Source organism: Kitasatospora sp. NPDC052896 (assembly GCF_044547075.1).
Lineage (GTDB): Bacteria > Actinomycetota > Actinomycetes > Streptomycetales > Streptomycetaceae > Kitasatospora.
In genome coordinates this window covers 461,686-517,611 of sequence record NZ_JBITZU010000001.1, presented here as the reverse complement: position 1 = coordinate 517,611, position 55,926 = coordinate 461,686, and the positions used below count along the sequence as shown (strand labels likewise).

The window sequence follows — 55,926 nt, the reverse complement described above, 5'->3', positions numbered from 1 at the left end:
ACCGTCAACTCGCCGTTCTGGTAGAGCTCCAGGGCCTGGTCCACGACCGCCTGCATCGCGGTCACCTGCGACTTGCAGTCGGCCAGGGTGAACTTGGTGTTCTGGAACTCGGAGACCGGCTGGCCGAAGACCTTGCGGTCCTTGACGTACTGGACGGCGAAGTCGATGCCCGCCGCGGCCGCCGCGTAGGCGCCGACGGCGATCGCCAGCCGTTCCTGCACCAGGTTGTGGGTCAGGTAGCTGAAGGCCTTGCCCTCCTCGCCGAGCAGGTCCGTCACCGGCACCTTGACGTCCGCGAAGGAGAGTTCGGCGGTGTCGGAGGTGCGCAGGCCGATCTTCTGGAGCTTGCGGCCGACGCTGTAGCCCTCGGACCTGGTGTCCACGCAGAGGATCGACAGCCCGGCCCGGCGGTTCGCCGGGTCGTACGGGCTGGTCCGGCAGACCACCAGCACCAGGTCGGCCAGCACGCCGCCGGTGATGAAGGTCTTGGCGCCGTTCAGCACGTAGTGCGTGCCGTCCGCGGAGAGCTTGGCGGTGGTGGTGATCCCGGCCAGGTCGGAGCCGGTGCCCGGCTCGGTCATCGCGATGGCCGTCATGATGTCGCCGGACATGAAGCCGGGCAGCCAGCGCCGCTTCTGCTCCTCGTTGGCGTACTCCAGCAGGTACGGCAGCACCAGGCCGGTGTGCACCCCTGAGGAGCCGAAGCTGACGCCCGCCCGGGCGACCTCCTCGGTGATCACGGCCTGGTACTTGAAGCCGGTCTCGCCCGCGCCGCCGTACTCCTCCGGCACCTCGATGCCGAAGACGCCCAGCTCGCCCAGCTTCCGGTAGAACGAGCGCGGCGGGTGGCCGTCGGCCTCCCAGCTCTCGTAGACCGGGACGACCTCACGGGCGATGAAGTCCCGGATGGTGCTCCGGAACGCCTCGTGGTCCTCGTTGTACACGGTACGGCGCACGGTGGCGCTCCTCTCGGCGCAGGGTGATCGCTGGCCAAGTTAATCCTCGGTAGCTTCGCTGTCCAGAGTCGGCGCGGGTCCGGGGGCTCTCCACGGGTGGACCTCCGAGCGCTTTATGTGAATCATGGGTAGCCGGGTCTCGGGCGTGGCGGCGAGGGGGTGGGAATGGCGGGGGAGGTCGCGGCACCGGCGCGGCGTCCGCGCGGGCGGCGGAGCCAGATCCTGACGGTGGCCGCCGAGCAGTTCCACCGCCACGGCTACCACCAGGTCTCGATGGCCGACGTGGCCGCGGCGGTGGGCATCACCGCCCCCGCGCTGTACCGGCACTACCGGGGCAAGCCGGAGCTGCTGCGGCAGGCCGTCCGGGCCGGTCTGGACGAACTCGCCCGGGCCGTCACCGCCGCCGAATCCGCCGCCGGAGCCGCGACCGAAGCCGCCGGTCCGGCCGCGCTGGCCGAGCGGCTGGCCCGGGTCGCCCTCGACCAGCGGGCGCTCGGCACGCTCTGGCAACGCGACGCCCGCCTCCTCCCGCCCGCGCAACGCGCCGAGCTGCGCCGCGCGTTGCGCGCCGACGTCCGCCGGGCGGCCCGGGTGCTGACCGCGGCCCGTCCCGAACTCGAGCCCGCGCAGGCCGAGTCGCTGCTCTGGGCGGCGCTCTCGGTGGGCGCGAGCCTGTCCAACCACACCTTCGCGCCCCCGCGTCGACGTTTCGAACGCCTGCTGCGCGAGCTGCTGTTGGCGTTGCTCGCGGTCCGCTGCGCCGGGCACCCCGCGCGCCGGCCGGCCCGACCCGTCCCGCCGGACCCGCCGCCGGCCGGCCGCCGGGAGGAACTCCTGGTCGCCGCCGTCCGGTTGTTCCACGAGCGCGGCTTCGACAACGTCACCACCGACCGGCTCGGCGCCGCGGTCGGCATCGCCGGCCCGAGCGTCTACAAGCACTTCCCGACCAAGGCCGAGCTGCTCGCCGCCGCCCTGGTCCGGTCCCGCGAGCGGCTCTGGCACGAGGTGACCGGGGCGATCGCCGGCGTCGCCACCCCCGCCGAGGCGCTGGAGTGCGGCCTCGGCGCCTACCTGGACTTCGCCCGGCGCCACCACCACTACCTGGGCGCCGTGGTCAGCGAGACCGACCGGCTCGGCGAGCCCGACCGCAAGGCGGCCCTCGACTTCCGCCGCGACTTCCTGCGGATCTGGGTCGACCTGCTCCGGCAGGTCCGCCCCGGCTACGACAACGCCGAGGCCCGGATCCGCGTCCACGCGATGTTCGGCCTGGTCAACGACGCCGTCCGGCACCCCGGCCGGCTCGCCGACCCCGCGCTCACCCCGTGCCTCGACCACCTCGCGCACGCCGTCCTGGGCCTGCCGGCGGAGCTTCGGACCAGTCCCGGTTAGGGCTCCACCAGCCGGTGCCCCTCCAGCCGCATCCCGGCCCGTTTGACCTGCCGGATCACCTGGGTCAGCTCGACCCGCTGGATCGCCGGCAGTGCCCCGAGCCGGCCGGTGAGGTACTCGTACAGCGCCTCGTTGTCGCTGCACACCAGCACCGCGACCAGGCTCGCCGGCCCGGTGACGGCCGCCGCGTACGCGACCTCCGGGTGTTCCGCCAGTGCCGCCCCCACCGCCGCGAGGTCGGCCGGTGCGACGGTGGCCCACAGCACCGCGGCGCTCTGGTAACCCAGCAGGGTGTTGTCGATCTCCACGTCGTAGTAGAGCGCTCCGCAGTCCCGCAACTGTTCGGCCCGCCGGCGCACGGTGGACTCCGACAGGCCGGTGGCCCGGGCCAGCTCGGCGTAGCTGGCCCGGCCGTCCTGGGTCAGCGCGGCGAACAGTGCCCGGTCGGCGGCGTCCAGCGGAACCCGGTCCGTGGTGGGGTGGACCACCGGGGCCAGCGCCGCGATCTGCTCGGCGGTCAGCAGGTGCGTCCCCCGGTGGTCCGGGCCGCCGCTGAAGACCCGCAGCACCGAGTGCGCGCTCACCGCCGTCACCCGCTGGGTGCGCGGCAGCTTCTGCAGCAGCAGGGTGTCCCGGTCCTCCCTGCTGCGCGCCCGGGTCACGCAGTTCACCTCGGTGCCACCGGAGTTGAGGGTGACCCAGGCGATGTCGGGGCGGCGGGCCAGGGCGTCCGCGACCGCCACCGCCGCGTCCGGAGTGCACTGCACCCGCAGCCAGGACTCCAGCAGCCCGACCCGTGGCCCCACCGGCAGACCGACCACCCGGAGCAGCCCGTCGCCGCGCAGCCGGCGGTAGCGGCGGATCACCGTCTGGTCCGAGACGCCGAGCACACTCGCCAGCCTGGCGAACGGGGCCCGGCCGTCCACCTCCAGGGCCTGCACCAGGCGCTGGTCCAGCAGGTCGAGGGCGGGGGCGATGGGTTCGCTGGCAGACACGCTTTCCATCATCCCACGGCGGTGAATGTCGGATTCCGCCATCCAGCGGGCGCTGGAGCAGGCCTGAGCCGCAGCGGATGCGAGCTTTCCAGACGTCGAAACCGGACCGGGGACCGAGCCGGACGGAGCAAAACGGAGTGAACCGATGAGAAAGTGGCTGCCGCTGATCGCGGTCTGCCTGGGCGCCTTCATGCTGCTGGTGGACGTCACCGTGGTGACGGTCGCACTGCCGGACATGGCCTCCGGCCTGCACACCTCGTTCGCCGAGCTGCAGTGGGTGATGGACGGCTACGCGCTCGCGCTAGCGGCACTGCTGATGGGCGCCGGGTCGCTGGCCGACCTGGTGGGCCGGCGCAGGGTCTACGTCGCCGGGCTGGTGCTGTTCGCCGCGGCCTCGCTGGCCTGCGGGCTGGCCACCGGACCGGGGGCACTGATCGCCTTCCGGGCCGTTCAGGGGATCGGCGGCGCGGCGATGTTCGCCACCACCATGGCCCTGCTGAACAGCACCTACCACGGGCGCGACCGCGGGGTGGCGTTCGGCGTCTGGGGCGCGGTGAGCGGTGCCGCGGCGGCGACCGGACCGGTACTGGGCGGCCTGCTCACCCAGCACCTGGACTGGCGCTGGATCTTCTTCGTCAACCTGCCGGTCAGCGCGCTGGCGGTGCTGGTCACCCTGCGGTACGTCGGGGAGTCCCGCAACCCGCACGCGCGCGGCGTGGACCTGCCCGGCCTGCTGACCTTCACGGTGGCCGCCGGCGCGGTGACCTTCGCCCTGGTCCGTGGCGGCGACAACGGCTGGACCTCGGCCACCACGCTAGGCCTGCTCGCCCTCGGCGCGCTGGCGCTGGTCGCGTTCGTGCTGGTCGAGCGGCGCACCGCGCACCCGATGCTGGACCTCGCGCTGCTCCGCCGGCCGTCCTTCGCCGGGGTGCTGCTGGGCGGCCTGCTGCTGTCCGGCGCGGCCTTCTCGTACTTCGGCCTGACCTCGCTCTGGCTGCAGTCGGTGCGCGGGATGGGCCCGGTGACGGCCGGCCTGGCGCTGCTGCCGATGAGCGTGGCCTCCTGCCTGGTGTCGGCGGGGGCCGGGCGGCGGCTGCACTCGGTCTCCCCGCGCCTGACGATCGGGCTCGGCCTGCTGCTGATCGGCACCGGTGCGCTGCTGCAGGCGACGGTCGGGGCCGGCTCCAGCTGGCCGGTGCTGCTGCCCGGCCTGGCGGTCAGTGGCATCGGCGTCGGGGTGGCGGTGCCCGCGCTCTCCGCCACCGCGATGGCGGCGGTGCCGCCGGAGCGCGGCGGGATGGCGGCCGGAGCCGTCAACACCGCCCGCCAGCTGGGCAACGCGCTGGGCATCGCGCTGCTCGGGGTGGCCTTCCAGAACGGTCTGTCGGACGGGCTGCGCTCCCGGGGCGCGGCGGATCCGCGGCCGCTCGCGGACGCGCTGGCCGGCGGCCGGGCGGCCGCGGTGATCGACCGCTCGGCTCCCCAACTCCACGCCAGCATCCGGGCGTTGGTGGACGGGGCGTTCGCCGACGGGCTGCGCGCCAGCTACCTGCTGGCCGGTGCGCTGGGGATCGCGGGCGGCCTGCTCGTGCTGCTACTGGTCCGCAAGCCCGCCCCGGCGGTCGGGCACGCCGCGCCGGAACAGGCCGGGGCGGGCCGCGAACGGCCCGCCCCGGTCACTGGCTGACGAAGCGTCAGCCGTGCCACCGCACCGAGTGCAGGAAGTTGAGGTTGCCCTGCAGGGTGCCGACGTTGCCGGAGTTGCCGGCCACGCCGACGGAGTCGTTCTGGTTGCTGCCACCGCCGCCGGTGGCGGTCTGCTGACTGTGGTTGCCGTTGCCGGTCACGCTGCCGACCACGTTTCCGGAGCCCCAGTCGCTGACCACGCTGGCGTTGGAGCCGTTGCCGGCTCCGGCGCCGTCGTCGGCCTGGGCGCTGCCGATGCCGAGGAGCAGGAAGGCACCGAGGGCGGTGAGGGCGGTGAGGGCACGGGTACGGGACACGATGGTCTCCCTTGCGGAGGTACTTGCGAGTGGCGTCTGCGGGGTGGCCACCCCGGCTGCGCCGTTGCCTGACGTCGCGTGATCAGCATTCACCAGCCCACCGCCGCGGGGCCATGGATCGGCGGTCGATTCGCCCGATGGTGGGATTGTCCTGGGAAAGCCCGGCCCGGAGGTTTCAACGGGCGGCTGACCTGGGCAGGCTTGCCGCTTCGGAAAGCGCTGGTCGGCTGATGGTCGTACTGGCACACTGAGGCCTCATGTCTGTAGGTCACGAAGGTCAGGACCCCGACCGCGCGCCGGCGAACGGACCGGCGAACGACCCCGCCCCCGGGCGGTTGCGGACCACCGAGGTCGACCTCGGCGGCCTGGTGGGCGTCCTCGCCACGCACCTCTACTCCACCCCGCTGGTCGCGCTGCGCGAACTCGTGCAGAACGCCCACGACTCGCACACCCGGCGCCGGCTGGAGGACCCGGCCGGCGCCGCCGCGGCCACCCCGCTGATCCGGGTCCGGGGCGACGCGGCCGCCCGGACCGTCACCATCGAGGACACCGGCGCCGGCCTCACCGAACCGGAGATCCACGCCTACCTGGCCACCGTCGGCACCGGCTACACCCGGCTGCTGCGCGAGGTCACCGGCAGCGAGGAGCTGATCGGTGCCTTCGGCCTCGGTTTCCTCTCCGCCTTCTCGGTGGCCGACGAGGTCACCGTCACCACCACCTCGCACCGCGAGCCCACCCGCGGCCACCGCTACCGCAGCCGCGGCGGCGAGCAGTACCAGGTCGAGCCCACCGACCCGCGGCCGGTCCCGGGCACCGTGGTCGAGCTGGCCCTCAAGCCCGAACACGCGCACCTGGCCGACGAGCAGGCGCTGCGCGGGGTGCTCACCCGGTACTGCGTGCTGCTCGGCGTCCCGGTCCACGTCGGCGACGACGCCCGGCCGGTCAACGACGTCCCGGTGCCCTGGCGTGAGCGGCTCCCCGCCGAGCGCCGGCACGCCGCCCGGATGGCCTTCGCCACCGCCTTCGGCCGTCGCTTCGAGCCGCTCACCGCCTTCCCGTTCGGGCCCGTCGAGGGCTCCGACGCGGTCGGCCTGCTCTGGGTGCAGGACGGCGGCACGTACGGCAGCAGCGACAACCGTGACCTGGCCGTCTACCTGCGCGGCATGCTGCTCGCCGACGACGCCCGCGACCTGCTGCCCGGCTGGGCCGGGTTCGTCGGCGGCGTGGTCGAGTCCAACCGCCTCACCCCCACCGCCAGCCGCGAGGACCTCCAGCGCGACGAGCACTACCGCGCGCTCCAGCGGGCGCTGGCCGAGGCCGTCGTGGACGGCCTCTACGAGACCGCCCGGCTGCACCCCGCCGCCTGGCGCCGGATCCTCGCCCGGCACGGTCAGGACCTGCTCGGCGCGGCACTCTGCGACGAACGGCTCTTCACCCTGCTCGCCGACGACGTCCCGGTACCCACCTCGCAGGGCGACCTGACCGCGGGTGCGCTGCGGGCGGCCGGGAACGGCGCGGTGCACGTCGCGCTCGGCAGCGGCGGCGGCTTCGAGGAGATGCTCTACCGGGCGATGCGGGTTCCGATCGCCCGTGGTGACCGCTACGCCGTGCTGCCGTTCCTGCGCCGCTACGCCGAACTGCGCGGCTGCCGGCTGGTCGAGCTGGGCGGCGAGAGCGGCAACCGCGCGCTGTTCCGCGAGCCCGAGCGTCCGCTGCCCGCGGAGGAGACCGCCTGGCTGGCCGCCGCGCTGGCGGACCGGGAGGAGCTGCTGGTGCCGGCCCGGTTCGACCCGCCCGGCCTGCCACTGGTGCTGGTCCCGGACCGGGAGGCCGAGCTGAAGGCCCGGATCGAGGACGACCAGGCGGACGCCCGGATCCCGTCCGCCGCGCTGCGGCTGGCCCGGGCGTTCACCGCCCGGACCGAGGGCACGGTCAAGGCCCGGCTCTACCTGAACACCGGCTCGCCGGCCGTCCAGGACCTGCTCACCGCCTACCGCTCCGGGCACACCGGCAGCGCCACCGCCGCCGGGCTGCTCCGCTCGCTCAAGGTGATCATGGCGGCGGCGGCCGGCCCGACCGGCGGCGACCTGGCCGCCGCGCTGGCCGGGGTCGGTACGGCGGTGGCCGCGCTCACCGCGCCGGCCGTTCCCACCGGGGTGCTGCCGGCCGACCTGGCCGGGCTGTTCGGCACTGAGCCGTCCGACCCGCCGGAGTCAGCCGACCCGTCCGGCCCGCGGGGGGAGAGCGCGTGACCACCGACATCTGGGGCTGGGTGCACGACACGCACGAGCAGCTCCTCGACTCCGGCCAGTACCGGCTGGCCAACGCCCTGGCCGAGATCTCCGGCCACGCCGTGGACGGCCGCAACGAGCAGCTCGACGCGATGTTCCCCGAGGCGCTCGCCTCGGCCCGGGCGCTCGGGCTGGACTGGGTCGAGGTCTTCCTGCGGCACTGGCGGCTGCAGAACCTGCTGAACAAGCGTCACCAGGGTGAGCAGGCGATGGCCGAGGCGGTCTCGCTGCTGGAGTTCGCGCACCGCGAGGAGACCGCCGGCTGCCCGCAGTCGGTCTGCGCCGTCCAGGACTTCACCATCTGCCACGCCAACATCGACGGCCCCGGCTACGTCTCGGAGCGGCTCGCGGTGCTGGAGGAGACGCTGGAACGGGTCGAGCCGGCCCGCGCCTGCTTCGACTGCCTCTCCCGCGAGTACGCCGACACCCTGGAGGACGACGGGCGGGCCGAGGCCACGCTCGCCCATCTGGACCGGGCACAGACCCGGATCCAGGCGGCCGGCCAGCGGGTCTCGCTCGCCTTCGGGCACGGCCGGGCCTCCGCGCTCCACCGGCTCGGCCGCTACGAGGAGATGCTCGCCGCGCTGGACACCGCCGAGCAGGCCCACACCGCCACCGGGCGCCCGCTGGACGACGACGACCGGCGCAAGTTCGCGGTGAACCGGGCACGCGGGCTGGCCGCGCTCGGCCGCTGGGCGGAGGCGCTGGCGCAGCTGCCCCCGGCCGAGGAGGCGCAGGAGTACGCCGACCTGCGGCACCGTTGGGCGGACACGGTGGAGCGGTTGGCCGTCGCCGGTCACCACCCGAACGACGTCGAGCTCGGCGCCCGGCTGGCCGACTGGGTCTCGTACCTGGACGCCGCCGGCTCGCACCGCCCGTGCCTGGACCTGGCCCTGATCGCCGGCCGGCTCGCGGTCCGGCGCGGGGCGCGGACGGTCGCGCTGGCGCTGGTCGGCACCGCCGAGCGCAAGCTCGCCGTGCTGCGCCGGACGGACGGGGTGGCCGGGCCGCTCGCCGAACTGCGCGCCGCCGCCGAGGCGCTGCCGGTGGCCGCGCTGCCGGTGGCTCCGGGGGAGCTGCTGGACTGGTTCGCCACCCGCGCCGAAGCGGGCGGGGCCGAGGAGCCGGAAGCCGACCTCGACCTGCTCGCCGCCGGCTGGGCCGCGGTCGGCGAGCCGCCCGCCGGCGACCCGGCGCCCGCCACCGAGCTGTTGCTCAACCTGGCCGCCCTGCTGGCCGCGCTGGGCCAGGAACGGACCGGGGCCGAGCTGCTCTGGGCCCGGCTGGACGCCGACCCGGACCACCCCGACCTCCCCGTCGTGCTCGGGTCGGTGCTGATCGAGGCGCGCGACGCGGAGGGCGTCCGCCGGCTGGCCGAGCGGCTGGCCACGACCGCGCCGGGTCAGGCGTACTGGGTGCGGGCGCGCTGGGCGGAGGCCGAGGGCCGCTGGGCGGAGGCCGCCGAGCTGTGCGCGGCGCTGCTCGCGACGGACCCCGAGCGGCTCGCCCCGCGCCGGCTCGCCGCCCGGGCCGGCACCGAACTCGGCGACCATCCGGCGGCCCAGCGCCACTACCAGGAGCTGCTGGCCCGGGCCGCTGACGCGGACGTCGAGCAGGCCGACCTCTGGCACCTGGTGACCGCCGCCAGCGCCAACCGCGACTGGGCCGTGGTGCGGGAGGTGGCCGGCCGGCTCGGCTTCGCGTTCGACGGCTCCGAGGGTCCGATCGACGAGGAGCTGCAGCTGGTCACCGTCCGGGCCCGGCGCGACAACGGCTCCCCGGCGGACCTGCCCGCCGTCCGCACCGGGCCGGCCACCGCCCGGATCCTGCCGGTGCTGGGCGACGAGGTCCCGCTCAACCACCGCGACGTGGTGGTCTTCACACCGGCCCTGCTGGAGCCGCGCCCCGGCGAGGACGCGCCGGCCGAGGAACGGGAGGGTTGGCGGCCCACCTTCGAGCTGCTCACCCTGCTCGACCCGGCGGGCTACACCACCCACTGGATCGACGGCGGCTGGCCCGGCCCGGAACCCTGGGCCGAGCTGCGCGCGGCCCTCGAGACGGCGGGGTACGGGGTGTGGGCCTACAGCGGCAGCGAGTACCGGATCAGCGACCCGGCGGACGAGGACGGCTCGCTGCCCGGTCTCTACGCGGCCGTCGGAATCCCGCCGACCGCCTCCGCCGCCGACGCCGACGCCCTCCTCCACCGCCTGACCGCCCACTGGCCGCACCCGCTGGCCTGGCTCGACCTCGCCACCGCGGCCGGCGCCGACCCCACCCCCCACCAGCGGACCATCACCCGCTACGGCCTCTGACCGGCCCGCGCGTCCGCCGTTCTCCATCGACTTTGCCAATGCTTTACCATCGGGAGGAGCCCCCGAGACCCCCCGGAGTGCCCCCTCGTGAACAGCCTTGCCCTCGGCCCCGCCTGGCTCGATCCGACCGCCTTGATCACCGACTTCGGTCTGCTCGGCATCCTGGCGGTGGTCTTCGCCGAGTCCGGGCTGCTGATCGGCTTCTTCCTGCCCGGCGACTCGCTGCTCTTCACCACCGGCCTGCTGGTGGCGCACGGCCAGTTCGTCACGCAGCCGCTCTGGCTGGTCTGCCTGCTGGTGGTCGCCGCCGCGGTGGTCGGCGACCAGGCCGGCTACCTGTTCGGGCGGCGGGTCGGCCCGAGCCTGTTCGGCCGGCCCGACTCGCGGTTCTTCAGGCAGGAGAACGTCGAGAAGGCGGCGGCGTTCTTCGCGCGGCACGGGCCGAAGGCGCTGGTGCTGGCCCGGTTCGTGCCGATCGTGCGGACCTTCACGCCGATCGTCGCCGGGGTCAGTCGGATGAACTACCGCCGTTTCCTGGTCTGCAACGTGCTGGGCGGCGTGCTCTGGGGGGCCGGGGTGACCGTGCTCGGGTACTTCCTGGGCCAGGTGGCCTTCGTGCGGGACCACATCGACCTGATCCTGGTCGGCATCGTCCTGGTCTCGGCGCTGCCGGTCGCGATCGAGCTGTTGCGCGCCCGACTCCGCCCTTCGCGCGTCCAGGCAGCGCACCCCGAGCCCGCCCCCACGCGGCGCTGACAGACCGCCGCCACCAGGGGCGATGATCCCAAAGCTCATCAAACAGTCGTATCGTTCGCTCTTTGGACAATCCATTCGCTCAATGCCAGTGGCACCCCGTGCACGCGGGGTCGGCGTCGGGCAAGGTGGAAGTACAAACAGACGATCATGACGGTGGCGGCAGGCCATCAGGATGGCGAGGGGAGCGGCAGTGCCTAAGCGGGGCCGGCCGGGCAGCAGCAGGAATCTGCGCGGCGGGAGCAGGGGGAACGGACGGACCCGGGCGACGGACCCGGGGCGTGACGGGCGGCCGACGTCCGCCGAACCGGCACCCGTGGCAACGGGAGCAGCCACCCCGGCGCCCACCCCCGACGAGCCCGGCACCCCCGAGCGCGAGGCCCCGCCGACCGAGGGCCTGCTCGGCCACCCCCTCCCGCCCGCCGAGCGGACCCAGGAGATCCCGCTCGCCCCGCTCCCCGTGGAGACCCCCGGCCTGCTGGGCCACCCCGCCCCCGAGCCCACCGCCCCCGAGGGCGTCGGCGGTTCCTCCGAGGACACCGTCGCCCTGGAGGTCTGGCGGGCCGTCGGCTACCACCCGCCGGCCGACGTCGACGTCGACATCCCCACCCTGCGACCCGGCGCCCCCGGCGCGGCGCCCTGGCCGGACCGGATGCGCACCCTGCTGCGCACCCCGATGTCCGAGCGCCCGGCCTTCGAGCGCACCCCGCGCGAGGCCAAGGGTGAGGCCACCGCCCGCAACGTGCCGCGCATCCTCGACCTCAGCCTGCGGATCGGCGAGCTGCTGCTGGCCAGCGGTGAGAGCGCCGAGGACGTCGAGGCCGCCATGCTGGGCGTCACCCACGCCTACGGCCTGGACCGCTGCGAGCCGCAGGTCACCTTCACCCTGATCTCGATCTCCTACCAGCCCTCGCTGGTCGAGGCCCCGGTCACCGCCGCCCGGGTGGTCCGCCGCCGGACCTCCGACTACACCCGGCTGGCCGCCGTCCACCGCCTGGTCGCCGACATCACGGCCGAGCGGCTCACCGTCAACGACGCCTACCGCCGGCTCGCCGTGATCCGCCGCAACCGCCACCCGTACCCGGCCTGGCTGATCTCGCTGACCACCGGCCTGCTGGCCGGTGCGGCCACCTTCCTGGTCGGCGGCCGGATCGACGCCAAGGCCTGGCTGGTCTTCGCCAACGCCTTCGTCGCCGCGATCGTCGGTGACCGGCTGGCCTCGCTGGTGGCCCGGCGCGGGCTGCCGGAGTTCTACCAGTTCGTGGTCGCCGCGATGCCGGCCGCCGCCTTCGGCATCATCCTCTCGCTCAACGACCTCGGCCTGCGCGGCTCGATCGTGATCACCGGTGGCCTGTTCGCCCTGCTGCCCGGACGGGCCCTGGTGGCGGCCGTGCAGGACGGCCTGACCGGCTTCTACATCACCGCCGCCGCCCGGCTGCTCGAAGTGGTCTACCTGGTGGCCGGCATCGTGATCGGCGTGATGCTGATCCTCTACGCCGGGGTCAGCTACGACGCCAACCTCAAACCGGCCGAGACCATGAGCGGGGCCAACAACCCACCGGTCCAACTGGTCGCCGCGATGCTGCTCACGCTGGCCTTCGCGATGCTGCTGCAGACCGACCGGCGCACCCTCGCGCTGGTCACCTTCAACAGCGGGATCGGCTGGACGACGTACGGCGTGCTGGTCTACAACGCCCACGTCTCGGCGATCGTGGCCACCGGGATGGCGGCCGGCCTGGTCGGTCTCTTCGGACAGCTGATGGCCCGTTACCGGAACGCCTCGGCGCTGCCGCTGGTGACCGCCGCGCTCGGCCCGCTGATGCCCGGTTCCGCGCTCTACCTGGGGATGCTCTCGTTCGCCCAGTCGCACTCCTCGGCCGGGCTGGTCTCGGTCAGCCGGGCCGCCGCGCTGGCCATGGCGCTGGCGATCGGGGTGAACCTGGGAGGCGAGGTGGCCCGGCTCTTCCTGAAGGTGCCCGGCCCCGGCGCGGAGCACCGGCTGGTGCCGTACTTCAGCGTGCCGCGCCGGGCGGCGAAGCGCACCCGGGGGTTCTGATCGGCCGTTAGTACCACGGGCCCCGGCGCGCCACCGCCGGCGTGCCCGACCCGAGCCCGAGGACGAAGGACGTCGACCCGAGAAAGACCCGCTCATGCAGATCGCCGGCCTGGTGAACGGCTACCACGAGCACATCGTGGCGGCGCACAAGCAGCCGCTCTTCCTGCTGCTGGTCGGCTTCATCAGCTCCTTCGTGTTCATCCGGTTCAGCGTGCGGATGATCCGGGCCCAGGTCCGCTGGTGGCCGGGGAACATCACGCCGGGCGGGCTGCACATCCACCACATGGTCTTCGGGGTCGGCTGCCTGCTGGTGGCCGGGATCGGGGTCTTCGCGACCAGCGGCGGCCACCCGTGGATCGACTGGTTCGGGCTGCTCTTCGGGATCGGCTGCGGCCTGGTGCTGGACGAGTTCGCGCTGATCCTGCATCTGGAGGACGTCTACTGGAGCGAGCAGGGCCGCAAGTCGGTGGACGCGGTGATCCTCGGGATCCTGCTGACGGCGCTGCTGCTCACCGGCTACGTCCCGCTGGGCGTGGTCCCGGGGGAGGACACCCGGTGGGGGCTGGTCGCGGTGATCTCGGTGAACGCGCTGATGTCGCTGGTCGCGCTCTTCAAGGGCAAGGTGTGGACCGGACTGCTGGGCATCATGGTGCCGGGCCTGTCCTGGATCGGCGCGGTCCGGCTGGCCCGTCCGTCCAGTCCCTGGGCGCGCTGGCGCTACGCGGGCCGGCCGCGCCGCCGGGCCCGGGCGCAGCGCCGCGAACGGCTGCTGCACCGGCGCGCGGACCGGGCCCGGACCTGGGTCTTCGACCTGATCGCGGGCGCGCCGGACAAGGTTCCGGCCCACCACGCGGCGACCCACCGGGTGGCCGAGCAGCTGGCCGCCCGGGCCGCCGCGCACCTGGAGACGCGCAGCACCCGGACCGCCGAACGCGCCGCCGTCCAGCGCCGCCGCACCGTCCAGGCCGGCCGGACCCGTTCGTACCGCACCCGCACCCGCGCCGCCCGCCGCAGGCCCTGACCGCGCTGCTTCGAGCCGCTCCGATCCCTCACCCACCTGGCGGATGCGAGGTTAGCGCTGACGATTCGTCATGTTTGAGACTATGACAATAAGTGACCACATAGTCACCTGATGGGATCTATGACCGATCGTCGCACGGGGAGGCCCCTCTCGTGATCCGCAGGCTGCTGCCCACCCTGCTGCTGGCCCTCGCCGTCGCGGCGAGCCCGCTGCCCGCCCCGGCCGGCGCGCTCGCGGCACCGCGCCCGGTCACCCACGGTGGCCAGCGGACCGCCGCGCCGGCGGACGACCCGCCCTCCCCGACGACCGACGCGATCTCCCGGGCACAGGCCGAGGCGGACCACGCGGCGACGGCGGAGTCGGCGATCGAGGCCCAGCTCACCGGTGCCCGGACCGAGCTGGACCAGGCCGGCCGGATCGCCGAGCAGGCCGTCGAGGCCTACGACGGTGCCCGGGTGCGGCTCGACAAGGCACAGGCCACGGCGCTCGAAGCCACCGCGCACGGCTCGGCCGCGGAGGCCGCCCGGGCCGCGGCGGCCGAGGACGCCGCCCGGCTCGCCGCCGCCATGTACCGCTCGGGCGGCGTTCCGGAGCTGTCCGCGATCAACGCCCTGCTGGGCACCCCCGGACCGCAGGCCGCGGGCGTGCAGGCCGAGGCGGTCGGCCAGGCGGGCAACAGCACCCGGCAGATCCTGGACGCCGCCACCTCCAGCGCGGCCGCCGCCGCCGAGGCCGGCCGCGCCGCCCGGTCCGCCGCCGCGGAGGCCACCCGGGCCGCCGACGCCGTCGAGCACACCAAGGCCGAGGCGCAGGCACGGGTCACCGCACAGCAGGCACGGGTCACCGCGCTGGCCGGGCGGCGCGAGGGCCTGCTCGCCGCGCTGGCCCAGGCCCGGCACACCACCGTCGAGTTGGCCCGCCAGCGGCAGGAGGCGTCGGAGGCGCTCGCCGCCCGGCAGGCCGAGAAGGCGGCCAAGGCCACCGCCGCCGCGGCGGTCGCGCGCCCCGCCGCCCCGCCCGCCCCCGCCGTCACCGACGACGACCGGCCCCGCAACGGCGCCGCCTGGACCGAGCGGGGCGCCCGGGCCGCCATCGCCTTCGCCCGCTCCAAGCTCGGCCTGCCGTACGTCTGGGGTGGCGAGGGTCCGCGCGGCTACGACTGCTCCGGCCTGACCATGCTGGCCTGGGCGCAGGGCGGCAAGCACCTCACCCACTTCGCCGCCGACCAGTACGCCGAGTCCACCCCGGTGGCCTACCGCGACCTGCGCCCCGGCGACCTGGTCTTCTGGAGCCACACCGGCAAGGCCGCCGACATCCACCACGTGGCCGTCTACGTCGGCGACGACCAGATCATCGAGGCCCCGCACACCGGCGCCGTGATCAAGCAGGCCAGCCTCTGGATCATGGGGCCGCCCGACTTCTACGCCCGCCCCTGACCGCCGAACGGTGAAGTCCGCGGCCTCGCGGCAACCGAGGAGGCCGCCGGGACGATCCCCGTCCCCGCCCCGGCCGGCGAGCACCCGCGCCCGCCGGAGAAATTCGGCTGCCTGTTCCGTCCGTCCGCATTACGGTGGCGCGATGAGCAGCGTGACATCGGTGGAGCAGGACGCGGGCGAGGCGGACGGCATCGAGATCCGTGTCGTCGGCGAGGACGAACTGGCGGCATGGGGCGCGGCGGTGAGCGTCGGGTTCCTGCGGGCCGGGCTGCCGGACGCGCCCGAGTTCCGCCGGCTGAGGCAGTTTCCGGAGCGTACCGTCGGTGCCTTCGACGGTGAGCGCATCGTCGGCACCTTCCGCAGTTTTCCCACCGAGCTGACGCTGCCCGGCGGGGCGCTGCTCCCGGTCTCCGCGATCACCGGGGTGACCGTCCACCCGACCCACCGTCGGCGTGGCCTGCTGACCCGGATGATGACCCGTGAGCTGGCCGCCGCGCGCGACCGCGGTGAGGCGGTGGCGATCCTGATCGCCGCCGAGTACGGGATCTACGGCCGCTTCGGCTTCGGCCCGGCGACCCGTCACCACGGCTGGCGCGTCGACCTGAGCCGGACCCGTGGCCTGCGTCCGGGCCTGCCGACCGTGCCCGGCGGGCGGCTCGACCTGATCGACATGGCCGAGCTGGGCAAGCTCGGCCCCGAGCTGCACGAGCGCTGGCGGCGCGGTCGGCCGGGCGCGATAGCCCGCGACGCCGCTTTCTGGAAGCCGCTCACCGGCGAGATGACCATGCCCGGCCGGGAGTGGAAGGAGCCGTTCGCGGTGGTCCACCGGGACGCCGCCGGCACGGTCACCGGGCTCGCGGTCTACCGGGTGGACGACAACTGGGCCGGCCCCGTCCCGGACAACACCCTCACCGTGCGGGACTTCCTCGCGCTCGATCCGCCGACCGAGGTCGCGCTCTGGCGCTACCTGCTCTCGGTCGACTGGGTGCGTCACGTGACCGTGCCCAACATCGCCCCCGACGACCCGTTGCCCCTCCTGCTGGCCGACCCCCGGGCCGCCAGGCCGTACGAGGACGACTGCGACTTCGTGTGGCTGCGCGTGCTGGACGTCCCGGCGGCCTTCGGGGCCCGGACGTACGGCGCCCCGGGCCGGGTGGTGCTGGACGTCGCCGACCCGGACGGCCACGCGGCCGGCCGCTGGGCGCTGGAGGTGGATCCGACCGGCACCGGACGGGTCACCAGGACGGACGACCCCGCGGACCTCGCGTTGGGCGCGGCCGAACTCGGCAGGCTCTACCTCGGCGCCGAGACGGCCCCGCGGCTCGCCGCGGCCGCGCTGGTCACCGAGCTGCGCCGGGGGGCGGCACAGGCACTCGACCTGCTGCTGCGCACGCCGCTCAGGGCGTGGAACCCGGACGGCTTCTGAACCCCGCCGCCCCTTCTGCCGCCGCCGCTGCCCCTGTCGCCTCCGCCGCTGCCCCTGTCGCCTCCGCCTCCGCCTCCGCCGGTGCGCCGGTCCGGGAACGTCCGATGGTCGGCAGGACGAAGTCCTGGACGAGCCCCTTGGCGTCCCGCACCAGCGGGCGGAAGACCCGGTAGCGCGAGAGGGTGACCAGCTTCGCGACCAGCGGGGTGCAGCGGTGCACGAAGGCCCGGGTCCGCTCGGTGTCCTCGGTGCGGTCGAACACCCAGTAGAGCACGACGACCATCAGGTGCAGCCAGAGCAGGTCGGGCAGCAGCTCGGCCAGCTCGGCGTCGAGCTTGGGCGCCAGCTCCGAGTCCTCCAACACCTCGCGGAAGAGCCGCACGGCGGTCGCCCGCGCCGGGTGCGACTCGTCGGAGAAGGGGCTCAGCGGACTGTTCGGGTCGGCCGCGGTCCGGAAGAACTGCGCGGCGAACTCGTGGTACGGCGCCGCGCAGTCGACCCAGGAGGTCAGTGCGATCCGCAGGCGTCCGGCGAAGTCCCGCGTCCCGGCCATCCGGGCCCGGGCGTCGGCCGCGTGCTCGTACGTCATCCGGTCGTAGAACCCCTGGATCAGGTACTCCTTCGACGCGAAGTAGTAGTACGCGTTGCCCACCGAGACGCCGGCCTCGCCGGCGATCGCGCGCATCGTCGTCCTGTCGTACCCGCGCTCCCGGAACAGCCGCATCGCGGTCTCCAGGATGAGCGCACGGGTCTGCTCGCTCTTCTCCGTCTTCGGCCGGGCCCGGGTGCCCGCCGTCGTACCCACGCCGTAGTCCGGTGCCGCCCTGTCGTCCACGAGGGTCGAGCCTAGCCCTGGAGCGGTCGGCGCCCGGTCCGGAGTGTGACAGGCTCGGGGCCGTGATCGACACCGAGACAGCCATCCGCACCGGGACGGCCGCCGACGCCCCGGCCGTCGCCGCGCTGCACGCGGCCAGCTGGCGCACCGCCTACGCCGGGATCGTCCCGCCCGAGGCGCTGGGGGACGGGCTGCTCGCGGAGCGGCGGGAGCTGTGGGAGCTCCGGCTCACCGTCGACTACGGCGAGCCGGCCGCGACGCCGCTCCTGCTGGTCGCCGAGGACGGGTCGGGCGAGCCGGTGGGCTTCGGCTACCTCGTCCCGCAGCCGGACGGCCGGGTGCTCGTCGACAACCTGCACGTCCGTCCCGGCCTCACCGGCGGCGGCATCGGGACGGCGCTGCTCGGCGCGGCCCGTTCCTGGGTCGCGTCCGCGCACCCGGGCGCGGCGCTCTACCTGGAGGTGCTGCGGGAGAACCGGCGTGCCGTCGCGTTCTACGAGCGCTGCGGCGGCGTCCGGACCGACGAGCGCCGGGCGCCCTTCCCGGGCGGCTTCGAGCTGCCCGAGTACGAGTACACCTGGGCGCGGCCGTAGCCGGGGGTTGATCCGTGGTGGGTGTGGACCGGGACGATCACCCCGCGCCCGGTCCCCGTCACCCGCCCCACCCGGCCCGGGCACCGGCCCAGGTCTCCGGTGCCCACCCGGCACGACGCCGCGCTCGCTCGGGGGCGGCCGTCGGCATGCCGGTCGTCGACGTGCCGGTCACAGGGGTCCGGCTCGTCGGGGTGCCGGGCCTCGGCGTGCTGGGCGGGCTCGCGCGCAGGCGCCGGCGACCGGCCGTCGCCGTCAGCAGGGCGAGCAGCGCGGCCGTCACGGCCAGGGCGTAGCCGGTGCCCGAGGCGGCGGCGTGCTGGGCGATCAGGCCGCCGAGTGCCGAGCCGGCCGAGATGCCGGTGAGCAGTGCGGAGACGGCCAGCGCCATCCCCTCGTTCAGGGTGCCCGGCGGCAGCAGGTCCTGGAGCAGCGTCATGCCGGTCACCATGGTGGGCGCGGTGCCGGTGCCCGCGAGGAGGAGCGCGACCGCCAGGATCCCGGTGCCCGCGCCGCACCGGCCGGCCGCCAGCGGGAGCAGCAGCAGCCCGCTCATCGCGGCGAGCCCGAGCCGGAACCGGACGTCCGGCGCGCGCCGGGCCGGCCTGGTCCCGAAGACCAGCCCCGACAGGCAGGAGCCGGCCGCGAGCAGGCTCAACAGCCAGCCGGCGGCGGCCCGGTGGCCGTGCCCGGGACCGGCGGAGACGTACGCGACCGTGCTGACCTCCAGCGCGCCGAAGACCGCCCCCGTGGCCAGGAACGCGCCGAGCAGCACGCCGCCGCCGCGTGCCCGCAGCGGCGACCCGGCCCTCGGGGCCGCCGCGGTGACCGCGAGCGGCGGTTCGGTCCGCCGCTGCGCCGCGAACAGCAGCGTGCCGACCGTGCCGAGCACACCGGCGGCCAGCAGCCCGGCCGCCGGGAAGAGGGTGTCGCAGAGCAGCATGCCGAGCGCCGGCCCGGCCAGGAAGCAGAGTTCGTCCAGCGCCTGTTCGAGCGAGGCGGCGGCGTGCCGGGCCGCCGGGTCGCTCCGGTGCAGGTGGGCCCAGCGGGCCCGGGCCATCCCGCCCAGGTTCGGGCCGGCCGAAGCGGTGAACGCGCAGGTGAGCAGCAGCCAGTCGGGTGCGCCCGTCCCCAGGCAGAGCAGTAGTCCGGCCCGCGGCAGGACGCCGAGCAGCGCGGCGGGCAGCGCGACCCGGGCCTGTCCGTGGCGGTCGACCAGCCGCCCGAGCAGCGGCAGCCAGAGCGCCACCCCGACCGATCCGGCCGCGGCGACCGCGCCGGCCAGCGCGTAGGAGCCGCGCAGCTGGGCGATCGCGTTGAGCGTGCTGATGCCCAGCATGCCGCCGCCCAGCCGGGCGACCAGGCCGCCGAGGGTGAAGGCCAGGGCGCCGGGGTGGGCGAGGACACGACGGTACGACGAGAACACGGTTCTCCCGGGGAGGCTGATCGGCGGTGCCCCCAGCCTGGCCGTCCACCCGCCGGCCGGTCCAACACCTGTTCCCGCGCATTGACGCACTCTCGTTGTCAGTCCTGCTGGTGGTCCTCGCCCGCCCGCCTGCCGGTTCGCCCGCCGGTTCGCCCGCAGGTTCTCGGCGATCGTCGTGCCGCGCCGCGTTGTTACCCTGCGGCCATGCCCGTCGACCTGCACCCCCGTCTGCTGCGCGGCTTCGTCGCGACCGCCGAGACCCTGCACTTCGGCCAGGCGGCGGCTCGGCTGCACGTCGCCCAGCAGGCGCTCAGCCGGGACGTCCGGACCCTCGAACGACTGCTCGGCCGGGAGCTCTTCGCGCGTACCACCCGCAGCGTGGCGCTCACCCCGGCGGGCGAGCAACTCCTCCCGCAGGCGCGGAGGTTGCTGGCGATCCAGGACGAGATGCTGGCTCCGGCGGCGGACCGGCCGCTGCTGGTGGACCTCAACAGCGAGGTGACCGGCGACGACCTGACGGCGGTGCGGATCCTCGCGGCGGCCCGCTCGGCCGCGCCGCGGCTCGAACTGCTGGCCCGCTACCACGGTGGACTGGCGGCCGCGACGAGGGAGTTGCTCGCACACCGGCTGGACGTCTCGTTCGGTTGCTACAGCGGGCTGCCGGCCGCGGTGCGTGAACGGCTGGTCCACCGGCCGGTCCGGTTGGAGCGGTTGGCGCTGTTGCTGCCGGCGGAGCACCCGCTGGCCGGACGGGCGGCCGTGCGCCTCGCCGACCTCGCCGGTCACCCGGTGGACATCTGCGCGGGCAATCCGGCCACCACGGAGTGGACCGACCTCGGCGAACGCCTGCTGGCCGCCCACGGGTTGACGGCCGCGCCACCGTCCGCACCGCCGGTCGGGGTGGAGGAGACGGCGCGCTACCTGGCCCGACACGGCCACCCGATGCTCACCACGCTGGGCGGCCCGCGGATTCCCGGCGTGCTGACCCGGCCGCTGGTGGATCCGGTGCCGCTCACCCTGCTCGGCCTGGTCCACCGGTCGGGCCCGGTTGCCCCGGGGCTCGCGCTGTTGTGTGCGCACGCACGGGAGTTGGGTGATCGCGAGGCCTGGTTGCGGCGCCCGCCGGGCAGTTGGCTGGCCGCGGAGGACGCGGCCCTGCTGGCGACGGCGGGGGCGGGACCGGCGGTGGCCGTCATGGGACCGGTGACGGCCGGAGCGGGAACCGGAGGGGCGTCGGCTGAACCCCGCGCAACCGACGCCCCCGCCTGAACGCTCAGCCCCAGGAGGGCAGTTGGCGTCCGACGTCGGTCACTTGTCGGCGGTCAACCGGCCGGCCGCGCCCCAGCTGTCGGTGGGCACCTCGTGGATCCAGACCTGCACGGTCTCGGCCGGGATCTGGTAGGCCGCCACGAAGGCGTCGGTGATCCTGGCGACCAGCTCGCGCTTGAGCTCGACGGTGCGCGGGCCCTGCTGGACGGTGACGATGGGCATGGTCTGCTCCTCGGTGAATCGGCCGGCACCGGCCCTTCCGGTGTCTCCTGCCGACGGGGAACAGTCCATCGCGGCACCCCGGTCGCGACCCAGACCCGAATCACTCCGACAGCGATCACGAATCCTGATCGTCGCTGGTGGCAGGCGTGGTGGACGGTTGGCGGCAGGCGTCGAGCACCAGTCGGACCCGGTCCGACGCCGTGCCCGCCCGGACCGCCAGCGACACCGGCAGTGCCAGCCCCGGCGGCGCGAACGGCACGAAGGTGACCCGCGGGGCCCGCGTGATCCGCGCGTTCGCCGCGTACACCACACTCCACATCGGGGCCCCGGAGCCGACCGCCGCCAGGATGTCCTGCAGGCTGCCCGGGGCCGGACTCTGCACCGGTTCGAAGCCGGCCCGCCGGCAGCCGTCCAGTACCAGGTCGACCAGGGCCGGGTGGTTGCGCCGCTCGGTCAACCGCAGCGGCAGCCCGGCGAGGTCGGCCAACTCCACCGCGGGGCGGGCGGCGAGCGGGTGCCGGGTGGGCACGGCGGCGACCAACTCGTCGCGCCAGAGCTGGTGGTGGCGCAGCCCGGGGGAGCCGTCCGGGCTGGCCGCGCGAATGAAGGCGGCATCCAGCCGGCCGTCCGCCAGCCAGGCCAGCCGCTCCTGGATCGGCAGCGAGATCAGCTCGACCCGCACTCCGGGCGCGTGCTGCTGGAAGGCGTCGAGCACCCGGTCCAGCCGCTCGCCCAGGCCGGTGACGGTGCCGAGCCGGAACTCGCCCAGCCGTCCGGCCGCCAGCTCGGCGGCCACCGCACGGGCGGAGTCCTCGGCGGCCAGCACCGCCCGGGCGGCCGGCAGGAACGCCTGGCCCGCCGCGGTGAGGCGGACCAGCCGGGGCGTACGGTCGAACAGCTCGACCTTCAACTCCCTTTCCAGTCGCCGGATCTGCTGGCTCACCGCGGGCTGACCGATCACCAGCCGCTCGGCGGCGCGGCCGAAGTGCAGCTCCTCCGCCACGGCCACGAAGTACCGCACCTGCCGTAGTTCCATCGGCCCTCCCCGTCTCCCGGTCCGCGGCCATCCTGCCGCAGGTGGGGGCGGGCCGGTGCGGGCGGACTCAGGCCTGGGCCCGGACGGCGGAGATGTCGAAGCTGAGCTTGACCCGCTCGCCGATCAGCACGCCGCCGGTCTCCAGCGCGGCGTTGTAGGTGAGCCCGAAGTCGGTGCGGTCGACGGTGGCCGATCCCTCGAAGCCGACCCGCTCGATCCCGTACGGGTCGGTGGCGGTGCCGGTGAACTCCAGGTCCAGCACGACCGGGCGGGTCACCGACTTGATGGTGAGCTCGCCGGTCATCCGGTAGCTGTCGGAGTCGAGCCGCTCGGTGCGGGTGCTGCGGAAGGTGATCTCGGGGTGGCTCTCGGCCGCGAAGAAGTCGCCGGTCCGCAGGTGGCCGTCGCGCTGCTCGTTCTTGGTGTCCACGCTGGCGACCTTGATCACCAGCTCGGCGCTGGAGGCGGCCGGGTTTCCGCCGTCCAGGTGCAGCCGGCCCTCGTAGTCGGTGAACTCGCCGCGCACGTTCGTGACCATGGCGTGCCGCACGGTGAAGCCGAGCCGGCTGTGCGCGGGGTCGACGGTGTAGTCGCCGGTCAGGTGCGAGAGGTCCGGACCGCTGACCGTGGCGGCGGTGGCAGCGGCGGCGGTGCTCTTGCGGTGGAACAGGCTCATGGCTTCTCCTCGGATCATGGGATCAGAAGCCTTTTGTTGAGGCTTCAACTTCTTGTCTCCACGGTAGCCCGATTTGGTTCAAGGTTCAACCACTATCCTCCGATCGGGTGACGGCGCGAGTGTCGGGGGTCGCGGCTAGGCTGCGGAGAAGTTCGCCACCGAAGGGCCAGTTCCTATGTTCGCCGTGCACGGCCTCTGGCAGCCGGGATCCCGACTCGCCCTCTGGGTCGAGGACTCCCGGGCCGCGGCCGCGGTGACCGGCCCGGTCCCCGGTGGCTCGGGCGACGTCCGTCCGCACCCCTTCGCCTGCCCGGCCGGACCGCTCGCCGAGCTGCTGGCCGGGATCGGGCCCGGGCTGGAGTGGCTGGCCGGCCAGGCGATGGAACGCTGGGTCACGCTCGCGCTGCCCTCGTTCAGCGGCGCGCCCACCCCGTCGCCGGAGCTGCTCGGCAGTCGACGGGCGGGCGGGGTCTCGCTGCACGACTGGCGGGTGCCGGTGCTGCTCTTCGAGACCGCCGAGGCGGCCCAGCTGCTCGGCGAACTCTTCGATCCCCGTTGGGCGTTGACAACCTCCGAGCTGCCCGGAGCCGGCCGGGTGGACGTCGCGTACGGGGCCTCGCTGCGCTGGCTGACCGGGGTGCACGACCTGGCCTGGCGGCTGATCGGGCGCGGCCAGGTGCTGCCGGCCCTGGTACGCGAGGACGGCGTGGCCCACGCGCGCTGGCAGCCGGTGCCGGACGCCGCCGCCCGCCGCGAGGCGACCGCGCTGGCGGACGGGTGCCCCCGGGTCGGGCGCGGCGCCCGCTCGGGGACGGAGTTGCTGACGGAGGTGCTCGACGCCCTGACCGACTACGAGGCCCGGGCCGCCCTGGCCGCCCAGGCGCCGGTGGCCCGGGACGACCGCCAGCCGACCGCCCCGGGCGGGGAGCCCCTGGTGGAGCGGTGGTTCGCCGCACTCGCTTCCCCGGACGGCCGGCTGGTCACCCCGGCCGCCGGCACCGGGCGGGCCGCGGCCGCGGTGACCGCGGCCGAGCAGGCCGCCTTCGACGAGCTGGCCGCGCGGCTCGCCGCCTGGTACGCCTCGGGACCGGACACCGCCGCCCCGGTCCGGCTCTGCCTACGGCTGGTCGAACCACTCGGCCCCGACTCCACCGGCCCCGGCCCCGACTCCACCGACCCCACCCGCCGCAACCTCACCGACCTCACCGACTCCACCGACCCCCGGACCGGTCCGTCCGACGGCCGCTGGCGCCTCGACTTCCTCATCCAGGCGGTGGACGAGCCCTCCCTCCTGGTGACCGCCGCCGACCTGTGGGCCGGCGGCGCCGCGCTGGCCGCCTTCGAGCGCCGGGTCGCCGACCCGCAGGCGGCCTACCTCACCGAGCTGGACCGCGCGGTGCGTTGCCGCGCCGAGCTGGCGCCCGCGCGGCGCGCCGCCCGTCCCGAGGCCCTGGAACTCGACCGTGCCGAAGCGCTCGACTTCCTGCGCGAGGCAGCACCGGTACTGGCCGGCGCCGGGTTCGGTGTGCTGCTGCCCAGCTGGTGGCAGCGCCGGCCCCGCCTGGGGATGGCGCTCGCCGCCCGGGTGGCCACGCCCGGTGCGGTGGAGACCGCGAGCCGGATCAACCGCGACGCGGTGCTGGCCTTCCAGTGGCGGCTCGCCGTCGACGGCGAGCCGCTCACCGCGGACGAACTCGCCCAGCTGGCGGCCGCCAAGCAGGGACTGGTCCGGATCCGCGGGCAGTGGATCGAGGTGGACGCCCGGCAGATCGCGGCCGCCGTCGACTTCCTGGCTCGGGAGGGGCAGGGCGAGCTGCCCGCGGACCGGCTGCTACGGCTGGCGCTGGACCCGAAGGCCTCGGTGGCCGGATTGCCGGTCGGCCCGGTCCACGCCACCGGTGTACTCGGTGACCTCCTCGGCGGCGGCGGCCCGGCGGCGGCCGGCGAAGTGCGGCTCCCCGCCGAGTTCGGCACCACACTCCGCCCGTACCAGGAGCGCGGAGTGGCCTGGCTGCGCTCGCTCGGCCGGCTCGGCCTGGGTGCCGTACTCGCCGACGACATGGGCCTGGGCAAGACCGTGCAGACCCTGGCCCTGCTCGCCATCGAGCACGCCGGGCACGCCGAGCACGCCGGGCACGCCGAGCACGCCGAGCACGCCGAGCGCGCCGAGGATTCCGAGGCGTCCCGTCCCACCCTCCTCGTCTGCCCCACCTCCCTGGTCGGCAACTGGCGCCGCGAGGCGGCCCGGTTCGCCCCGATGCTGCGAGTGCACGTCCACCACGGCGCCGAGCGCCCCGCCGGCGACGAGCTGCGCGCCGCCGTGGCCGGCGCCGATCTGGTGATCACCACCTACGGTCTGCTCCCGCGTGACGCCGACCAGTTGCGCGCGATCCGCTGGCACCGGGTGATCGCCGACGAGGCGCAGGCCGTGAAGAACAGCGCCGCCGCCCAGTCCCGCGCGCTTCGCTCGCTCCCCGCCGAACACCGGATCGCGCTGACCGGTACCCCCGTGGAGAACCGGCTCGCCGAGCTGCACGCCATCCTCGACTTCGCCAACCCGGGGTTGTTCGGTTCGGCGGCGGCCTTCAAGGAGCGTTACGGCATCCCGGTCGAGCAGCACGGCAATCCGCAGCGGATGGCCGAACTCCAGCGCCGGACCAGGCCGTTCATCCTGCGCCGGCTCAAGCGCGACCCCGCGGTGGCGGCCGAGCTGCCCGCCAAGCAGGAGATGACCGTCTGGTGCACCCTCACCGCCGAGCAGGCCGGCCTCTACCAGGCCGTGCTGGCCGACCTGTTGGAGCGGGTGGCGGGGATCAAGGGCGTCGAGCGGAAGGGCACCGTGCTGGCGGCCCTCGGCAAACTCAAGCAGGTCTGTAACCACCCGGCCCACCTGCTGCACGACGGCTCGGCGCTGGCCGGCCGCTCCGGCAAGCTCGCCCGGCTGGAGGAGATCCTGGCCGAGGCGCTGGCCGAGGGCGACCGCACCCTGGTCTTCACCCAGTACGCCGAGTTCGGCACCATGCTCCAGCCCTATCTGGCGGAGCGGCTCGGCACCGAGGTGCTCTTCCTGCACGGTGGCCTGGGGGCCCGGCAGCGCGACGCGTTGGTCGAGCGGTTCCAACGCCCGGACGGTCCGGGGGTCTTCCTGCTCTCGCTGCGGGCGGGCGGCACCGGGCTCAACCTCACCGCCGCCAACCAGGTGATCCACCTGGACCGTTGGTGGAACCCGGCGGTCGAACAACAGGCCACCGACCGGGCCCACCGGATCGGTCAGCGCCGCGACGTCCAGGTCCGCAGCCTGGTCTGCGTCGGCACGGTGGAGGAGCGGATCGCCGAACTGACGGTGGCCAAAAGGACGTTGGCCGAGACCGTGACCGGGCCCGGCGAGCAGTGGCTGACCGAACTCCCGGTCGCGGAGCTGCGTGAACTGCTCACGCTGGCGGAGGAGGCGGTGGAAGCATGACCGGTGCAGGCATGACGGAGGGCCTGGAGGGTTACTGGGAGGGCGACTTCACGCTGCACGACACGGGCGACGCGGACTCCTCCGGCACCCGCTCGCCGGACCTGCCCCCCGACCGGCTGGCCCGTCCGGACATCACCGTACATGGCCGCAACCTCGCCGACCTGCTCGCCCCGCTCTACCGTGCGATGACCTCTTGACGGCGACCTCATGACGGCGACCTCGTGACGTCGGACCCGCCTCCACTCCCGACCCCGCCCCCCGTGGCGCTTGACCCTCGACCTGGTCGAGCCCGCAGAGTCCTCGGTGTGGAGAGCGAGATGTACAGCATCGGCCGACTGGCCAGGGAGAGCGGGCTGGGCGTCAGCGCGCTGCGGTTCTACGACGGCGCGGGTGTGTTCGGCCCGGCCCGGGTGGATCCGCAGACCGGCTACCGCTGGTACGCGCCCGACCAGCTGGCCGACGCCCGGCTGCTCTGCCGGCTGCGCCGGGTGGGGCTGCCGCTGGCGGACATCCGCCTGGTACTGACCGCCCCCGCCGGCTCCGACGCCGCCCGCCGAGTGCTCGACGCGCACCTGCGGCGACTGGAGGACGGCCTGGCCGACGCGCGTCGCGAGCTCTCCACAGTCCGAGACCTGCTCGACCAGAGGGAGCATCCGATGACCGTACCGCCCGCCATCCGGCTGACCGTGGACCGTACCGAGCTGGCCGCCGCACTGGCCGCCGTCCGCTTCGCGGTGAGCACCGCACCCGAACTGCCGATGCTCGGCGGTGTCCTGTTCGACCTGGACGGCGACGCACTGCGCCTGGTCGGCACCGACCGCTACCGGATCGCGGTCGCCCGGGCCACCGTGCACGCCGGCGCGGGTGGGGCGCTCAGCGTGCTGGTCCCGACCGCGCTCGCCGACCAGATCCGCGCGCTGGCCGAGGCGGTCGGCGGCGACGAGCTGACCCTCACGCTCTCGGGCGACCGGCTGTCGGCCGAAGCCGACGGTCGGACGGTCGAGGGCCGGCGGCTGGAGCTGGACTTCCCCGACTACCGCCGGCTGATCCGGCTGGACCCCGCCCATCGGGTCCCGGTGGCCGCCGCCGAGCTGCGGCGCGCCGTGCTCGCCGGTCCGACCCGCCACCAGCAGCCCACCCCGGACGGAGCCGAGGTCCCGCTGACCGTTCTGGTACTGAACGGCGACGGCTCCCTCCGAGTGGCCGCCGACCCGGGCACGGACCACTCCACGCCCACCGAGGCCGAACCCCTGCGCCTGGCGGTGAACCAGGAGTACCTCCTGCAGGCTCTCGCCGCGCCCGCCCAGGAGCAACTGCTTCTCGAACTCGGCGGCCCCGTCAGCCCGCTGGCCATCCGCCCAGCCTCGGGTGAAGGGCCGTTCTCGCTCCTGATGCCAGTCCGCTGTGGTCACACGGCTGTCGGTGGACGTACCTCCTGAGACCGGCGTCGGCCGAGGGCCCGCCTCCTCGCCGACCATCGGCCCGGCCGGGCCTCGACCGACTCGGCGACCTGGGGCGGCCGGTGGCGGGAGCCGACTCGCGGGTCGACGGTTACGGCTTCCCCGGCCTGCGGGCCAGGAAGTACGCCTGCTGGCCCTGCCGGGGCCGCTCGCTCTCGTCGGGCTCACGGATCAGCCGCGCGTCCACGACGAGCCCGGCCTCGTCCAGCAGCTCGGCGACGTGGTCCGGGGGCATCCAGTAGACGTCGAGCGACAGTTCGTGGCCGTATGCCTGCTCGAGGTGCCGACGCTCATCGCCGACCTTGAAGGCGAGTAGCAGATGGCCGCCCGGGGCCAGTACCCGATGGAACTCCGCGAAGACCGTCGGCAGCAGCTCCGGCGGGGTGTGGACGGTCGAGTACCAGGCGACGACGCCGCCGAGAACGTCGTCCGCCAGGTCCAGGGCGGTCATCGATCCCTCCTCGAACCGGAGGTCCGGGTGCGTCCGGCGGGCCACCGCGACCATCTCCGCGGACAGGTCGATGCCGAAGACGGTCACTCCGAGGGAGTGCAGGTGTGCCGTCACCCGGCCGGGGCCGCAGCCGAGATCGGCGACCGGTCCGAGTTCCGAGGCCCGTACGAGTTCGGCGAACGTCGTGAGCATCGCGCGGTCCAGCGGCTTGGCCTCCAGTTCCGCGCTGAGGAGCTCGGCGTAGTCGACGGCGACGATGTCGTAGGCCGTCCGAGTGGCGTGCAGGTAGGTCGCTTCCGTCATACCCGAGGACGGTAGCCCCCTGCCGGCGACTGGCGCCCCACCGGCCCTCACCCGACCACGGTGACGCGCTCCGCCGAGCGCTTGCTCGCCTGCTTGCATTTGCAAGCAGGCGTGGCAGGATGGGGGCATGGCTTCACTGAACGTGGGCTCGTTGGGTGAGTACATCCGGGAGCAGCGGCGGAACGCGCAGTACTCGTTGCGCCAGTTGGCGGAGGCCGCGGGTGTGTCGAATCCGTACCTCAGCCAGATTGAGCGGGGGCTGCGGAAGCCGAGTGCGGAGATCCTGCAGCAGATCGCCAAGGCGCTGCGCATCTCGGCCGAGACCCTCTACGTGCAGGCCGGGATTCTGGAGGAGCGGCCGGTGGGTGGGGCGGACCTCCGGAGCGCGATCCTGGCGGACGCCGCGATCAACGAGCAGCAGAAGCACGCGCTGCTGGCGGTGTACGAGGCCTTTGTGAAGGAGAACGCGGAGGGCTGAGCGCGGCCCGGGGGACGAGGGGGACGCGGCGGCGCGCATCGGGTGCGTCGGCCGGACGGTTCGGACGGAGAGGAAGAGCAGCAGATGCCCATCACCGACGAGATCAAGAAGACCCTGAGCGACCCCACGCCGCTCTACGCACTGGCGGGCGCCGGGGAGCTGGCGTACGAGAAGCTGCGCGAGGTGCCCGGGCGGGTCGAGGCGCTGACCGGTGATCGCAAGGGGGCGCAGGAGCTGGCCACCGCCACCCTGCACGAGGTGCAGACGCGGCTGGCGGACGCCCAGTCCAAGGTGGTGGGGTCGGTGGGCGCCCTGCCGACCGACCTGCGGTCGTTGCAGGAGCGGGCGCAGACCCTCGCGCTGCAGCAGGTGGGCCGGGCCGCGGAGCTCGCCGTCAAGGCCAAGGAGGTCTACGACGAGCTGGCCGAGCGGGGCAAGGTCGTGGTGGAGAAGGGGCGTCCGGGCGGTGCGGCGGAGGCGGCCGGCGCTCCGGCCGAGGTCGTGCCGCTCGACGAGCCGGTGGAGGCCGAGCTGGTCGAGGAGGGGGCGCCGGCTCAGTCCCGCAGGCCGGCCCGGCCGCGGAAGGCTTCGGCCGCCGAGAAGCCCGCCGGCGAGGAGTGAGCGACGGCGCCCGGGATGACGGCGCCCGAGCTTGTGGCGCGGGCGTGTGAGGATTGAGAGACACAGCCGTGGGAAGTCAGCTGTGGTGATGACGGCAAGAGCCGAGAGGAGACCGTGGTGGGTTACATCACGTACGTCAACCTGCTGAATCCGTTCTGGTGGCTCTCCATGGCCGTGATCCTCTTCAAGGCGTTCGCCCTCGTCGACGCCGCGGTCCGCCGGGAGGACGCCTACCGGGCGGCGGACAAGAAGAGCAAGACCTTCTGGCTGGTCCTGCTCGCCGCCGCGCTCGGGCTGGACCTGCTCTTCGGCGCGAACATCATGGGCAGCTTCCTCACCCTGGCGGGCCTGGTCGCGGCGATCGTGTACATGGTCGACGTCCGGCCCGCGATCAAGGCGCTGACGGACGGCCGGGGCCGCGGCGACCGCCGTAACACCGGCCCGTACGGCCCCTGGTGACGGCCGGAGGGGGAACACGGTAGCCGCCCGCTCCCCGCTGATGGGGCCCGACGATGAAGACGGCCCTGACTGGCAGTCAGCCCATCAGCAGGGGAGCGGGGTTGCGCTCCAGCAGCAGCACCGCCACGTCGTCCGTGAGCGCGCCGCCGTTCAACTCCTCCACCTCGGCGATCGCGCTGTCCACCAGCCGGCCGCGGCTCAGTCCGCCGGCCTGGTGGTCGCCGATCAGGCCGACCAGCCCGTCCTGGCCCAGGCGGCGCGATCCGGCGCCGACCCGGCCCTCGATCAGCCCGTCGGTGTAGAGCAGCAGGCTCCAGCCGGGCTCCAGGTCAAGGTGGTACGGCGGCCAGCCGGCCGCGACGTCGTCGCAGGGCAGCAGCCCGAGGGCGGGACCCGCGTGCTCGGCCGGGACCACCACGGGCCGTCCGGTCGCGCTCATCAGCAGCGGGGCCGGGTGGCCGGCGAGGTAGACCTCGGCGTGCTCCCGGGCGGGCCGGTCCGCCTCGGCGGAGCGGGCGGCCGGCGGTCGCCCGCCGCGGTTGCCGCCGGACCTGCCGTGCGAGGGCGCGGCCTGGTCGGGCAGCTCCTCCGGTGAGATGACCAGCATGCAGAGGGTCGCGAAGATCTCGTCGCTGCGCCGCTCGTGCTCCAGGACGTGCTGGAGGGTGGTGAGCAGGGTTTGGCCGGTGAGACCGGCGAAGACCAGGGTCCGCCACGCTATCCGCAGCGCGACCCCGAGCGCGGCCTCGTCCGGGCCGTGGCCGCAGACGTCGCCGATGACCACGTGCACCGAGCCGTCGTCGGTGCGCACCGCGTCGTAGAAGTCCCCGCCGAGCAGGGCGCGCCGGCGGCCCGGCCGGTAGCGGCGGGTGAAGGAGAGGTTGGCCCCGTCGAGCAGTGGGGTGGGCAGCAGATGGCGCTGCAGCCGCGCGTTCTCCTGGCCGCGCAGCTCGGCCTCCACCAGGCGCCGCTGTGACTCGTCGGCGCGCTTGCGCTCGACGGCGTAGCGCAGGGCGCGGGCCAGCAGCGGACCGTCCGTCTCGGTCTTGATCAGGAAGTCCTGGGCGCCGGCGGCCACCGCGGCGGGGCCCAGCTGAGCATCCGCGGCGTCGGTTAGCACGACCACGGCGGTGTGCGGGGCCCGGCGCAGCAGATCGCGCAGCCCGTCCAGGGGGTCGGCGGCGGGCGAGTCGGCGGCGGCACGGTCGCCCGGGCCGGTGTCCGCGTGATCGGAGGGCAGGGCGGAGAGCCCGGCGGCGAGGTCCACCAGCACGCAACTGAACTCGACCGGTCGGGTCCGCCCGCGCCGACCGGGCCCGCCGCTCGGCGGGGCCAGCAGGGTGGCCGCCTGGCTCAACCCGCGCGCCCAGTAGAGCTCGACCGGGGTGCCGCTCGCCGCGACCAGTTCCTCGATGAGCTTCGCGTCGGAGGTGTCGCTCTCGATCACCAGGAGCTTGAGCGGTGCGCTGGACCGGTCGGTGTTACCGGGACGGTCGGTGGCCCGCGGGCCGGGGAGGGGGAGGGAGCCTGAGGATGGCACGAGGGTGGCCCCGAGGTCGGTGGACAGGACGGATGCGGCGCCGGGAGCGGAGAGTGCGGCGGCGTCGTGTGGGCCGCGGCCGGTGGGGCCGCCGAAGCCGTCGAGGCTGTTCAGCTCGGCGAGGTCGCCCGCCGCCCCGGGCTTCTCCAGGCCGTCGAGGTCCTTGCGCGTGAAGGGGGCGGCTCCCGGACCGGGGCACGGCGGACTCACGCGCTGGCGCACGTCGGTGGCTGCCGGGCCGCTGGACCGGCTCTCGGCGCCGGTGCGCTGCCCGTCTCCCGTAGCGGGCACGGATGGTTCCTCCCTTTCCCTGACGGGGTAACGGCTGCGGTCCGTGCGCAGTGCCCGCACGGCGCCGCGAGTCAGGGAACTTCTCGCGACCATAACGTGATCTCTGGTCTTTTCCGTTGTTGGTCGGTGCGGATGTGGTTATTGCCACGCCCGTGGAGGGGGCGGTTGGCTGGTCCGAGGGGCTGTGGCGTCGGCCACAGCCCGACTGCGGGAGAGAGGGCTTGCCGTGACGCAGATCACTTTGGTGCAGGGTGATATCACGCGGCAGCAGGTGGACGTCGTGGTCAATGCGGCCAACACGGCACTGCTGGGTGGCGGTGGGGTGGACGGTGCGATCCATCGGGCGGGTGGGCCGGAGATCCTCGCGGAGTGTCGCCGGCTCAGGGCGTCGCACTACGGCAAGGGGCTCGCGACCGGTCAGGCGGTGGCGACCACTGCGGGACGCCTGCCGGCCCGGTACGTCGTGCACACCGTGGGGCCGGTGTACCTGGTGGACGACTACGAGCGCAGGGCCGAGCTCTTGGCGTCCTGCTATCGGGAGTCGCTGCGGGTGGCGCGGGAGCTCGGCGCGCGCAGTGTGGCCTTCCCGGCGGTCTCGGCCGGGGTGTACGGCTGGCCGATGGAGGATGCGGCGAGGATCGCGCTGTCGACGGTGGCGGCGAACCTGGCCGGTGCGGAGGCGGACAAAGGAGGAGCGGACGAAGGGGGAGGGGAGACCGTGGGGCAGGAGGTGGCTGGGATGGAGGTGCGGTTCGTGTTGTTCGGGGCGGAGGCGTACGACGTGTTCGAGCGAGTGCGGGGCGCGCTGGGGCTCGGCCCCGCGGGGTCGGCGGTCTGATCGGGTCTGATCGAGTCAAGGAGCGTCACCAGGTGAGACCCCATAGTGGACTGACCGTGCGTCAACATGCCAGAGGTATTCGATAACTCGTTCGAGTGAATCGATGGCACCCGGCCTGGAACCCGGCTCAGGGCGCCAGCGCGACCCAGGGCAGCGTGATCTCGCCCTGCCGCCACCGCCCGCGCGCGTCCAGCAGCGGCCAGTCGCCCGCCAGCGCGGTGCACGCGGCGACCCAGCGCTGCCGGGCTCCGAACGCGCCGTAGGGCGCCGCGGCCGCCCAGGCGCGGTCGAACTCGGTGAGGAAGCGGTGCACCCGGCGGCCCGGGACGTTGTGGTGGATGAGCGCCTTGGGCAGCCGCTCGGCCAGGTCGGACGGCCGTTCGAGACCGCCCAGTCGGGCCGCGAAGGTCACCGTCCGCGGCCCCTCGGGCCCCAGCGCCACCCAGACGTGCCGGCGGCCGATCTCGTCGCAGGTCCCCTCCACCAGCAGTCCGCCCGGTGCGAGCCGCGCGCGGAGCCGCTCCCAGACCGCCTCGACCGCCTCCTCCTCGTACTGCCGCAGCACGTTGGCGGCCCGGATCAGCTGGGCGGACCCGCCGTCCAGCGGCACCTCGAAGCCGCCGCGGCGGAAGGTCAGCGCCGGCGGCACGGCGTACGGCAGCGCGGCCGCCACCCGGGACGGCTCTATCTCTATGCCGACCATCCGGATGTCCGGCCGGGCGGCGCGCAGCCGTCCGTACAGCTCGACGGCGGTCCAGGGGGCGGCGCCGTAGCCCAGGTCCACGGCGACCGGCGGGTGGTGCGCGGCGCGCAGCGCGGGGCCGAGGGTGTGGACGATCCAGCGGTCCATCCGGCGCAACCGGTTGGTGTTGGTGGTGCCGCGGGTGACGGCGCCGACCGGGCGGCGCTGGGCGGGGATGGCACCGGCGGTACCGGCCGGCTGGGAGGTCGGGGACTTCGACGTCCGGTGTCTGGCGGGGTGCCCGAAGGAGCCGGGGTCGAAGGAAGCCATGCCCGCAGGGTACGTGGCCGACCCCCCGAAGCGCCGAACCCGGTGGAAGCGTGGGCCCGCCCGGGAATGCCGCCCGACCCCGCCGCGGTTGTCATCCTGTTGACGGGCCGACTCAGGTCCGCCGGCCGGGTACCGCGGCCCACCACGACGGCCCACCACGACGGCGCAGGACGACGCGCAGTGCGACAGAACGAGGGACCGACCGGTACCGGCGACGCCAGCACGGGCGCGCTCGGCCGGGAGACCAGGGAGGCTTCAGCCGAGTGATCCAGCACCCCGTCGCGGCGGCGCGGCGCGATCGCCTGACCCCGCCGCCCGTGCGCGGCCGCCTGCACGCGCTCACCGGAGGCCGGGCCCGCCGCCCGCGCCGGGTCGCCATGCTGAGCGTCCACACCTCCCCGCTCCACCAGCCCGGCACCGGCGACGCCGGCGGCATGAACGTCTACATCGTGGAGTTGGCCCGGCGCCTCGCCGCGCTCAACATCGAGGTCGAGGTGTTCACCCGGGCCACCGCCTCGAACCTCCCCCCGACCGTGGAGCTGGCCCCCGGCGTGCTGGTCCGGCACGTCACCGCGGGCCCGTACGAGGGGCTGGTCAAGGAGGACCTGTCCGCCCAGCTCTGCGCCTTCACCCACGGCGTGCTGCGCACCGAGGCCGGCCACCGGCCCGGCCACTACGACCTGGTGCACTCCCACTACTGGCTGTCCGGCCAGGTCGGCTGGCTGGCGGCCGAGCGCTGGGGTGTGCCGCTGGTGCACACCATGCACACCATGGCCAAGGTCAAGAACGCCGCGCTGGCCGAGGGCGACACGCCCGAGCCCGCGGCACGGGTGATCGGCGAGACCCAGGTGGTCGAGGCCGCCGACCGGCTGATCGCCAACACCGCCGACGAGGCCGACGAACTCTCCCGGCACTACGGCGCCCGGGCCGACCAGCTCGCGGTGGTCCACCCCGGGGTCAACCTGGACGTCTTCCGCCCCGGCGACCGACGGGCCGCCCGGGCCCGGCTGGGCCTGCCGGCGGAGGCCGCGGTGCTGCTCTTCGCCGGCCGGATACAGCCGCTGAAGGGCCCGGACGTGCTGCTCAGAGCGGTCTCCGCGCTGTTGGAGCAGCGGCCGGAGCTGCGCGAGCGGCTGGTCGTCCCGGTGGTCGGCGGGCCGTCCGGGACGGGCCTGGCGAAGCCGCAGGGCCTGCAGAAGCTCGCCGCCCAGCTGGGGATCGGGGACGTGGTGCGGTTCCACCCGCCGGTGGGCCAGACCGAGCTGGCCGAGTGGTACCGGGCGGCCACCGCGCTGGTGATGCCCTCCTTCAGCGAGTCCTTCGGCCTGGTGGCGCTGGAGGCGCAGGCCTGCGGCACGCCGGTGGTGGCGGCGGCGGTCGGCGGGCTGCCGGTGGCGGTCCGGGACGGCGAGACCGGCCGGCTGGTCGACGGGCACGACGAGCGGGACTGGGCCCGGGCGCTGGAGCCGTACGTGGAGCGGTCCGAGCTGGTGGCCCGGCAGGGCGCGGCGGCGGCCCGGCGCGCGGTGGAGTTCGGCTGGGGCGCGTCCGCCGCCGCGACGGCGGAGGTGTACGCGGGCGCGCTGGCCCGCCCGGCCGGGCGGCTCGGCAGCCGCCGTCGGCACTGAGCGGACCGACGGCTGCGCCGGCCCCTACCAACGGGTAACGTCACCTGCCATGGCAACCCGTACCAAGGACGAGGCCCTCAGCCTGCTCGGCGCCGCGCTCGACGAGGCCGGCGTGCCGTGGGAGCCCGCCGTCGGCGACCGCTACACCCTGGTCGCCACCCTCCCCGGCACCCGCAAGCTCAGCACCACCTGCGCACTGCGGGTGGGCGACCACACCCTCTCGCTGAACGCCTTCGTGATCCGCCGCCCGGACGAGAACCACGAGGCCGTCTTCCGCTGGCTGCTGGAGCGCAACACCCGGCTGTACGGCATGGCGTACGCGGTGGACGCGCTCGGCGACGTCTACCTGACCGGCCGGCTGCCGTTGGAGGCGCTCTGCGCGGACACCGTGGACCGGCTGCTCGGCACCGTGCTGGAGAACGCCGACGAGCCGTTCAACACGCTGCTGGAGCTGGGCTTCGCCTCGGCGATCCGCCGGGAGTGGGAGTGGCGGACCAAGCGTGGGGAGTCCACCCGCAACCTGGCGGCCTTCACGCACCTGGCCCGGCCGGAGCAGGAGCCCCGGCGGGAGTCGCGGCAGGAGCCGCCGCGGCAGGGCTGACCGGACGGGCCACCCGGCCCAGTGCCAGGTAGCCGATCGCCGCGAGCGTCCCCAGCACCGCGCAGGCGCCCCAGACCGTCCGGCCGCCCGTGTGCTGCAGCAGGAAGCCGCCCGCGGCCGGGCCCAGGAAGGACGCCCCGGACCAGGCGAGCGAGAAGACGCCCTGGTAGCGCCCGCGCGCACCGGCCGGCGAGAGCTCCGCGACCAGCCCCATGCTGGCCGGCGCCTGGACGATCTCGCCGACCGTCCAGACCGCCACGCTCGCCGCGTAACAGAGTGCCGAGGCTCCGGCGAAGGCGGTCAGCCCGAAGCCCCACCCGGTCAGCAGCGCCCCGGCGACCAGCAGCCGGGTGCGGTCGTGGTGCTTGACCAGCCGGGTCACCGGGATCTGCAGCACCACGATCAGCAGCCCGTTCAGGCCGATCACCAGCCCGTACCGGGCGGTGCTCAGGCCGGCCTCGCTCATGCCGACCGCCAGCGTGGTGCTGCCCTGCTGGTAGACCAGCGCGAGCAGGAAGGTCACCCCGACCAGCAGCATGAAACCCCGGTCGCGGAAGACCGTCCGCAGACCGACCCGCCGCTCCGCCGGCTCCGACGAAGCGGTGGCGGGTCCCTCGGCCGGCCGGCTCTCCGGGATCCGGCCGAACACCACCACCGCGCAGAGCAGCGTGGACAGCGCGTCCGCCACGAAGAGCGTCAGGTAACCGTGCTCCGCCACCAGCCCGGCCACCGCCGCCGAGACGCCGAACCCGATGTTGACCGCCCAGTAGTTGAGTGCGTAGGCCCGGACCCGGTCCGCGGCCGGCACCACGTCCGCGATCACCGCCGCGACGGCCGGGCGCGAGGCGTTGCTGCTCAGCCCGACCAGCAGCGCCACCACCGCGATCACCAGCTGCCCGTGGGCGAAACCCAGCGCCGCGGTGCTGGCCGCGGTGAGCAGTTGGGCGGTCAGCAGGGTGGGCCGCCGGCCGACCCGGTCGGTGAGAACCCCGCCGATGATCGCGCCGACGCCCGCGCCGAGCCCGAAGAGCGAGGCGACCAGGCCGGCGTAGGAGGCGGAGTACCCGCGCTCGACGGTGAGGTAGAGAGCCAGGAACGGCACCACGAAGCCGCCGAGCCGGTTGACCAGCGTCGAGGTCCAGAGCCACCAGAAGGCCCGGGGGAGTCCGCCGACCGACTCGGCGGCGGCCCGGCGCAGCCGGTCGGCGCGGCGAGCCGGACCCCCGGCCGTCGACGGCTCGGAGCCGGACGACTCGGGGGCGGATGGGCTGGACGCGGACGGACCGGGCACGGGCATGAGGGCTCCCCCGACAGCGGGCGTCCCGCGCCCGGGCGTGGGGACCGGAGCGCGGGTCGGTAAGTGGCACAACTGGCATGCGCAACTTACTGCAAGGCCTTTGGGCCCGGCCACCTGTTATTCGCCTCTATTAAGCTGTGCCGCATGGCTGACACGACCTACCGACTCATCCTGCTCCGCCACGGCGAGAGCGAGTGGAACCAGAAGAACCTGTTCACCGGCTGGGTCGACGTCGACCTCAACGAGAAGGGCGAGAAGGAGGCCGCGCGCGGCGGCGAGCTGCTCGCCTCCGAGGGCCTCTTCCCGGACGTGGTGCACACCTCGCTGCTGCGCCGCGCCATCCGCACCTCGCAGATCGCGCTGGACAAGGCCGACCGCCACTGGATCCCGGTCAGCCGCAGCTGGCGGCTGAACGAGCGCCACTACGGCGCCCTGCAGGGCAAGGACAAGGCGCAGACCCTGGCCGAGTTCGGCGAGGAGCAGTTCCAGCTCTGGCGCCGCTCGTACGACACCCCGCCGCCGGTGCTGGCCGACGGCAGCGAGTTCTCGCAGTCCGACGACCCGCGCTACGCCGACATCCCGAGCGAGCTGCGCCCGCGCACCGAGTGCCTCAAGGACGTCGTCGAGCGGATGCTGCCGTACTGGTACGACGCGATCGTGCCGGACCTGGCCGCGGGCAGGACCGTGCTGGTCACCGCGCACGGCAACAGCCTGCGCGCGCTGGTGAAGCACCTGGACGGGATCTCCGACGAGGCCATCGCCGGTCTCAACATCCCCACCGGCATCCCGCTGGTCTACGAGCTGGACGCGGACTTCAAGCCGGTCGCCAAGGGTGGCCGCTACCTGGACGCCGAGGCCGCCGCGGCCGCCATCGAGGCCGTGAAGAACCAGGGCAAGAAGTAAGGCACTGAACGACGACGGCCCCCGCACGGATGCGGGGGCCTTCGTCGTTCAGCGCCGACGACGGTCAGTGTCCGCCGCAGCAGCCCCCGTCCGCGCCGCCGCACTGGCAGGGCGCGCCGGACTGGCAGCCGCAGCCGCAGCCGGGCCCGCAGCCGCAGGCCCCGAGCAGCAGGAGTGTCGGCCGGGTGCGGCAGCGGGCCGGCTCGGCGGGGCGGGGAGTGGGGACGGGCCGGGTGGGGGTGGTGGTCATGCTGCGGAGCCCTCCTCGATCAGGTGGGCAGAGCGCCTCTGCCCACCCCTTGAGTGAAGCTCTCCGCCGGAAGGGGCGTCAACGGGCGCGCAGGGGTGGGGAGTCGGTGCCCCCGTGCGCCCCGCGCCTGATCCCGCTGGTTACTCGCCGGCCGCGTTCTCCGCCTTGAACTCGTCCGCGTGCTCACCGGTCACCAGGAAGACCACCCGCTTGGCGACCGAGACCGCGTGGTCGGCGAAGCGCTCGTAGTACCGGCCGACCAGGGTGACGTCCACCGCGGTCTCGATGCCGTGCTGCCAGCGATCGTCGATCAGGTGCGCGAACAGCTCGCGGTGCAGCTCGTCGATCGCGTCGTCGTCGCGCTCCAGCTCCAGCGCCGCCTCGACGTCCTTGGTGGCGATCACCTGGCCGGCCTTGGCCACCAGCCGCTGGGCGAGCTGGCCCATCTCCAGCAGGATCGGGTGCAGGTCGTTCGGCACCGCGGTGTGCGGGTAGCGCAGCCGGGCCACCTTGGCGACGTGCCGGGCCAGGTCGCCGCAGCGCTCCAGGTCGGCGCTCATCCGCAGCGAGGTGACCACGATCCGCAGGTCGGTGGCGACCGGCTGCTGCCGGGCCAGCAGGTCGATCGCCCGGCTCTCCAGGTCGTGGTGGAGCGCGTTGACCTTGTCGTCCGCCGCGATCACGCTCTCGGCCAGGGCCAGGTCGGCGTCGAGCAGCGCGGTGGTGGCTCGGCCCATCGCCGAACCGACCAGCCGGGCCATCTCGACCAGGCTGTCGCCGATCGAGTCGAGTTCCTCGTGGTAGGTGTCGCGCATCGCTGTCCTCTCTCCTTACTGCCTGGCTGTGTCGGTGGCGGTGCCGACCGGGCGGTCCACGGTGGGGCGGACGGCCGCTGCTGGTGGCGGGCACTGTACGCGCGCCACCGACCCACACGGGGCCGCGCGGATCAGCCTGGGCCGTCCGGGCGACCAGCCACGGCCGGGGCAGTGAACCAGTGGCTACCTGAAGGTGAATTCTCGGCAACGGGCGGCCAATGCCTTGATCTGACGCTTTCAGCGGGCCAGGACCTTGCGCTTAGGCTGGTCGGCATGGACGTGAATGTGGCTGCCGCCGCTGCCTGCGCCATCGCCGGGCTCGGCGTCGGTCTCACGGCCGCCATCGCCTTCCGTTGGAGCGAGCGCGAACAGTCCCGGGGCAGCAGGAGCGGCAACGGCAGGCGAAGCACCGGTTCGGCGGTGCCCTCCCCCCTTCCGGAGCCGGCTCTCCCGCCGGGTGTGGACACCGTGCTGTCCGTGCTGCGCTCCTGCGCGATCGTGCTCGGCGACGGCGACGAGGTGGTCAAGGCCAGCTCCGCCGCCTACTCGATGGGCCTGGTCCGCGGTGGCGCGGTGGCGGTCGAGCCGATGCTCGCGCTGGCCCGGGCGACCCGCCGGGACGGCGAGATCCGCCAGGTCGAGCTGGACGTGCCGCGGCCGGGCGTGGCACGGACCGGCGAGCCGCTGGCGGTCTCGGTCCGGGTCGCCCCGCTGGGCTCCCGGCTGGTGCTGGTGCTGGTCGAGGACCTCACCGAGCGCAAGCGGATCGAGGCGGTCCGGCGCGACTTCGTGGCCAACGTCAGCCACGAGCTGAAGACCCCGGTGGGGGCGCTCTCGCTGCTCTCCGAGGCGGTCGCCGACGCGTCCGACGACCCGGAGGCGGTCCAGCGCTTCGCCGGCCGGATGCAGATCGAGGCGACCCGGCTGGCCAGCCTGGTGCAGGAGATCATCGACCTCTCCCGGGTCCAGGACGACCAGTTGCTGATGGATCCGGAACCGGTGCCGGTGGACGAGCTGATCGCCGAGGCGATGGACCGCTGCCGCCAGCAGGCCTCCGCCAAGCAGATCCACATCGCCGCGGGCGGCATCGCCGGCCTCTACCTGCACGGCAACCGCGGCCAGCTGGCCGCGGCACTCGGTAACCTGGTCGAGAACGCCGTCAACTACAGCCCGCCGCGGACCCGGGTGGCGATCGCCACCCGCCGGATAGCCAGCGCCGCCGCGATCGGCGAGGCCGACGGCGAACTGATCGAGATCTCGGTGACCGACCAGGGCATCGGCATCTCGGAGAAGGACCGCGAGCGGATCTTCGAACGCTTCTACCGGGTGGATCCGGCCCGCTCCCGGGCGACCGGCGGGACCGGCCTCGGACTCTCCATCGTCAAGCACGTGGCGGCCTCGCACGGCGGGACCGTCTCGGTCTGGAGCGTCGAGGGCCAGGGCTCCACCTTCACCGTCCGGCTCCCCGCCGGACAGAACCCCGCGTCGGCCGCGCCGGCGCAGGACGACCGACCGACAACCGCAACCCCCATTCCTGCCCCGGAGGCCCGATCGTGACCCGAGTACTGGTGGTCGAGGACGAGGAGTCGTTCAGCGACGCCCTCTCGTACATGCTCCGCAAGGAGGGCTTCGAGGTGGCCGTCGCCGCCACCGGGCCCGACGCGCTGGAGCAGTTCGAACGGAACGGCGCCGACCTGGTGCTGCTCGACCTGATGCTGCCCGGGCTGCCCGGCACCGAGGTCTGCCGTCAGCTCCGGGTGCGCTCCAACGTGCCGGTGATCATGGTGACCGCCAAGGACAGCGAGATCGACAAGGTGGTCGGGCTGGAGATAGGTGCCGACGACTACGTCACCAAGCCGTACTCCACCCGCGAGCTGGTCGCCCGGATCCGCGCGGTGCTCCGCCGCCGCGGCGAGGACGGTGGCCCGGGCACCGACGGCGCCGGCCCCGGCGCGCTGGAGGCGGGCCCGGTCCGGATGGACGTGGACCGGCACGTGGTGACCGTGGACGGCGGCAAGGTCGACCTGCCGCTCAAGGAGTTCGACCTGCTGGAGATGCTGCTGCGCAACGCCGGCCGGGTGCTCACCCGGATGCAGCTGATCGACCGGGTCTGGGGTGCGGACTACGTCGGGGACACCAAGACCCTGGACGTGCACGTCAAGCGGCTGCGGGCGAAGATCGAGCCGGACCCGGGCGCGCCGCGCTACCTGGTCACCGTGCGCGGCCTGGGCTACAAGTTCGAGCCGTAAACCGCTCGAGCCGACGGCCGAGGGCCTCGAACCCCCTGGGGTTCGAGGCCCTCGGCCGTCGGTTGTGCGGGCGCCGTCGCGCGCTGGGTCAGTGCGCCGTCGCGCTGGCGGTCGCCGAGGCGCCGGCACCGGCGGCGGTGCCACCGGGCGCACTGGCCGAGGCGGTCGCCGACGGGACGGCCGAGCCCGAGGCGGAGGCACCGGCCGACGGGGACGGGCTGCCGGAGGCCGTCGGGGAGCCCGAGGCGGAGGTCGAGGCGCTGGCCGACGGGGCGACCGGGCCGTACGACGCGAGGTATCCCGTGGCCGGGCTGACCTGCGCCTGGGCACTCACCGAGCCCGCCGTGTCGAAGGTGAACGAGGTCGGCGTGAAGCCGCCGACCGGCAGCTGGATCGAGGCCAGGTGGGCCGACGGCTGGCCCTGGCTGCCGAACGACACCGCGCCACCGGCCGGCACGACGATGCTGGGCACCGTGGCGCCAGTGGCGTCCTCAAGGGTCGCCGCGGTGTTGTTCACCGTGATCGACTGCAGCGTCTCCGGGCTGCTGCCGGTGTTGCTGATGCTCAGGGTGACGGTGGCCGGGCCGGGGGCGTCGGGGGTCGCGTCGGGCGCGGTGACGACGACGATGCTGTTCAGCCGGAGGTCGTTGCCCAGCGTCACGGCCGGGGTGTTCGGCTTGATCTGCTGGGTCTCCGCGGTCTGGCCGGCCGAGCAGGCGGACAGCGAAACGGTGGCGAGGGCGAGAACGATGGCGGCAGATCCGCCGCGTCGAAGGCTGCGGCTCACGGCGGCGGCATCTCCTTGGTCGCGTGTCGAGTGGTCAGCGCTCAGATTACCGACCGCACTTATCCGCTTCTCACGGGGTGGCCCCGTGGCGCGCCGCTGGGCCCCCGGACGGGGGCGGCCCACGGGTGGTGCGGGGTCACACCGCAGCGCTCGGGCGACTGTTCAAGCGGCCTCCGGCGGCGTCGCGCCGGCCGCGACCGAGTGGGGTGCGGCCGATCGGGGCGCGCCCCGCCGGGCGGCCCGGACCGGGCGCGGGGCGGTCAAGATCGGATCACGATCCGGAAACGTCGAAATTCCGGTGTCGACTCCAAGATCGAATGCCGGTTTCGGGGACCGGGTCGCGGGTTTCGTCGGCTCCGCGAACCGCCTCCGACCTGCGAGAAGCCCCTCCCGGCGGGTGGCCGCAGCACGTCGCAGGGGTCCTTGTCAAGCCCCGAGACCGGCCCTGACCTGCGAAAACGCCCTTCGGGTGGACGGAAAAGCGTGTTATTCTGGAAAGCCACGGAAGGGGTCCTGTCACATGACGTTCAAGGTTGGCGACACGGTGGTCTACCCCCATCACGGGGCTGCACTGATCGAGGCCATCGAAATTCGCCAGATCAAAGGTGTGGACAAGACCTACCTGGTGCTGAAGGTTCAGCAGGGTGACCTGACGCTGCGCGTCCCCGCGGAGAACGCGGAGTTCGTCGGCGTGCGCGACGTGGTCGGCCAGGAGGGTCTGGACCGGGTCTTCGAGGTGCTGCGTGCACCGTACACCGAGGAGCCCACCAACTGGTCCCGTCGGTACAAGGCGAACCTGGAGAAGCTCGCGTCGGGAGACGTCATCAAGGTCGCCGAGGTCGTCCGCGACCTGTGGCGGCGCGAGCGCGAGCGCGGCCTGTCGGCCGGCGAGAAGCGGATGCTCGCCAAGGCGCGACAGATTCTCGTCAGCGAGCTGGCGCTCGCGGAGAACACCAACGAGGACAAGGCGGAGACGCTGCTCGACGAGGTGCTCGCCTCGTAGTGCCGGCGGTTGCCGTTCACAGCGCCCGGCGCTGCGGCGTCGCCCGGGGTCGGTAGGACTCGGGTGATGCGGTGGCACTCCGGGCGCTGCGGCATGCCCGGATAAGGTGATGCTTCGCGGTGCGGATCGCTCGGTGCTGATCGCTGTGCTCGGCGGAACGCTCGGTGCTGATCGCTGTGCGCGCGGGCCAGGCCGCCTCGCGAGGGCCGCCAACCACGCCGGTACCCGAGAGGCGGCGCCGGTGTGGAAGGGGTCCGGTGCACCGTCTGACGGGTACGCCTGGGCCATACCCACTTCGCCGAAGGAGTGAAACCTGAACACCACAGGAGTAGTTGCAGCCGCCGTGGTCCCCGCCGCCGGGCGCGGCGAGCGGCTCGGCCCCGGTGCCCCCAAGGCGCTGCGCGAGCTGGGCGGCGCGCCGCTGCTGGTGCACGCGGTCCGGGCACTGGCGCGCAGCCGGGCGATCGGGCTGGTCGTGGTCGCCGCCCCGGCCGACGGGGTGGCCGAGGTGGTCGGTCTGCTGGACAGTCACGGGCTGGCCGGCAAGGACGTCCGGGTGGTGGCCGGTGGCGCGACCCGGCAGGAGTCGGTGCGGCTCGGCCTGGCCGCCGTCCCGGCCGGGACCGAGGTCGTGCTGGTGCACGACGCGGCCCGCCCGCTGGTGCCGGTGGAGGTGGTGGACGCGGTGGCGGCCGCCGTCCGGGCCGGGGCCGAGGCCGTGGTGCCGGCGGTTCCGCTGGCCGACACCGTCAAGCGGGTCGAGCCGCGTCCGGCCGGTGAGCCGGAGCCGGTGCTGGACACGCCCGAGCGCGCGGCACTGCGCGCGGTGCAGACCCCGCAGGGCTTCCGCTACGACGTGCTGGTCGAGGTGCACGCCAAGGCGCTGGCCGAGGAGGCCGCCGGCATGGCGCCCGCGGTCACCGACGACGCCGGCCTGGTCGAGCACTACGGCGGCCGGGTGGTCGTGGTGCCGGGCCACGAGGAGGCGTTCAAGGTGACCCGTCCGCTGGACCTCGTGCTGGCCGAGGCCGTGCTCGCCCGGAGGAGGGCTTCCGATGGTTTCTGACCGGTCGTCCGGTGCGCCGGTACTGCCGCGGGTCGGCATCGGCACCGATGTGCACGCCTTCGAGGCCGGTGCCCCGCTCTGGGTGGCCGGCCTGCGCTGGGAGGGCTACGAGCACGGTCTGGCCGGCCACTCGGACGGCGACGTCGCCGCCCACGCGGCCTGCGACGCGCTCTTCTCGGCGGCCGGGATCGGCGACCTCGGCGCGCACTTCGGCACCGACCGTCCGGAGTGGGCCGGTGCGTCCGGCGTCCGGCTGCTCGGCGAGGCGGCCCGGATCGTCCGGGCCGCGGGGTTCGAGATCGGCAACGTCTCGGTGCAGGTGATCGGGGTGCGCCCGAAGATCGGCAAGCGGCGCGAGGAGGCGCAGGCCGCGCTCTCCGCGGCGGTCGGCGCGCCGGTCTCGGTCTCCGGCACCACCACGGACGGGCTGGGGCTCACCGGGCGGGCCGAGGGCCTGGCCGCGCTGGCCACCGCGCTGGTCTACCGGCGGGACTGAGCCCGCCCGACGGCGGCGCTGGTCAGGGCGGGGGAATAGCCCCGCCCTGACGGGTGTTCAGGCTGATCGGCCCGGGCCGTGTGGGTAGCTTGGGCAACGGTTGATCACCTGTCGGCTGACCGCACCGAGATGAGGCCCGCAATGACCGTGCAGCTCTCCGAGAAGGCCCGTGCCCTGCTCGACGGCAGGAGTTTCGCCGTGATCGCCACCCTGCAACCGGACGGCAGCCCGCAGAGCTCGGTGGTCTGGGTCACGCGGGACGGCGACGACGTGCTGTTCTCCACCGTCCAGGGCCGGCGCAAGCACCTCAACCTGGTCCGCGACCCGCGGATCTCGCTGCTCGTCAACCCGCCGGAGGAGCCGTACAGCTACCTGGAGGTGCGCGGCGAGGCGGCGCTGACCACCGAGGGCGGCGCGGAGCTGATCGACGAGCTGTCGCACAAGTACCTGGGAAAGGACTACCCCGACGACACCCCGGAGACCGTCCGGGTGGTGGTCCGGCTGACCCCGCAACGGGTGATCGAGAAGTTCTGAGCCGGAGCGGATGGCTCCGCTTTGCCACGGTGCGTCATCCGGGCACTCCCTCCCGTCACACCCGCGCAGCACCGGCGTCACAAGCGCAAATTCTTGGCAGCCCCGCGACAGAAACGTCGCGGGGCACTACCCGCTTCCCACTACGCTTGACGCTGTGAGTATTCGCCTGTACGACACCAGCACCCGCCAGGTACGCGACTTCGTCCCGCTTGTACCGGGTTGTGTCTCGATCTACCTGTGCGGTGCCACCGTGCAGGCCCCTCCGCACATCGGGCACGTCCGGTCCAACCTCAACTTCGACATCATGCGCCGGTGGTTCACCTACCGCGGCTTCGACGTGACCTTCGTGCGCAACGTCACGGACATCGACGACAAGGTGATCCGCAAGGAGCACGAGCTGGGCGTCCCGTGGTGGCAGATCGCGTACGCCAACGAGCGCGCGTTCAACGACGGTTACCAGGCGCTCGGCTGCCAGCCGCCGACCGCGGAGCCGCGGGCCACCGGCCACGTCCCCGAGATGATCGAGATGATGCGGACGCTCATCGCCAAGGGGCACGCCTACGCCGCCGAGGGGAACGTCTACTTCGCCGTCACCACCTACCCGGGCTACCTGCAGCTCTCCAACCAGCAGCTGGAGCACCTGCTGCAGCCGGAGGGCGAGGGCGAGACCGGCAAGCGCGACCCGCGCGACTTCGCGCTCTGGAAGGCGGCCAAGGAGGGCGAGCCGTTCTGGGAGACCCCGTGGGGCCCCGGGCGCCCGGGCTGGCACCTGGAGTGCTCCGCGATGGCGCACAAGTACCTGGGCAGCGCCTTCGACATCCACGGCGGCGGGCTGGACCTGATCTTCCCGCACCACGAGAACGAGATCGCCCAGTCCAGGGCCTTCGGCGACCACTTCGCCGGCTACTGGGTGCACAACGCCTGGGTCACCATGAGCGGCGAGAAGATGAGCAAGTCGCTCGGCAACTCGGTGCTGGTCTCCGAGATGGTCCGGCGCTGGCGGCCGATCGTGCTCCGCTACTACCTGGGCGCCCCGCACTACCGCTCGATGATCGAGTACAGCGAGGAGTCGCTGCGCGAGGCGGAGGCCGGCTTCGGCCGGATCGAGGGCTTCATCCAGCGGGTGGTCGAGCGCTGCGGCGAGGTCGAGCCGGCCGCCGAGGTGCCGCCCGCCTTCGCCGAGGCGATGGACGACGACCTGGGCGTGCCGCAGGCGCTGGCCGTGGTGCACACCGCCGTCCGGCAGGGCAACAGCGCCCTGGCGGCGGACGACAAGGAGAACGCGGTAGCGCGACTGGCCGAGGTCCGTGCGATGCTCGGAGTGCTGGGTCTCGACCCGCTGGACCCGCAGTGGGCCGGTAACGACCGCGGCGACGACCTGCACGGGGTGGTCGACTCGCTGGTCCGGCTGGTCCTGGAACAGCGGCAGGCGGCCCGGGCCCGCAAGGACTTCGCCACCGCGGACGCCATCCGCGACCAGCTCGGTCTGGCCGGGCTGGCGATCGAGGACACCCCGTCCGGCCCGCGCTGGACGATCAACAACCAGTAATCCCGCCACGGAGGTCCGTGGAGGGGTGAGGGTGGGCCGTACCGGCTGCCGAGACGGCCGGTACGGCCCACCCGCGTGACGCAGAGCATGCGCCCGTCGTGGCAGACCGCCGCGACCGGGCATGACGGACAGACAGGAAGTACAGCCATGGCCGGCAACAGCCAGCGCAGGAACCGCCGCAACCCCGGGTCGAAGAAGGGCGCGAGTGTCGGGACCGGCGGCCACAGCCGGAAGGCACTCCAGGGCAAGGGCCCGACCCCGCCCGGTGAGGCCCGCAAGGGTCACCCGAAGCAGCGCGCCGCCAACGCCGCGCTGAAGCGCGAGCGGGACGCCAAGGCCCGGGCCGGCATGCGTCGGGCCGGCGGCGGCGGGCGCGGTGGCCGCGGTGGCGCGGGCGCCGCCGAGCTGGTGGTCGGCCGCAACTCGGTGGTCGAGGCGCTGCAGGGCGGGGTCCCGGCGACCGCGCTGTACGTGATGCAGTTCATCGACACCGACGACCGGGTGCGCGAGGCGTTCCAGGCGGCCAACGACCGCGGTGTCCCGCTGATGGAGGCGCCGCGCCCGCAGCTGGACCAGATGACCGGTGGGCTCAACCACCAGGGCCTGGTGCTGCAGGTCCCGCCCTACGAGTACGCGCACCCGGAGGACCTGCTGGACGCCGCCTCCGAGCAGGGCGAGGACGCGCTGATCATGGCGCTGGACGGGGTGACCGACTCGCGCAACCTGGGTGCCGTGGTCCGGTCGGCCGCCGCCTTCGGCGCGCACGGCGTGGTGATCCCCGAGCGGCGGGCCGCCGGGATGACGGCCGGCGCCTGGAAGACCTCCTCGGGTGCGGCGGCCCGGCTGCCCGTCGCCCGGGCGACCAACCTGACCCGGGCCCTGGAGGCCTACCAGAAGGCCGGGCTGATGGTGGTCGGGCTGGCCGCGGACGGCGAGGCCGAGATCGGCGACCTGGAGGCGCTGACCGGCCCGGTGGTCATCGTGGCGGGTTCCGAGGGCAAGGGCCTGTCCCGGCTGGTCTCGGAGACCTGTGACCTGCGGGTGCGGATCCCGATGCCGGGTGCCACCGAGTCGCTGAACGCGGGCGTCGCGGCCGGGATCGTGCTGTACGAGGCGGCGCGGCTGCGGGCCAAGCGCTGAGTCGCGGCCGGCTCGGAGCCGGCCGGGAGCGGGCGGGCGGTGGTGCCCGCCCGCTCCTGCGTGTGGGTGACGATCGGCGCGGAGTTGACGTCTTCTGTCCGGCTCTGACTGGGCGGATCACCATCTCGTGCGTCGCTGACCAGAACCGTCAGCCACACCCGGGAGTTGCACCCGGGAGAGTGTCCTAACCGGCTGTCACCCGGTTAGAGGGGGCGTGGACACCAGAACACCTCGGCGCCCAAGGCAGGGCGGAGCGGCAGGGATAGACGCTGAGCCCGGCCTCAGCACCGTCAAGGTGCCGAGCGATCCGGCCCGCCTGAGCAGCACCCAGGCCAGCTTCCGGCTCCGGCTCCCCGCGCCGGTGGCTCCGATGATCGACGCCCCCTCGATGGCCGGCGTGCCGCAGGCCGACGCCTTCGGGCGGCCGTACGCGCCGCTCGCCTACGCCGGGCGGCCCGGGCTGGTCCGGGCCGGCGGCGCGGACACCGGCGGCCCGGCCGACACCCTCGGCGGCGGGGTACCCCGCCGGAAGGGCCGGGTCACCGCCGTCACCTGGACCGGGCAGGCGATGCCCGGCGACGCGGCGGCCACCCAGCTGCTGGACGCGGTGCGGCTGAACAGCGCCTCCGCGCCGGTCGGGGCCGCCGCGCTGGCCGGCGGCGGGCACGGTGGCCTGCCGCTCGGCGGCGGGTCCTCGGTCGGGCTGGCCGACCCCGGGTCGACCCAGCTGCTCGACCCGGAGTGGGACGACACCCTCGGCGGTTCGTACGGGCGGGCCGTCCCGCGGCAGCAGTACGGGCCCGGGATGACCGGCCCGGGCGGGCCCGGCGGCGCGGGCTACGGAGGGTACGGCGCCGGGCGACCGGCCGAGGGCCGCCCGCCGCGGCGACCGGAGCCGCCCGGCTGGGCGCCGACCGGCGAGTTGCCGCAGTACTCGGCCAGCACCGGCGAACCCAGCCGGCACGCCTGGTACCCCGGCCGCCGGGTCGACCTCGGCCTGGTGCTGCTCCCGCTGCGGGTGCTGCTCGGCTCGCTCTCGGTCTACGCCGGCTTCAGCAAGCTCTGCGACCCGGTCTACTTCGACGGCGGCGACCGCGGCTCGATGATGCGCTGGCTCTCCTCGCTGCACCCGTGGCGGGCCGCCGAGCCACTGCTGGCCTTCGCCATGGCGCACCCGGTGGGTGCCGGGCTCGGGGTGGCCTTCACCGAGGTCGTGGTAGGCGTGCTCTCGCTGCTCGGGCTCTGGCAGCGGCTGGCCGCCGCGACCGCGATGGCGCTGTCCGCCGCGCTGCTCTTCACGGTCAGCTGGCGGGCGGTGCCGGTCTACGACACCCCCGACCTGATCTTCCTGGCGGCCTGGAGCCCGCTGCTGATCGCCGGGGCGCCGTTCGCCTCCCTGGACGGGCGGCTCGCCCTGGAGGCCTGGCGGCGGTACGGCGCCGCGCCGAAGGCGGTGCGCCGCCGGGTGCTGCGCCGGGGCAGCGTGGTCGCTTCGGTGGTGATCGGGCTGACCCTGCTGTGCGGCTCGCTGCTGGGCGCCGCGGTGCGCACCGGCGGGCAGCCGCAGCCGAGGCCGACTCGGGTGCCGTCCAACAACTACGGCACGCCGGTCTGGCCGACCACCGGTGGTACCGGCGGAGCCTCGCACGCGCCGGTGGCGGGCACCCGGTCGGGGCCGGCCGGGGGGCCGACGCCCTCCGTCGCGCCGTCCGCGACGCCGTCGGCCGCGCCGACGCCGTCCACCGCGGCGAAGGCCCCGAAGGCACACCCGTCCGCGCCGCGGTCCACGGCCGCGGGGCGGGCGGGCGAGGCGACGGGTTCGTCCGGCCAGGGCGGCGGCTCGACCTCCGGGACGGGCACCGCCTCGCAGCCCGGGACGGCGGGCTCGTCCGGTTCGGCCGGCAGCGGGACGGGCACCCGGGTGCCGAAGCCCACCCCGAGCGGCGGCGGGCTGCTCGGGAGCGTGCTCGGCAGCGGGCCGCCGGCGGTGAGCCTGGTCGGGATGTCCGACGCGCCGGCGTCCTCCGGGCGGGGCGCGGTGTAGCGGATCACGCGGCGCGGGCCGGGCGTGGTGACCTCAACGAGGCACCGCGCCCGGCCCGTTGTCCGCCGGTTCCATCAACTGCTCAGTAAAATACGTCAGTTGGCCTCACGGGCCTGGCTGGCGGCGAGTTCCCTGGCGGCCTCGGTGAGGTCCTTGGCGGTGTCGATCGCCCGCCAGTACACGCCCTGTGGCAGCTGGTAGCCCGCGAGCCGCTTGGCGCGGGCGAGTTGGGGGAACGTGGTGCGCTCGTGGTCGCCGACGTCGGGCAGCAGCTCGGCGAAGCCGGCCGCGAAGACGTACAGGCCGGCGTTGATCAGGAAGGGCGAGGGCGGCGCCTCGATGAAGTCCAGCACGTTGCCGAACTGGTCCGTCTCCACCGCTCCCCAGGGGATCCGCGGGCGGGCCAGCGCGAGCGTGGCGAGGGCGTCCCGTTCGTGGTGGAAGGCGGCCATCTCGCGCAGGCTGAACCTGGTCCAGATGTCGCCATTGGTGGCGTACCAGGGTTCCGCGGGCCGTGGCAGTGCCTTCGCGGCGAGCTTCAAGCCGCCGCCGCGGCCCAGGGGCTCGGCCTCCACCACGGTGCTGACCCGGAGTGGCAGCTCGGCCTGGTCGAGCCAGGCCTGAAGCACCTCGGCCAGGTGTCCGCAGGAGATGACCACGTCGGTCACGCCCTCCGCGGCCAGCCAGGCGAGTTGGTGTCCGACGATCGGCATGCCCGTACCCGGGATCTCGACCAGCGGCTTGGGCCGGTCGTCGGTGTACGGGCGCAGCCGGGAGCCCTGGCCGCCGGCGAGGACGACGGCCTGGGTGACGAGGGGTGCGCGGGTGAGGTCGTAGCCGGTCATGGGGAGCAGGATAGGACGCCGGGATGATGAGGCGTCAGATCGTGCTCCCCGCCGCGCGGTCGCGGTTCAGCCGCCCTGGACGCCGGCCGCGAAGGAGCCGTCACAGACCGGACGGGCGTAGGAGGCGGCCTTCCGCACGTCGCCGTGGTACTGCTTCACCGCGGCGTGCCCGAGCTCGGTGGCGAGCCCGGTGCAGTACGGCGTGAGCGAGGGCTGCTCGTGCATCGAGCGTTCCAGCTGGTCCAGCGCGGCACCGGCACCCTGGGTGCGCAGCGTCTCCAGCAGGTTGGCGCGGAGCGCGTCCTGCGGGGCCAGCCCGGGGTGGGCGGCGGTGGTGTCCGAGACGTTGGAGGCGGCGACCACCTGTTGGGTGGCGGCCCATGGGACCTGGGTCACGGCGAGGGTGCCGGTGGTCACCAGGATCACGGGCAGGGTGAGGGCGATGGTCTGGCCGATTCGGCGAACGAGCTGCTTCACGGCAGCGAGGGTAGCGCCGAGTGAGCCCCGGAAGACACTCCGTCACACGGACGAGTGACAACACCGGAGCCCCGTCGGACGCGCGTCCGACGGGGCTCCGGGTGTCGTCACCGTCAGGCGCTCAGCCGGACGCCGGTGCTGCTGGAGAAGACGTGCGTCTCGTCGCCGTTCGGGACGACGTGGATGGTCTCGCCCTTCATCGGGATCTGCCGGCCGTTGACCCGCACCACGATGTCCTTGTCCTCGCCGCCGATCTTGGTGGTGCCGTAGACGAAGCCGTCGGCGCCCAGCTCCTCGACCACGTTGACGGTGACCGCGACGCCCTCGATGCCGCCCTCGGGCACGATCTGGAAGTGCTCCGGGCGGATGCCGACGGTCACCGTCCGGTCCGAACCGGCGCCGGCCAGGTCCTCGCGGGAGATGTTGACCACCGAGCCGCCGAACTTCACCCCGCCGTCCACCAGCGGCACCTCGACCAGGTTCATCGCCGGCGAGCCGATGAAACCGGCCACGAAGACGTTGGCGGGCTTGTCGTACATGTTGCGCGGGGTGTCGACCTGCTGCAGCAGGCCGTCCCGGAGCACGGCCACCCGGTCGCCCATGGTCAGCGCCTCGACCTGGTCGTGCGTCACGTAGACCGTGGTGATGCCCAGCCGGCGCTGCAGGCTGGCGATCTGGGTGCGGGTGGAGACGCGCAGCTTGGCGTCCAGGTTGGAGAGCGGCTCGTCCATCAGGAAGACCTGCGGCTCGCGGACGATCGCCCGGCCCATCGCGACGCGCTGGCGCTGACCGCCGGAGAGCGCCTTCGGCTTGCGGTCCAGGTACTGGGTGAGGTCCAGCATCTTGGCGGCCTCTTCGACCTTGGCGCGGATCTCCGCCTTGCCGACGCCGGCGATCTTGAGCGCGAAGCCCATGTTGTCGGCGACGCTCATGTGCGGGTAGAGCGCGTAGTTCTGGAACACCATGGCGATGTCCCGGTCCTTCGGCGGGAGGTGGGTGACGTCGCGGTCGCCGATCCGGATCGCGCCGCCGTTGACGTCCTCCAGGCCGGCCAGCATCCGCAGGCTGGTGGACTTGCCGCAGCCGGACGGGCCGACCAGGACCAGGAACTCGCCGTCCGCGATGTCCAGTTCCAGGGCGTCCACGGCGGGCTTGGTGCCGCCCGGGTAGAGGCGGGTCGCCTTGTCGAACGTGACAGAAGCCATGGTTGTGCTCTCCTTCACCGGCAGGAACGTGCCGGACGATCCGAGTAAAGGGGTGAGGTGGTCCGGGTCGCACCGCTGATTGGTCTGGACCTTCGATGGCGAGCACGACCCGGGCCGAGGCTACCCGCCGCTCCGCCGGCTGTCAGCCCCCGGGTCGCCCCGATCCGGCATCGGTCCGATCACGACCCCGCCCCGCCCCGTAATCCGCCCGCACACCGCCCGCTCCGCCCGGTAGACTGCCACCTGGTGCCGCCGCGTTCCTCCGCGGACGACCACCGTGCCTCCTTAGCTCAGCTGGCCAGAGCACCGCTCTTGTAAAGCGGGGGTCGTCGGTTCGAACCCGACAGGGGGCTCAGCGAACGAAGCTCCACAACGCACGACAAGGGCCAGGTCGCCGGGGTAGTCCCGGGGGCCTGGCCCTTGATCGTTGTTCGAGTGGGTCGGGTGGTCAGTCCGGCCGTGTCACTGGCGTGCCGGAAGGCACAGGGGGCGCCGGCCCTGACGGCGGTGCCGCCGCGGTCTCCCCGGACCGGAGCGGAGCCGTGCCGGTGTCAGGGAGCGCAGACGGCGTAGGGGGTGACGTTGCTGTAGTTGCTGCTCTGGTTGTCGGCGAGGACCTGCCGGGTGTTGCCGGCGGGTCGGTTGGTGACCTGGACGGGTGGGACGGCGCCGCCGCTCCGCTGGTACCCGCCGCCGGTGATCACGTGGCCGGTGGGGCAGCTGGCGGTGGCCACCACCGGGACCCTGGCCGTGGCCACCCCGCGGGGGGTGATGCCAGAGGGGATGGTGACGGTGTCGGTGGCCGTGTTGATCACCGTCACGTTGTTCGAGCTGATGTTGACGACGTACGCGAAGCTCCCGACTCCCGTGGCCCGGGACGGACCCGAACGACGGCGTCGACGATCCGTCGCGGACCCGGCGTGTCCGGCCCCTTCTCCGCTCCGAGGAGGAAGACCCCGCGGGACACGTCCCGACGGCTGATCGGGGCCCGAATCCGGTAGGGTGTCGGACCGGAGTCGGCGTCGGCCCGGTCTGATCAACAATCAATTGAACTGTGGATCAAGGACGTTCGAAAGAGCGGAACGGCTCCTATCGCATACATGACACCCGCAGATGGCGTAGCGTGTCCGCCATGGATGGCATCGTTACGGCAGAGTCCCGCTTGGACGGCAAGGCAGTTGTCGCGGCCTCGGCGACGGTGGTGTTGTGGGCCTCCGCGTTCGTCGCGATCCGCGATGCGACCAACCACTTCAGCCCCGGGGCACTGGCCCTCGGCCGGCTGGTCACGGGGTCGGTGGCGCTGCTCGCCCTGCTGTTGTACCGGCGTGAGGGGTTGCCGCCGCGCGCGGCCTGGCCCGGCATCGTGGCGTCGGGGGTGCTCTGGTTCGGCCTCTACATGGTCGCGTTGAACTGGGGTGAGAGCCAGGTCGACGCGGGTACCGCGGCCATGGTGGTCAACATCGGTCCGGTGGTGATCGCCCTGCTGAGCGGCTGGCTGCTGAAGGAGGGCTTCCCGCCCAAGCTGATGGCCGGGATGGCGGTCTCCTTCGCGGGGGTGGTCGTGGTCGGCTTCGCGACGTCGAGCGGGACCCACAGCTCGGTCACCGGCAGCCTGCTCTGCCTGCTCGCGGCGCTCGCCTACGGCTGCGGTGTGGTGAGCCAGAAGCCCGCACTGCGGCACGCGTCCCCGCTCCAGGTCACCACCTTCGGCTGCCTGGTCGGCGCGGTGGCCTGCCTGCCGTTCTCCGGGCAGCTGGTGTCGGATCTCGGCAAGGCGCCCGCGACGAGCATTTTCAACATGCTCTACCTGGGCCTCTTCCCGACCGCGCTCGCCTTCACCACCTGGGCCTACGCGCTCGCCCGGACCAGCGCCGGCAAGATGGGCGCCACCACCTACGCCGTGCCGGCCCTGGTGGTCGTGATGGCCTGGGTCGCCCTCGGCGAGATCCCGAGCCTGCTCGCGCTGGGCGGAGGCGTGCTCTGCCTGGCCGGTGTCGCCGTCTCGCGCCGCCGCTGAACCCGCCGGCGCGTCCCCTCCATGCCGCGCCGGCTGTCACAGCACGGGTCTCACAGCACCAGGACGGTCTCGCTGCGGCCCAGCAGGAAGCCCAGGTGCAACCGGTTCCGGGCGCCCAGGCTGTCCTTGATGTGGGCCACGTGCGCCTGTAGCGTCCGTTCGCTGATGCCCAGGCGGCGGGCGATGACCTTGTCCGAGTGGCCCTCCACCAGCAGCCGCTGGATGGACTCCCGGATGGACGGGACCACCTCGGGGGCGGCCTGGGCGGAGTGGATCGGCACGAAGGGGAACGGCTCGGCGCGGTCCCAGGAGCGCTCGAAGACGTCGCTGAGGAACCGGACGACGGCCGGCTCGGTGATCATCGCGGCCTCGGTGCGGTCGTCGTTGGCCGAGATGAACGCGGTGGCCCGGTCGATGACGATCAGTCGGTCGAAGAACTCGGCCAGGGTCCGCACCTGGACGCCGTAGCCGGTCACGGTCCGGACGTAGTCCTTGGTGGCCTCGTCGAACCGGGTGGTGTGCTGGTAGAGCGTGCGCATCGAGACGCCGGCGCTGATCTGCCGCCGCACCGACTCCAGCGCGTCGTCCAGGACCGCGCGCGGCCGTGGTCCGTCCGGCTGGGCGGTGAGGATCTCCTGCCGGGCATTGGTCAGCGCCTCCTGGATGGTCCGGTTGATGGTCGGTAACTCGCGTATGTACGTGACGCAGCCGCAGCTCCGGGAGCCGGTGTCGGGCGCCTCGGGGGCGGGCGTCGTGGCCGCGACCCTGGTCGCCTGTTCCTTGGCCTGACGCGAGAGCTGGGCCAGCGCCTCGCGGACGGCCGCCTCGACGGCCCCGCCGGTAAGCGTGAATACATCCGGGGTTACCCCGCCCGTGGAATTCGGCGGCGACGCCGCCTCGACCACCTCCGATTCGGATCGATCAGCTCCATTTTCCGGTCCGCTGGCCCCATTTCCCATTTCGATCTCTCCCGACGTGTCCGATTTGCCCTGGTCTATACCCATGAGGATCCCTCGGCTTTTTGCAGTGCGGAGACCCGACCCATCTTAGATCTTTCTCCTCGGATGTCAGCAGCAGAGAGTTGGTTCTGCGGGCAGCGGCGCCGGCAACCAGCCGGGGCCGACTGAATGAGGTGGTCGTCGGCGTACCCGACAGTCAACCCCTTCACTCGCCGCACCACCCGCATCATTCGGAATTCGGAAACGCAACAAACGCGGTGGAATTGCCATTCCCGATCTCGCCGTGTCGCGCTTCCGCGCCTTCTTCGGCCCACTCGCCGATCTCGCCAACGGCTCTTCGACACGATGGGAATTGTCATGCGTCAAAACAGCTCGAACTCCGCCGTCGCCCGCGTTTTCCGCTTGCTGCCGATCGCCCTGCTCGCGGTCGCGGCCCTGCTGGTCGGCCTCAAC

General features: G+C 73.8%; 52 protein-coding genes and 1 tRNA gene (2 of these 53 cut by a window edge). 33 read left to right on the top strand and 20 right to left on the bottom strand.

The window, feature by feature from the left end; translation table 11 throughout:
• Nucleotides 1-956, bottom strand: the 5' portion of a protein-coding gene (locus ACIGXM_RS02385) for an acyl-CoA dehydrogenase family protein (protein ID WP_396555957.1). It extends 202 nt beyond the left edge of the window; only the first 956 of its 1,158 coding nucleotides appear in the window; the start codon lies at nt 954-956; the stop codon falls past the left edge of the window.
• Nucleotides 957-1,121: 165 nt separating this feature from the next.
• On the opposite strand from ACIGXM_RS02385, the gene ACIGXM_RS02380 reads away from it, so the two are divergent.
• Nucleotides 1,122-2,345 (top strand): TetR/AcrR family transcriptional regulator, encoded by a 1,224-nt coding sequence (locus tag ACIGXM_RS02380; protein ID WP_396555955.1) that lies wholly within the window; start codon nt 1,122-1,124, stop codon nt 2,343-2,345.
• Here ACIGXM_RS02380 and ACIGXM_RS02375 read toward each other — a convergent pair.
• The gene (locus ACIGXM_RS02375) at nt 2,342-3,349 is read right to left on the bottom strand and encodes an Lrp/AsnC family transcriptional regulator (RefSeq protein WP_396557342.1); all 1,008 of its coding nucleotides are present in this window, start codon (nt 3,347-3,349) and stop codon (nt 2,342-2,344) included. The genes ACIGXM_RS02380 and ACIGXM_RS02375 overlap by 4 nt on opposite strands.
• 136 nt (nt 3,350-3,485) lie before the next feature.
• Between ACIGXM_RS02375 and ACIGXM_RS02370 the strand changes: the two genes are divergently transcribed.
• Nucleotides 3,486-5,027 carry an MFS transporter gene (locus ACIGXM_RS02370; RefSeq protein ID WP_396555953.1) on the top strand — a complete coding sequence of 514 codons (1,542 nt, stop codon included), beginning with the start codon at nt 3,486-3,488 and terminating at the stop codon, nt 5,025-5,027.
• Nucleotides 5,028-5,034: 7 nt separating this feature from the next.
• Here the strand turns inward: ACIGXM_RS02370 and ACIGXM_RS02365 are convergent, their stop codons facing one another.
• Nucleotides 5,035-5,343 carry a hypothetical protein gene (locus ACIGXM_RS02365; RefSeq protein ID WP_396555951.1) on the bottom strand — a complete coding sequence of 103 codons (309 nt, stop codon included), beginning with the start codon at nt 5,341-5,343 and terminating at the stop codon, nt 5,035-5,037.
• Between the two features lie 257 nt (nt 5,344-5,600).
• Between ACIGXM_RS02365 and ACIGXM_RS02360 the strand changes: the two genes are divergently transcribed.
• The 7 genes from ACIGXM_RS02360 (at nt 5,601) to ACIGXM_RS02330 (ending at nt 16,638) form a co-directional block, all read left to right on the top strand.
• Nucleotides 5,601-7,595: an ATP-binding protein gene (locus ACIGXM_RS02360; RefSeq protein WP_396555949.1), complete on the top strand. Its 1,995-nt coding sequence runs from the start codon at nt 5,601-5,603 to the stop codon at nt 7,593-7,595.
• Nucleotides 7,592-9,946, top strand: a complete 2,355-nt coding sequence (locus tag ACIGXM_RS02355) for a hypothetical protein (RefSeq protein WP_396555947.1) — start codon at nt 7,592-7,594, stop codon at nt 9,944-9,946. The genes ACIGXM_RS02360 and ACIGXM_RS02355 overlap by 4 nt, the downstream gene beginning before the upstream one ends.
• An 87-nt stretch (nt 9,947-10,033) precedes the next feature.
• A complete protein-coding gene (locus ACIGXM_RS02350; protein ID WP_396555945.1) occupies nt 10,034-10,702 on the top strand; it encodes a DedA family protein in 669 nt (222 codons plus the stop codon).
• Between the two features lie 313 nt (nt 10,703-11,015).
• Nucleotides 11,016-12,755 carry a threonine/serine exporter family protein gene (locus tag ACIGXM_RS02345; protein ID WP_396555943.1) on the top strand — a complete coding sequence of 580 codons (1,740 nt, stop codon included), beginning with the start codon at nt 11,016-11,018 and terminating at the stop codon, nt 12,753-12,755.
• Nucleotides 12,756-12,849: 94 nt separating this feature from the next.
• Nucleotides 12,850-13,776: a hypothetical protein gene (locus tag ACIGXM_RS02340; RefSeq protein WP_396555941.1), complete on the top strand. Its 927-nt coding sequence runs from the start codon at nt 12,850-12,852 to the stop codon at nt 13,774-13,776.
• A gap of 152 nt (nt 13,777-13,928) precedes the next feature.
• Nucleotides 13,929-15,212: a C40 family peptidase gene (locus ACIGXM_RS02335; protein ID WP_396555940.1), complete on the top strand. Its 1,284-nt coding sequence runs from the start codon at nt 13,929-13,931 to the stop codon at nt 15,210-15,212.
• A 142-nt stretch (nt 15,213-15,354) separates the two neighbouring features.
• Nucleotides 15,355-16,638, top strand: a complete 1,284-nt coding sequence (locus ACIGXM_RS02330) for a GNAT family N-acetyltransferase (RefSeq protein WP_396555938.1) — start codon at nt 15,355-15,357, stop codon at nt 16,636-16,638.
• On the opposite strand, the gene ACIGXM_RS02325 is transcribed toward ACIGXM_RS02330, so the two are convergent.
• Nucleotides 16,610-17,473 carry a TetR family transcriptional regulator gene (locus ACIGXM_RS02325; protein WP_396555936.1) on the bottom strand — a complete coding sequence of 288 codons (864 nt, stop codon included), beginning with the start codon at nt 17,471-17,473 and terminating at the stop codon, nt 16,610-16,612. The genes ACIGXM_RS02330 and ACIGXM_RS02325 overlap by 29 nt on opposite strands.
• Before the next feature lie 62 nt (nt 17,474-17,535).
• Between ACIGXM_RS02325 and ACIGXM_RS02320 the strand changes: the two genes are divergently transcribed.
• The gene (locus tag ACIGXM_RS02320) at nt 17,536-18,066 is read left to right on the top strand and encodes a GNAT family N-acetyltransferase (protein ID WP_396555934.1); all 531 of its coding nucleotides are present in this window, start codon (nt 17,536-17,538) and stop codon (nt 18,064-18,066) included.
• A 58-nt stretch (nt 18,067-18,124) separates the two neighbouring features.
• On the opposite strand, the gene ACIGXM_RS02315 is transcribed toward ACIGXM_RS02320, so the two are convergent.
• A complete protein-coding gene (locus ACIGXM_RS02315) occupies nt 18,125-19,489 on the bottom strand; it encodes an MFS transporter (RefSeq protein WP_396555932.1) in 1,365 nt (454 codons plus the stop codon).
• Between the two features lie 204 nt (nt 19,490-19,693).
• On the opposite strand from ACIGXM_RS02315, the gene ACIGXM_RS02310 reads away from it, so the two are divergent.
• Entirely contained in the window at nt 19,694-20,758 is a 1,065-nt protein-coding gene (locus tag ACIGXM_RS02310; protein ID WP_396555930.1) for a LysR family transcriptional regulator, read from the top strand.
• 39 nt (nt 20,759-20,797) lie between these two features.
• Here ACIGXM_RS02310 and dmpI read toward each other — a convergent pair whose 3' ends face one another.
• The 3 genes from dmpI to ACIGXM_RS02295 all read right to left on the bottom strand — a co-directional run bounded on the left by dmpI (nt 20,798) and on the right by ACIGXM_RS02295 (nt 22,692).
• Nucleotides 20,798-20,980 carry a 4-oxalocrotonate tautomerase DmpI gene (gene dmpI / locus ACIGXM_RS02305; RefSeq protein WP_396555928.1) on the bottom strand — a complete coding sequence of 61 codons (183 nt, stop codon included), beginning with the start codon at nt 20,978-20,980 and terminating at the stop codon, nt 20,798-20,800.
• Nucleotides 20,981-21,095: 115 nt separating this feature from the next.
• Nucleotides 21,096-22,016, bottom strand: a complete 921-nt coding sequence (locus ACIGXM_RS02300) for a LysR substrate-binding domain-containing protein (RefSeq protein WP_396555926.1) — start codon at nt 22,014-22,016, stop codon at nt 21,096-21,098.
• 67 nt (nt 22,017-22,083) lie between these two features.
• Entirely contained in the window at nt 22,084-22,692 is a 609-nt protein-coding gene (locus tag ACIGXM_RS02295) for a YceI family protein (RefSeq protein WP_396555924.1), read from the bottom strand.
• A 175-nt stretch (nt 22,693-22,867) separates the two neighbouring features.
• On the opposite strand from ACIGXM_RS02295, the gene ACIGXM_RS02290 reads away from it, so the two are divergent.
• From ACIGXM_RS02290 to ACIGXM_RS02280, 3 genes are all read left to right on the top strand, one after another.
• On the top strand, nt 22,868-26,155 hold the full coding sequence (locus ACIGXM_RS02290) for an SNF2-related protein (protein ID WP_396555922.1): 3,288 nt from the start codon (nt 22,868-22,870) through the stop codon (nt 26,153-26,155).
• On the top strand, nt 26,152-26,352 hold the full coding sequence (locus tag ACIGXM_RS02285) for a hypothetical protein (RefSeq protein WP_396555920.1): 201 nt from the start codon (nt 26,152-26,154) through the stop codon (nt 26,350-26,352). Before ACIGXM_RS02290 ends, ACIGXM_RS02285 begins: the two co-directional genes overlap by 4 nt.
• 108 nt (nt 26,353-26,460) lie before the next feature.
• On the top strand, nt 26,461-27,594 hold the full coding sequence (locus tag ACIGXM_RS02280; protein WP_396555918.1) for a MerR family transcriptional regulator: 1,134 nt from the start codon (nt 26,461-26,463) through the stop codon (nt 27,592-27,594).
• Nucleotides 27,595-27,706: 112 nt separating this feature from the next.
• Here ACIGXM_RS02280 and ACIGXM_RS02275 read toward each other — a convergent pair whose 3' ends face one another.
• Nucleotides 27,707-28,369: a class I SAM-dependent methyltransferase gene (locus ACIGXM_RS02275; RefSeq protein WP_396555916.1), complete on the bottom strand. Its 663-nt coding sequence runs from the start codon at nt 28,367-28,369 to the stop codon at nt 27,707-27,709.
• Nucleotides 28,370-28,496: 127 nt separating this feature from the next.
• Between ACIGXM_RS02275 and ACIGXM_RS02270 the strand changes: the two genes are divergently transcribed.
• The 3 genes from ACIGXM_RS02270 (at nt 28,497) to ACIGXM_RS02260 (ending at nt 29,927) form a co-directional block, all read left to right on the top strand.
• On the top strand, nt 28,497-28,847 hold the full coding sequence (locus ACIGXM_RS02270; protein WP_396555914.1) for a helix-turn-helix domain-containing protein: 351 nt from the start codon (nt 28,497-28,499) through the stop codon (nt 28,845-28,847).
• 84 nt (nt 28,848-28,931) lie between these two features.
• Nucleotides 28,932-29,468, top strand: coding sequence for a hypothetical protein (locus tag ACIGXM_RS02265; protein ID WP_396555912.1), 537 nt, complete (start codon nt 28,932-28,934; stop codon nt 29,466-29,468).
• A gap of 114 nt (nt 29,469-29,582) precedes the next feature.
• Nucleotides 29,583-29,927, top strand: coding sequence for a DUF2516 family protein (locus ACIGXM_RS02260; protein WP_396555910.1), 345 nt, complete (start codon nt 29,583-29,585; stop codon nt 29,925-29,927).
• A gap of 76 nt (nt 29,928-30,003) precedes the next feature.
• On the opposite strand, the gene ACIGXM_RS02255 is transcribed toward ACIGXM_RS02260, so the two are convergent.
• Nucleotides 30,004-31,758, bottom strand: coding sequence for a PP2C family protein-serine/threonine phosphatase (locus ACIGXM_RS02255; RefSeq protein ID WP_396555908.1), 1,755 nt, complete (start codon nt 31,756-31,758; stop codon nt 30,004-30,006).
• 226 nt (nt 31,759-31,984) lie between these two features.
• Here ACIGXM_RS02255 and ACIGXM_RS02250 point away from each other — a divergent pair, with 226 nt between their 5' ends.
• The gene (locus tag ACIGXM_RS02250) at nt 31,985-32,596 is read left to right on the top strand and encodes an O-acetyl-ADP-ribose deacetylase (RefSeq protein WP_396555906.1); all 612 of its coding nucleotides are present in this window, start codon (nt 31,985-31,987) and stop codon (nt 32,594-32,596) included.
• A gap of 127 nt (nt 32,597-32,723) precedes the next feature.
• On the opposite strand, the gene ACIGXM_RS02245 is transcribed toward ACIGXM_RS02250, so the two are convergent.
• Nucleotides 32,724-33,446, bottom strand: coding sequence for a class I SAM-dependent methyltransferase (locus ACIGXM_RS02245; protein ID WP_396557340.1), 723 nt, complete (start codon nt 33,444-33,446; stop codon nt 32,724-32,726).
• Between the two features lie 539 nt (nt 33,447-33,985).
• On the opposite strand from ACIGXM_RS02245, the gene mshA reads away from it, so the two are divergent.
• Nucleotides 33,986-35,236, top strand: a complete 1,251-nt coding sequence (gene mshA / locus ACIGXM_RS02240) for a D-inositol-3-phosphate glycosyltransferase (protein ID WP_396557338.1) — start codon at nt 33,986-33,988, stop codon at nt 35,234-35,236.
• A 49-nt stretch (nt 35,237-35,285) separates the two neighbouring features.
• A complete protein-coding gene (locus ACIGXM_RS02235; RefSeq protein WP_396555904.1) occupies nt 35,286-35,837 on the top strand; it encodes a YbjN domain-containing protein in 552 nt (183 codons plus the stop codon).
• Here the strand turns inward: ACIGXM_RS02235 and ACIGXM_RS02230 are convergent.
• Entirely contained in the window at nt 35,767-37,134 is a 1,368-nt protein-coding gene (locus ACIGXM_RS02230) for an MDR family MFS transporter (RefSeq protein ID WP_396555902.1), read from the bottom strand. The two genes, ACIGXM_RS02235 and ACIGXM_RS02230, sit on opposite strands and share 71 nt — an antisense overlap.
• A 144-nt stretch (nt 37,135-37,278) precedes the next feature.
• Here ACIGXM_RS02230 and ACIGXM_RS02225 point away from each other — a divergent pair, with 144 nt between their 5' ends.
• The gene (locus ACIGXM_RS02225) at nt 37,279-38,037 is read left to right on the top strand and encodes a phosphoglyceromutase (RefSeq protein WP_396555900.1); all 759 of its coding nucleotides are present in this window, start codon (nt 37,279-37,281) and stop codon (nt 38,035-38,037) included.
• Nucleotides 38,038-38,101: 64 nt separating this feature from the next.
• On the opposite strand, the gene ACIGXM_RS02220 is transcribed toward ACIGXM_RS02225, so the two are convergent.
• A complete protein-coding gene (locus ACIGXM_RS02220; protein ID WP_396555898.1) occupies nt 38,102-38,287 on the bottom strand; it encodes a hypothetical protein in 186 nt (61 codons plus the stop codon).
• Nucleotides 38,288-38,427: 140 nt separating this feature from the next.
• The gene (phoU, locus tag ACIGXM_RS02215) at nt 38,428-39,102 is read right to left on the bottom strand and encodes a phosphate signaling complex protein PhoU (RefSeq protein WP_396555896.1); all 675 of its coding nucleotides are present in this window, start codon (nt 39,100-39,102) and stop codon (nt 38,428-38,430) included.
• 273 nt (nt 39,103-39,375) lie between these two features.
• Between phoU and ACIGXM_RS02210 the strand changes: the two genes are divergently transcribed.
• A complete protein-coding gene (locus ACIGXM_RS02210) occupies nt 39,376-40,659 on the top strand; it encodes a sensor histidine kinase (protein WP_396555894.1) in 1,284 nt (427 codons plus the stop codon).
• Nucleotides 40,656-41,351: a response regulator gene (locus ACIGXM_RS02205; RefSeq protein WP_396555892.1), complete on the top strand. Its 696-nt coding sequence runs from the start codon at nt 40,656-40,658 to the stop codon at nt 41,349-41,351. The genes ACIGXM_RS02210 and ACIGXM_RS02205 overlap by 4 nt, the downstream gene beginning before the upstream one ends.
• Nucleotides 41,352-41,439: 88 nt before the next feature.
• On the opposite strand, the gene ACIGXM_RS02200 is transcribed toward ACIGXM_RS02205, so the two are convergent.
• On the bottom strand, nt 41,440-42,138 hold the full coding sequence (locus ACIGXM_RS02200) for a DUF461 domain-containing protein (RefSeq protein WP_396555890.1): 699 nt from the start codon (nt 42,136-42,138) through the stop codon (nt 41,440-41,442).
• Nucleotides 42,139-42,658: 520 nt separating this feature from the next.
• Between ACIGXM_RS02200 and ACIGXM_RS02195 the strand changes: the two genes are divergently transcribed.
• The 7 genes from ACIGXM_RS02195 to ACIGXM_RS02165 all read left to right on the top strand — a co-directional run bounded on the left by ACIGXM_RS02195 (nt 42,659) and on the right by ACIGXM_RS02165 (nt 49,970).
• Nucleotides 42,659-43,141 carry a CarD family transcriptional regulator gene (locus tag ACIGXM_RS02195; protein ID WP_030244332.1) on the top strand — a complete coding sequence of 161 codons (483 nt, stop codon included), beginning with the start codon at nt 42,659-42,661 and terminating at the stop codon, nt 43,139-43,141.
• A 313-nt stretch (nt 43,142-43,454) separates the two neighbouring features.
• Entirely contained in the window at nt 43,455-44,207 is a 753-nt protein-coding gene (gene ispD, locus ACIGXM_RS02190) for a 2-C-methyl-D-erythritol 4-phosphate cytidylyltransferase (protein ID WP_396557336.1), read from the top strand.
• Nucleotides 44,197-44,703 carry a 2-C-methyl-D-erythritol 2,4-cyclodiphosphate synthase gene (gene ispF / locus ACIGXM_RS02185; protein WP_396555888.1) on the top strand — a complete coding sequence of 169 codons (507 nt, stop codon included), beginning with the start codon at nt 44,197-44,199 and terminating at the stop codon, nt 44,701-44,703. The genes ispD and ispF overlap by 11 nt, the downstream gene beginning before the upstream one ends.
• A gap of 141 nt (nt 44,704-44,844) precedes the next feature.
• Entirely contained in the window at nt 44,845-45,237 is a 393-nt protein-coding gene (locus tag ACIGXM_RS02180) for a PPOX class F420-dependent oxidoreductase (protein ID WP_396555886.1), read from the top strand.
• A gap of 154 nt (nt 45,238-45,391) precedes the next feature.
• The gene (gene cysS, locus ACIGXM_RS02175) at nt 45,392-46,786 is read left to right on the top strand and encodes a cysteine--tRNA ligase (RefSeq protein WP_396555884.1); all 1,395 of its coding nucleotides are present in this window, start codon (nt 45,392-45,394) and stop codon (nt 46,784-46,786) included.
• 147 nt (nt 46,787-46,933) lie between these two features.
• Complete coding sequence (gene rlmB / locus ACIGXM_RS02170) at nt 46,934-47,926, top strand: 23S rRNA (guanosine(2251)-2'-O)-methyltransferase RlmB (RefSeq protein WP_396555882.1); 993 nt, start codon at nt 46,934-46,936, stop codon at nt 47,924-47,926.
• 295 nt (nt 47,927-48,221) lie between these two features.
• On the top strand, nt 48,222-49,970 hold the full coding sequence (locus ACIGXM_RS02165; RefSeq protein WP_396555881.1) for a DoxX family membrane protein: 1,749 nt from the start codon (nt 48,222-48,224) through the stop codon (nt 49,968-49,970).
• A gap of 95 nt (nt 49,971-50,065) precedes the next feature.
• Here ACIGXM_RS02165 and ACIGXM_RS02160 read toward each other — a convergent pair whose 3' ends face one another.
• The 3 genes from ACIGXM_RS02160 to ACIGXM_RS02150 form a co-directional block, all read right to left on the bottom strand.
• Nucleotides 50,066-50,815, bottom strand: a complete 750-nt coding sequence (locus ACIGXM_RS02160; RefSeq protein WP_396555880.1) for an NDP-sugar synthase — start codon at nt 50,813-50,815, stop codon at nt 50,066-50,068.
• A gap of 66 nt (nt 50,816-50,881) precedes the next feature.
• Nucleotides 50,882-51,292 carry a hypothetical protein gene (locus ACIGXM_RS02155; protein ID WP_396555879.1) on the bottom strand — a complete coding sequence of 137 codons (411 nt, stop codon included), beginning with the start codon at nt 51,290-51,292 and terminating at the stop codon, nt 50,882-50,884.
• A gap of 113 nt (nt 51,293-51,405) precedes the next feature.
• Complete coding sequence (locus tag ACIGXM_RS02150; RefSeq protein WP_396555877.1) at nt 51,406-52,497, bottom strand: ABC transporter ATP-binding protein; 1,092 nt, start codon at nt 52,495-52,497, stop codon at nt 51,406-51,408.
• 279 nt (nt 52,498-52,776) lie between these two features.
• Between ACIGXM_RS02150 and ACIGXM_RS02145 the strand changes: the two genes are divergently transcribed.
• Nucleotides 52,777-52,850, top strand: a tRNA-Thr gene (locus tag ACIGXM_RS02145).
• A 198-nt stretch (nt 52,851-53,048) separates the two neighbouring features.
• Here the strand turns inward: ACIGXM_RS02145 and ACIGXM_RS02140 are convergent.
• Nucleotides 53,049-53,318, bottom strand: coding sequence for a hypothetical protein (locus ACIGXM_RS02140; RefSeq protein ID WP_396555875.1), 270 nt, complete (start codon nt 53,316-53,318; stop codon nt 53,049-53,051).
• Between the two features lie 311 nt (nt 53,319-53,629).
• Here ACIGXM_RS02140 and ACIGXM_RS02135 point away from each other — a divergent pair, with 311 nt between their 5' ends.
• Nucleotides 53,630-54,514 (top strand): DMT family transporter, encoded by an 885-nt coding sequence (locus ACIGXM_RS02135; RefSeq protein WP_396555873.1) that lies wholly within the window; start codon nt 53,630-53,632, stop codon nt 54,512-54,514.
• Nucleotides 54,515-54,564: 50 nt separating this feature from the next.
• Here ACIGXM_RS02135 and ACIGXM_RS02130 read toward each other — a convergent pair whose 3' ends face one another.
• Complete coding sequence (locus ACIGXM_RS02130) at nt 54,565-55,419, bottom strand: LuxR C-terminal-related transcriptional regulator (protein WP_396555871.1); 855 nt, start codon at nt 55,417-55,419, stop codon at nt 54,565-54,567.
• Between the two features lie 411 nt (nt 55,420-55,830).
• Here ACIGXM_RS02130 and ACIGXM_RS02125 point away from each other — a divergent pair, with 411 nt between their 5' ends.
• Nucleotides 55,831-55,926, top strand: the beginning of a protein-coding gene (locus ACIGXM_RS02125) for a hypothetical protein (protein WP_396555869.1). Its footprint extends 105 nt past the window's final position; the window shows 96 of its 201 coding nt (coding positions 1-96); its start codon is at nt 55,831-55,833; its stop codon lies beyond the right edge, outside the window.

Bases quoted from the DNA above. Each gene is read 5' to 3' on its own strand.
- ACIGXM_RS02160 (WP_396555880.1), bottom strand. From the start codon at position 50,815: ATGACCGGCTACGACCTCACCCGCGCACCCCTCGTCACCCAGGCCGTC.
- ACIGXM_RS02225 (WP_396555900.1), top strand. From the start codon at position 37,279: ATGGCTGACACGACCTACCGACTCATCCTGCTCCGCCACGGCGAGAGC.
- ACIGXM_RS02235 (WP_396555904.1), top strand. From the start codon at position 35,286: ATGGCAACCCGTACCAAGGACGAGGCCCTCAGCCTGCTCGGCGCCGCG.
- ACIGXM_RS02290 (WP_396555922.1), top strand. From the start codon at position 22,868: ATGTTCGCCGTGCACGGCCTCTGGCAGCCGGGATCCCGACTCGCCCTC.
- rlmB (WP_396555882.1), top strand. From the start codon at position 46,934: ATGGCCGGCAACAGCCAGCGCAGGAACCGCCGCAACCCCGGGTCGAAG.
- ACIGXM_RS02370 (WP_396555953.1), top strand. From the start codon at position 3,486: ATGAGAAAGTGGCTGCCGCTGATCGCGGTCTGCCTGGGCGCCTTCATG.
- phoU (WP_396555896.1), bottom strand. From the start codon at position 39,102: ATGCGCGACACCTACCACGAGGAACTCGACTCGATCGGCGACAGCCTG.
- mshA (WP_396557338.1), top strand. From the start codon at position 33,986: ATGCTGAGCGTCCACACCTCCCCGCTCCACCAGCCCGGCACCGGCGAC.
- ACIGXM_RS02265 (WP_396555912.1), top strand. From the start codon at position 28,932: ATGCCCATCACCGACGAGATCAAGAAGACCCTGAGCGACCCCACGCCG.
- ACIGXM_RS02310 (WP_396555930.1), top strand. From the start codon at position 19,694: ATGCCCGTCGACCTGCACCCCCGTCTGCTGCGCGGCTTCGTCGCGACC.
- ACIGXM_RS02270 (WP_396555914.1), top strand. From the start codon at position 28,497: ATGGCTTCACTGAACGTGGGCTCGTTGGGTGAGTACATCCGGGAGCAG.
- ACIGXM_RS02380 (WP_396555955.1), top strand. From the start codon at position 1,122: ATGGCGGGGGAGGTCGCGGCACCGGCGCGGCGTCCGCGCGGGCGGCGG.
- ACIGXM_RS02330 (WP_396555938.1), top strand. From the start codon at position 15,355: ATGAGCAGCGTGACATCGGTGGAGCAGGACGCGGGCGAGGCGGACGGC.
- ACIGXM_RS02300 (WP_396555926.1), bottom strand. From the start codon at position 22,016: ATGGAACTACGGCAGGTGCGGTACTTCGTGGCCGTGGCGGAGGAGCTG.
- ACIGXM_RS02195 (WP_030244332.1), top strand. From the start codon at position 42,659: ATGACGTTCAAGGTTGGCGACACGGTGGTCTACCCCCATCACGGGGCT.
- ACIGXM_RS02285 (WP_396555920.1), top strand. From the start codon at position 26,152: ATGACCGGTGCAGGCATGACGGAGGGCCTGGAGGGTTACTGGGAGGGC.
- ACIGXM_RS02210 (WP_396555894.1), top strand. From the start codon at position 39,376: ATGGACGTGAATGTGGCTGCCGCCGCTGCCTGCGCCATCGCCGGGCTC.
- ACIGXM_RS02220 (WP_396555898.1), bottom strand. From the start codon at position 38,287: ATGACCACCACCCCCACCCGGCCCGTCCCCACTCCCCGCCCCGCCGAG.
- ACIGXM_RS02150 (WP_396555877.1), bottom strand. From the start codon at position 52,497: ATGGCTTCTGTCACGTTCGACAAGGCGACCCGCCTCTACCCGGGCGGC.
- ACIGXM_RS02135 (WP_396555873.1), top strand. From the start codon at position 53,630: ATGGATGGCATCGTTACGGCAGAGTCCCGCTTGGACGGCAAGGCAGTT.
- ACIGXM_RS02340 (WP_396555941.1), top strand. From the start codon at position 12,850: ATGCAGATCGCCGGCCTGGTGAACGGCTACCACGAGCACATCGTGGCG.
- ACIGXM_RS02275 (WP_396555916.1), bottom strand. From the start codon at position 28,369: ATGACGGAAGCGACCTACCTGCACGCCACTCGGACGGCCTACGACATC.
- ACIGXM_RS02375 (WP_396557342.1), bottom strand. From the start codon at position 3,349: ATGGAAAGCGTGTCTGCCAGCGAACCCATCGCCCCCGCCCTCGACCTG.
- ACIGXM_RS02245 (WP_396557340.1), bottom strand. From the start codon at position 33,446: ATGGACCGCTGGATCGTCCACACCCTCGGCCCCGCGCTGCGCGCCGCG.
- dmpI (WP_396555928.1), bottom strand. From the start codon at position 20,980: ATGCCCATCGTCACCGTCCAGCAGGGCCCGCGCACCGTCGAGCTCAAG.
- ACIGXM_RS02230 (WP_396555902.1), bottom strand. From the start codon at position 37,134: ATGCCCGTGCCCGGTCCGTCCGCGTCCAGCCCATCCGCCCCCGAGTCG.
- ispF (WP_396555888.1), top strand. From the start codon at position 44,197: ATGGTTTCTGACCGGTCGTCCGGTGCGCCGGTACTGCCGCGGGTCGGC.
- ACIGXM_RS02360 (WP_396555949.1), top strand. From the start codon at position 5,601: ATGTCTGTAGGTCACGAAGGTCAGGACCCCGACCGCGCGCCGGCGAAC.
- ACIGXM_RS02295 (WP_396555924.1), bottom strand. From the start codon at position 22,692: ATGAGCCTGTTCCACCGCAAGAGCACCGCCGCCGCTGCCACCGCCGCC.
- ACIGXM_RS02180 (WP_396555886.1), top strand. From the start codon at position 44,845: ATGACCGTGCAGCTCTCCGAGAAGGCCCGTGCCCTGCTCGACGGCAGG.